The 55,797-nt window shown below is 73.2% G+C and carries 53 protein-coding genes and 2 pseudogenes (1 of these 55 only partly in view); 34 read left to right on the top strand and 21 right to left on the bottom strand.

From position 1 onward, the window contains the following. Positions 1–1,233 carry the 3' portion of a caspase family protein gene (locus tag ACIDOF_RS31395; protein ID WP_409009563.1) on the top strand. The gene continues 4,002 nt to the left of window position 1, outside the view, so the window shows 1,233 of its 5,235 coding nt (coding positions 4,003–5,235); its start codon lies off the left edge, out of view; the stop codon is at positions 1,231–1,233. After that, the gene (locus tag ACIDOF_RS31390) at positions 1,233–2,087 is read left to right on the top strand and encodes a hypothetical protein (RefSeq protein ID WP_409009562.1); all 855 of its coding nucleotides are present in this window, start codon (positions 1,233–1,235) and stop codon (positions 2,085–2,087) included. Before ACIDOF_RS31395 ends, ACIDOF_RS31390 begins: the two co-directional genes overlap by 1 nt. 86 nt (positions 2,088–2,173) lie before the next feature. Here the strand turns inward: ACIDOF_RS31390 and ACIDOF_RS31385 are convergent, their stop codons facing one another. The 3 genes and pseudogenes from ACIDOF_RS31385 to ACIDOF_RS31375 form a co-directional block, all read right to left on the bottom strand. Further along, positions 2,174–3,010, bottom strand: coding sequence for a PIG-L family deacetylase (locus ACIDOF_RS31385; RefSeq protein WP_409009561.1), 837 nt, complete (start codon positions 3,008–3,010; stop codon positions 2,174–2,176). Between the two features lie 166 nt (positions 3,011–3,176). Continuing rightward, the gene (locus ACIDOF_RS31380) at positions 3,177–3,626 is read right to left on the bottom strand and encodes a DUF523 domain-containing protein (RefSeq protein WP_409009560.1); all 450 of its coding nucleotides are present in this window, start codon (positions 3,624–3,626) and stop codon (positions 3,177–3,179) included. Between the two features lie 67 nt (positions 3,627–3,693). Further along, positions 3,694–3,984 (bottom strand): annotated as a pseudogene (locus tag ACIDOF_RS31375) (hypothetical protein); the annotation flags it as partial. Between the two features lie 222 nt (positions 3,985–4,206). On the opposite strand from ACIDOF_RS31375, the gene ACIDOF_RS31370 reads away from it, so the two are divergent. The 3 genes from ACIDOF_RS31370 to ACIDOF_RS31360 all read left to right on the top strand — a co-directional run bounded on the left by ACIDOF_RS31370 (position 4,207) and on the right by ACIDOF_RS31360 (position 7,428). Then, positions 4,207–5,391, top strand: a complete 1,185-nt coding sequence (locus ACIDOF_RS31370; RefSeq protein WP_409009559.1) for a zinc-dependent alcohol dehydrogenase — start codon at positions 4,207–4,209, stop codon at positions 5,389–5,391. A gap of 152 nt (positions 5,392–5,543) precedes the next feature. Continuing rightward, on the top strand, positions 5,544–6,449 hold the full coding sequence (locus ACIDOF_RS31365) for a SigB/SigF/SigG family RNA polymerase sigma factor (RefSeq protein WP_409009558.1): 906 nt from the start codon (positions 5,544–5,546) through the stop codon (positions 6,447–6,449). Positions 6,450–6,714: 265 nt separating this feature from the next. Continuing rightward, positions 6,715–7,428 carry a GAF and ANTAR domain-containing protein gene (locus ACIDOF_RS31360; RefSeq protein ID WP_409009557.1) on the top strand — a complete coding sequence of 238 codons (714 nt, stop codon included), beginning with the start codon at positions 6,715–6,717 and terminating at the stop codon, positions 7,426–7,428. A 99-nt stretch (positions 7,429–7,527) separates the two neighbouring features. Here the strand turns inward: ACIDOF_RS31360 and ACIDOF_RS31355 are convergent, their stop codons facing one another. Next, positions 7,528–8,598: an NAD-dependent epimerase/dehydratase family protein gene (locus ACIDOF_RS31355; protein ID WP_409009556.1), complete on the bottom strand. Its 1,071-nt coding sequence runs from the start codon at positions 8,596–8,598 to the stop codon at positions 7,528–7,530. Positions 8,599–8,788: 190 nt separating this feature from the next. Between ACIDOF_RS31355 and ACIDOF_RS31350 the strand changes: the two genes are divergently transcribed. Beyond that, positions 8,789–9,949, top strand: a complete 1,161-nt coding sequence (locus ACIDOF_RS31350; RefSeq protein ID WP_409009555.1) for a Vms1/Ankzf1 family peptidyl-tRNA hydrolase — start codon at positions 8,789–8,791, stop codon at positions 9,947–9,949. Positions 9,950–11,133: 1,184 nt separating this feature from the next. After that, entirely contained in the window at positions 11,134–12,108 is a 975-nt protein-coding gene (locus tag ACIDOF_RS31345) for an L-threonylcarbamoyladenylate synthase (RefSeq protein WP_409009554.1), read from the top strand. Between the two features lie 19 nt (positions 12,109–12,127). Here ACIDOF_RS31345 and ACIDOF_RS31340 read toward each other — a convergent pair whose 3' ends face one another. From ACIDOF_RS31340 to ACIDOF_RS31315, 6 genes are all read right to left on the bottom strand, one after another. Then, on the bottom strand, positions 12,128–12,430 hold the full coding sequence (locus ACIDOF_RS31340) for a YciI family protein (protein WP_409009553.1): 303 nt from the start codon (positions 12,428–12,430) through the stop codon (positions 12,128–12,130). Between the two features lie 241 nt (positions 12,431–12,671). Further along, entirely contained in the window at positions 12,672–13,307 is a 636-nt protein-coding gene (locus ACIDOF_RS31335) for a carbonic anhydrase (protein WP_409009552.1), read from the bottom strand. 177 nt (positions 13,308–13,484) lie between these two features. After that, positions 13,485–14,978 (bottom strand): SulP family inorganic anion transporter, encoded by a 1,494-nt coding sequence (locus ACIDOF_RS31330; RefSeq protein ID WP_409009551.1) that lies wholly within the window; start codon positions 14,976–14,978, stop codon positions 13,485–13,487. Positions 14,979–14,986: 8 nt separating this feature from the next. Then, positions 14,987–15,568: a carbonic anhydrase gene (locus tag ACIDOF_RS31325; RefSeq protein ID WP_409009550.1), complete on the bottom strand. Its 582-nt coding sequence runs from the start codon at positions 15,566–15,568 to the stop codon at positions 14,987–14,989. Between the two features lie 365 nt (positions 15,569–15,933). Then, positions 15,934–17,367, bottom strand: a complete 1,434-nt coding sequence (locus ACIDOF_RS31320) for a sensor histidine kinase (protein ID WP_409009549.1) — start codon at positions 17,365–17,367, stop codon at positions 15,934–15,936. Continuing rightward, a complete protein-coding gene (locus tag ACIDOF_RS31315; RefSeq protein WP_409009548.1) occupies positions 17,364–18,071 on the bottom strand; it encodes a response regulator transcription factor in 708 nt (235 codons plus the stop codon). The genes ACIDOF_RS31320 and ACIDOF_RS31315 overlap by 4 nt, the downstream gene beginning before the upstream one ends. Before the next feature lie 63 nt (positions 18,072–18,134). Here ACIDOF_RS31315 and ACIDOF_RS31310 point away from each other — a divergent pair, with 63 nt between their 5' ends. The 4 genes from ACIDOF_RS31310 to ACIDOF_RS31295 all read left to right on the top strand — a co-directional run bounded on the left by ACIDOF_RS31310 (position 18,135) and on the right by ACIDOF_RS31295 (position 22,172). Further along, on the top strand, positions 18,135–19,352 hold the full coding sequence (locus ACIDOF_RS31310; protein WP_409009547.1) for a UDP-N-acetylglucosamine--N-acetylmuramyl-(pentapeptide) pyrophosphoryl-undecaprenol N-acetylglucosamine transferase: 1,218 nt from the start codon (positions 18,135–18,137) through the stop codon (positions 19,350–19,352). After that, positions 19,349–20,380 carry a GDP-mannose 4,6-dehydratase gene (locus ACIDOF_RS31305; RefSeq protein ID WP_409009546.1) on the top strand — a complete coding sequence of 344 codons (1,032 nt, stop codon included), beginning with the start codon at positions 19,349–19,351 and terminating at the stop codon, positions 20,378–20,380. Before ACIDOF_RS31310 ends, ACIDOF_RS31305 begins: the two co-directional genes overlap by 4 nt. A 157-nt stretch (positions 20,381–20,537) precedes the next feature. Continuing rightward, on the top strand, positions 20,538–21,632 hold the full coding sequence (locus ACIDOF_RS31300) for an LCP family protein (RefSeq protein WP_409009545.1): 1,095 nt from the start codon (positions 20,538–20,540) through the stop codon (positions 21,630–21,632). Positions 21,633–21,737: 105 nt separating this feature from the next. Then, entirely contained in the window at positions 21,738–22,172 is a 435-nt protein-coding gene (locus tag ACIDOF_RS31295) for a DUF6086 family protein (protein ID WP_409009544.1), read from the top strand. 12 nt (positions 22,173–22,184) lie between these two features. Here the strand turns inward: ACIDOF_RS31295 and ACIDOF_RS31290 are convergent, their stop codons facing one another. Further along, positions 22,185–22,769: a hypothetical protein gene (locus tag ACIDOF_RS31290; protein WP_409009543.1), complete on the bottom strand. Its 585-nt coding sequence runs from the start codon at positions 22,767–22,769 to the stop codon at positions 22,185–22,187. 111 nt (positions 22,770–22,880) lie between these two features. Between ACIDOF_RS31290 and ACIDOF_RS31285 the strand changes: the two genes are divergently transcribed. Next, on the top strand, positions 22,881–23,891 hold the full coding sequence (locus ACIDOF_RS31285) for a TIGR04222 domain-containing membrane protein (RefSeq protein WP_409009542.1): 1,011 nt from the start codon (positions 22,881–22,883) through the stop codon (positions 23,889–23,891). Positions 23,892–24,026: 135 nt separating this feature from the next. Here the strand turns inward: ACIDOF_RS31285 and ACIDOF_RS31280 are convergent, their stop codons facing one another. Further along, complete coding sequence (locus ACIDOF_RS31280; protein ID WP_409009541.1) at positions 24,027–24,830, bottom strand: class I SAM-dependent methyltransferase; 804 nt, start codon at positions 24,828–24,830, stop codon at positions 24,027–24,029. Positions 24,831–24,932: 102 nt separating this feature from the next. Beyond that, entirely contained in the window at positions 24,933–25,712 is a 780-nt protein-coding gene (locus ACIDOF_RS31275; RefSeq protein WP_409009540.1) for a type III effector protein, read from the bottom strand. Positions 25,713–25,857: 145 nt separating this feature from the next. Between ACIDOF_RS31275 and ACIDOF_RS31270 the strand changes: the two genes are divergently transcribed. The 3 genes from ACIDOF_RS31270 (at position 25,858) to ACIDOF_RS31260 (ending at position 27,422) form a co-directional block, all read left to right on the top strand. Beyond that, positions 25,858–26,292, top strand: a complete 435-nt coding sequence (locus ACIDOF_RS31270) for an Hsp20/alpha crystallin family protein (RefSeq protein WP_409009539.1) — start codon at positions 25,858–25,860, stop codon at positions 26,290–26,292. 118 nt (positions 26,293–26,410) lie between these two features. Next, positions 26,411–26,806 carry a DUF2267 domain-containing protein gene (locus tag ACIDOF_RS31265; protein ID WP_409009538.1) on the top strand — a complete coding sequence of 132 codons (396 nt, stop codon included), beginning with the start codon at positions 26,411–26,413 and terminating at the stop codon, positions 26,804–26,806. 160 nt (positions 26,807–26,966) lie between these two features. After that, the gene (locus ACIDOF_RS31260) at positions 26,967–27,422 is read left to right on the top strand and encodes a DUF2267 domain-containing protein (protein WP_409009624.1); all 456 of its coding nucleotides are present in this window, start codon (positions 26,967–26,969) and stop codon (positions 27,420–27,422) included. Between the two features lie 76 nt (positions 27,423–27,498). Here ACIDOF_RS31260 and ACIDOF_RS31255 read toward each other — a convergent pair whose 3' ends face one another. Both ACIDOF_RS31255 and ACIDOF_RS31250 read right to left on the bottom strand, forming a co-directional pair. Then, the gene (locus tag ACIDOF_RS31255; RefSeq protein ID WP_409009537.1) at positions 27,499–28,053 is read right to left on the bottom strand and encodes a GTP-binding protein; all 555 of its coding nucleotides are present in this window, start codon (positions 28,051–28,053) and stop codon (positions 27,499–27,501) included. Positions 28,054–28,165: 112 nt separating this feature from the next. After that, complete coding sequence (locus ACIDOF_RS31250; protein ID WP_409009623.1) at positions 28,166–29,497, bottom strand: MFS transporter; 1,332 nt, start codon at positions 29,495–29,497, stop codon at positions 28,166–28,168. A 50-nt stretch (positions 29,498–29,547) separates the two neighbouring features. Here ACIDOF_RS31250 and ACIDOF_RS31245 point away from each other — a divergent pair, with 50 nt between their 5' ends. From ACIDOF_RS31245 to ACIDOF_RS31225, 5 genes are all read left to right on the top strand, one after another. Beyond that, a complete protein-coding gene (locus ACIDOF_RS31245) occupies positions 29,548–30,120 on the top strand; it encodes a MarR family winged helix-turn-helix transcriptional regulator (protein WP_409009536.1) in 573 nt (190 codons plus the stop codon). A gap of 43 nt (positions 30,121–30,163) precedes the next feature. Beyond that, entirely contained in the window at positions 30,164–30,619 is a 456-nt protein-coding gene (locus tag ACIDOF_RS31240) for a VOC family protein (RefSeq protein ID WP_409009535.1), read from the top strand. A gap of 250 nt (positions 30,620–30,869) precedes the next feature. Next, positions 30,870–31,916, top strand: a complete 1,047-nt coding sequence (locus ACIDOF_RS31235) for a HoxN/HupN/NixA family nickel/cobalt transporter (RefSeq protein WP_409009534.1) — start codon at positions 30,870–30,872, stop codon at positions 31,914–31,916. A 105-nt stretch (positions 31,917–32,021) separates the two neighbouring features. Beyond that, entirely contained in the window at positions 32,022–32,249 is a 228-nt protein-coding gene (locus ACIDOF_RS31230; protein ID WP_409009533.1) for a DUF6480 family protein, read from the top strand. A 41-nt stretch (positions 32,250–32,290) separates the two neighbouring features. Then, complete coding sequence (locus tag ACIDOF_RS31225; RefSeq protein WP_409009532.1) at positions 32,291–32,419, top strand: LPFR motif small protein; 129 nt, start codon at positions 32,291–32,293, stop codon at positions 32,417–32,419. Positions 32,420–32,551: 132 nt separating this feature from the next. Here ACIDOF_RS31225 and ACIDOF_RS31220 read toward each other — a convergent pair whose 3' ends face one another. Together ACIDOF_RS31220 and ACIDOF_RS31215 are read right to left on the bottom strand one after the other, a co-directional pair. After that, complete coding sequence (locus ACIDOF_RS31220; protein WP_409009531.1) at positions 32,552–33,196, bottom strand: UdgX family uracil-DNA binding protein; 645 nt, start codon at positions 33,194–33,196, stop codon at positions 32,552–32,554. A 12-nt stretch (positions 33,197–33,208) separates the two neighbouring features. After that, positions 33,209–33,409: a hypothetical protein gene (locus tag ACIDOF_RS31215; RefSeq protein ID WP_409009530.1), complete on the bottom strand. Its 201-nt coding sequence runs from the start codon at positions 33,407–33,409 to the stop codon at positions 33,209–33,211. Between the two features lie 182 nt (positions 33,410–33,591). Here ACIDOF_RS31215 and ACIDOF_RS31210 point away from each other — a divergent pair, with 182 nt between their 5' ends. Both ACIDOF_RS31210 and ACIDOF_RS31205 read left to right on the top strand, forming a co-directional pair. After that, positions 33,592–34,872: an acetyl-CoA carboxylase biotin carboxylase subunit family protein gene (locus ACIDOF_RS31210; protein ID WP_409009529.1), complete on the top strand. Its 1,281-nt coding sequence runs from the start codon at positions 33,592–33,594 to the stop codon at positions 34,870–34,872. Further along, complete coding sequence (locus ACIDOF_RS31205; protein ID WP_409009528.1) at positions 34,872–36,896, top strand: CocE/NonD family hydrolase; 2,025 nt, start codon at positions 34,872–34,874, stop codon at positions 36,894–36,896. The genes ACIDOF_RS31210 and ACIDOF_RS31205 overlap by 1 nt, the downstream gene beginning before the upstream one ends. Positions 36,897–36,917: 21 nt before the next feature. Here ACIDOF_RS31205 and ACIDOF_RS31200 read toward each other — a convergent pair whose 3' ends face one another. Then, positions 36,918–37,337, bottom strand: a complete 420-nt coding sequence (locus ACIDOF_RS31200) for a CBS domain-containing protein (protein ID WP_409009527.1) — start codon at positions 37,335–37,337, stop codon at positions 36,918–36,920. 53 nt (positions 37,338–37,390) lie between these two features. Continuing rightward, positions 37,391–37,807, bottom strand: a complete 417-nt coding sequence (locus ACIDOF_RS31195; RefSeq protein WP_409009526.1) for a cyclic nucleotide-binding/CBS domain-containing protein — start codon at positions 37,805–37,807, stop codon at positions 37,391–37,393. 221 nt (positions 37,808–38,028) lie between these two features. Between ACIDOF_RS31195 and ACIDOF_RS31190 the strand changes: the two genes are divergently transcribed. The 4 genes from ACIDOF_RS31190 (at position 38,029) to ACIDOF_RS31175 (ending at position 42,334) form a co-directional block, all read left to right on the top strand. Then, the gene (locus tag ACIDOF_RS31190; protein WP_409009525.1) at positions 38,029–39,000 is read left to right on the top strand and encodes a cation diffusion facilitator family transporter; all 972 of its coding nucleotides are present in this window, start codon (positions 38,029–38,031) and stop codon (positions 38,998–39,000) included. Positions 39,001–39,133: 133 nt separating this feature from the next. Then, on the top strand, positions 39,134–40,960 hold the full coding sequence (locus ACIDOF_RS31185) for a thiamine pyrophosphate-requiring protein (protein ID WP_409009524.1): 1,827 nt from the start codon (positions 39,134–39,136) through the stop codon (positions 40,958–40,960). Between the two features lie 160 nt (positions 40,961–41,120). Beyond that, on the top strand, positions 41,121–41,546 hold the full coding sequence (locus tag ACIDOF_RS31180) for a hypothetical protein (protein ID WP_409009523.1): 426 nt from the start codon (positions 41,121–41,123) through the stop codon (positions 41,544–41,546). 86 nt (positions 41,547–41,632) lie between these two features. Then, positions 41,633–42,334: a DUF6766 family protein gene (locus tag ACIDOF_RS31175; RefSeq protein WP_409009522.1), complete on the top strand. Its 702-nt coding sequence runs from the start codon at positions 41,633–41,635 to the stop codon at positions 42,332–42,334. Positions 42,335–42,763: 429 nt separating this feature from the next. On the opposite strand, the gene ACIDOF_RS31170 is transcribed toward ACIDOF_RS31175, so the two are convergent. Together ACIDOF_RS31170 and ACIDOF_RS31165 are read right to left on the bottom strand one after the other, a co-directional pair. Continuing rightward, complete coding sequence (locus ACIDOF_RS31170; RefSeq protein ID WP_409009521.1) at positions 42,764–43,702, bottom strand: hypothetical protein; 939 nt, start codon at positions 43,700–43,702, stop codon at positions 42,764–42,766. 79 nt (positions 43,703–43,781) lie between these two features. Beyond that, positions 43,782–44,921 (bottom strand): NADH:flavin oxidoreductase, encoded by a 1,140-nt coding sequence (locus ACIDOF_RS31165; RefSeq protein ID WP_409009520.1) that lies wholly within the window; start codon positions 44,919–44,921, stop codon positions 43,782–43,784. Positions 44,922–45,040: 119 nt separating this feature from the next. Between ACIDOF_RS31165 and ACIDOF_RS31160 the strand changes: the two genes are divergently transcribed. From ACIDOF_RS31160 to ACIDOF_RS31125, 8 genes and pseudogenes are all read left to right on the top strand, one after another. Next, a complete protein-coding gene (locus ACIDOF_RS31160; protein WP_409009519.1) occupies positions 45,041–45,511 on the top strand; it encodes a MarR family winged helix-turn-helix transcriptional regulator in 471 nt (156 codons plus the stop codon). A 1,319-nt stretch (positions 45,512–46,830) separates the two neighbouring features. Then, positions 46,831–48,447, top strand: coding sequence for an adenosine deaminase (locus ACIDOF_RS31155; RefSeq protein ID WP_409009622.1), 1,617 nt, complete (start codon positions 46,831–46,833; stop codon positions 48,445–48,447). 144 nt (positions 48,448–48,591) lie between these two features. Next, on the top strand, positions 48,592–49,842 hold the full coding sequence (locus tag ACIDOF_RS31150; protein ID WP_409009518.1) for an amidohydrolase family protein: 1,251 nt from the start codon (positions 48,592–48,594) through the stop codon (positions 49,840–49,842). 96 nt (positions 49,843–49,938) lie between these two features. Further along, positions 49,939–50,733 carry a VOC family protein gene (locus ACIDOF_RS31145; protein WP_409009517.1) on the top strand — a complete coding sequence of 265 codons (795 nt, stop codon included), beginning with the start codon at positions 49,939–49,941 and terminating at the stop codon, positions 50,731–50,733. Between the two features lie 117 nt (positions 50,734–50,850). After that, positions 50,851–52,251 carry a diacylglycerol/lipid kinase family protein gene (locus ACIDOF_RS31140; RefSeq protein WP_409009516.1) on the top strand — a complete coding sequence of 467 codons (1,401 nt, stop codon included), beginning with the start codon at positions 50,851–50,853 and terminating at the stop codon, positions 52,249–52,251. Positions 52,252–52,488: 237 nt separating this feature from the next. After that, positions 52,489–53,796: an SLC13 family permease gene (locus tag ACIDOF_RS31135; RefSeq protein WP_409009515.1), complete on the top strand. Its 1,308-nt coding sequence runs from the start codon at positions 52,489–52,491 to the stop codon at positions 53,794–53,796. Positions 53,797–53,840: 44 nt separating this feature from the next. Then, the gene (locus ACIDOF_RS31130) at positions 53,841–54,992 is read left to right on the top strand and encodes a PQQ-dependent sugar dehydrogenase (protein ID WP_409009514.1); all 1,152 of its coding nucleotides are present in this window, start codon (positions 53,841–53,843) and stop codon (positions 54,990–54,992) included. 604 nt (positions 54,993–55,596) lie between these two features. Next, positions 55,597–55,797 (top strand): annotated as a pseudogene (locus ACIDOF_RS31125) (amino acid transporter); the annotation flags it as partial.

The following is a 55,797-nucleotide window of genomic DNA, read 5'->3' as shown; positions in this document are numbered from 1 at the left end:
ATGGAGACACGCGCGGCGCTCGCCGGGCCCATGACCGGACACACGGCGTACGTGATGGTGGGCGCCCTCGCGCAGGTCGGGAAGCGCACTCTCGTCGCCTCCATGGCTTTCGACGACACTGCGCGAGCCTGGGACGTGGAAACCGGCGAGCCTCTGGGCCCTCCCATGGAGGGCTACACACGCATGGGCCAGGGGGTGGAGCGGGCGGCGCCCGCGCTCGGGCAGATCGACGGCGTGCCGGTCACCGCCCTGGCCACCTCGCGTGAGGTGCGCCTCTGGGACCTCGCCACCATGAGGCCTCTCGGAGAGCCGCTGAGCGGCGCGGACCCGAGCCTGCTCTCGGCGGACATCCTCCGCACCGGGGACGGCACGGACGTGGTTGTCACGGGCGCCGTCGACGGTGTGGTGCGCACCCACGATCTGAAGGACGGCCGCCAGGTCGCCGCGCACATGACCACGGCCTCGCCAGTGGTGTACGGCGCCACCGCCGTCGACCTGGGCGGCGACAGCGTGGTGGTGCGCAGCAGTTGGACGGAGACCGAGGTGTGGAGCCTCGAGTCACGCAGGCCGATCGGCAAGCGCTCCGGCATGTCGTGGGGTGCCTGCGTCCACCCGGCGGGTGAGCGGCCCGTGGTGATCTCCGTGGCCGTCGACTACACGCTCAACGCCTGGGACTTGCACACGCAGGCACCCGTGTGCCCGCCCATGACCGGGCACACGGCCGAGGTGACGGCGCTTCGCCCCGCGACGGTCGGCGACCGGCACCTGGTGGCGAGCGCTTCGGAGGACGGCACGGTACGCGTGTGGGACCTGGACGGCGGGGCTTCCGTGGGGGCGCCGTTCGACGGCCACGTCATGGGTGCGTACGGCCTGGAGATCGCGCGCCTCGACCGGGACCTCGTCGTGACGGGCGCGGGCAACGGTGTACTGAGGGCCTGGAACCTGGACGACGGGAGCGACGCGAACTGGGATCTGGAGCCCTTCCCGTCGGCGATCCACGCCATCCGTGTGGCAATGGTGGCGGGCATCCCCACTCTGGTGGCCGCGGACCAGCACGGACTGATGCGGGTCTGGACGCCAGGGGCTCCCGCCTGGAACGCCGAACTCGACATCGGCAGCGCCATCCGCGGCATCTCGCTCGACACCTCGGGCCGCCTCTGCGCGGCCACTTACATGGGCGTGGTCACGCTGCAACTCCGCCCCAAGGCCTCTGCAGACCAAGGGAGCAGATGATGAGCCGAGTCGTCCTGGTGCACGGAATCGCCCAGCAGTACAAGGGATCGCAGACGCTCCTCGCCGACTGGTACCCGGCGCTTGCCGACGGCCTCGCCCTGGCCACCGGGGTCCAACTCCCGTACGAGGACGTGTCCATGGCGTTCTACGGCGATGTGTTCCGGCCCGCAGGCCATCGAGGGCTCGGTGTCCCGGAGCTGGATGCTTCGGACGTCATGGACGGGCTGGAGCGAGACCTGCTGCTCCAGTGGTGGGCGGAGGCGGCCGAGGCCGATCCTGCGGTCCCTGGCCCCGAGGCTCCGGCCAGGCTGCGCACCCCGTACTTGGTGCAGCGAGCTCTGGACGCGCTCAGCCACTCGGCGTTCTTCGCCGGACTGAGCGAGCGACTTCTGATCTGGAGCGCCCGGCAGGTGCGGACCTACTTCACCGACGCCGAAGTCCGGGCGGTGATCCAACAGCGCCTTGAGCGGTGTGTGACGGCGGACACGGAGCTGATCGTCGCGCATTCACTGGGGAGCGTTGTCGCATACGAGACGCTGTGCGCCCACCCGGACTGGCGTGACATGTCGCTGGTCACGCTCGGATCGCCGCTGGCCGTACGCAACTTGGTCTTCGAGCGGCTGCTGCCACCGCCGGTCGATGGCCGCGGTTCCTGGCCGAGTCCGGTGAAGCGCTGGCTCAATGTCGCCGACCGCGGCGACGTGGTGCCCCTCGTGAAGCAACTCGCGCCGAGGTTCGGTGAGCGCATCAGGGATGTCTCGATCCACAACGGTGCCAAGGCCCATGACGTACGGCCGTATCTCACGGCCAGGGAGACGGGGCTCGGCATCGCTGAGGGACTGGGGCTGACGTAAGGCACACACGCGTCGTCCGCGCGACGGGCAGTGTCCCGTCCTGCGCCTCAGGTGAGGGCACGGGACGGGACGTACGTCGTGAACGGTCAGCGGAGCCCGGCGAAGAGGTCGGTCTCCGGGACGGGGCTGTCGGTCGGGTCCTGGACGCGTACGAACGTCTCCATGCCCATCAGCTCGCCGAACCGCTTCTTGCCCATCTTGAGGAAGAAGATGTTCTCGCCCTGACTGGCGTGCGCGGCAAGGGAGTCGAACTTCTGGTCGCTGTACGGGGTCGTGTCCACCCACGTGGTGATCTCGTCGTCGGGCAGTCCGATCTCGGCGAGTGCGGCGGCCTCGGCGGGGTCCGGTTCCGGCATGTTCTCGTCGAACTCGCGCATGACCTCGCCGAAGCGCTGCATCGCCGAGCGGGGCATCGTCGTCCAGTACACCTTCGGCGTCAGCTCGGTCCGCTCCAGCGCCGCCATCGTGATGCGGTGGGCCTGGATGTGGTCGGGGTGCCCGTAGAAGCCGTTCTCGTCATAGGTGACGACCACATCGGGGCGGTAGTGCTCCATGAGTTCCGCGAGCCGGGCGGCGCCTTCCTCGACGGGGGTCTGCCAGAAGGAATCAGGGGCGTCGTTGCTGGGCCAGCCGATCATGCCGGAGTCGGCGTAGTCGAGGAGTTCCAGGTCGCTGATCTTCAGGACCTCGCAGCTTGCTTCGAGTTCCTTGCGGCGCAGCGCGGCGACGGCCGCCGGATCGTGCCCGGGCTCGCCCGGTTTGGCGCCTCCCGGCCCGTCACCGCAACCGCCGTCGGTACACGTCACGAGCACCGTCCGGATGCCTTCCGCCGCATACCGGGCGAGCACTCCTCCGGTGCTGGTGGCCTCGTCGTCGGGGTGGGCGTGCACTGCCATGAGCGTCAAGGGGCGGCGGTCAGTCATGGATGCGTTCTCCTGAGTAAGTCCGTACGTACGAAATGGGCCGAGCGCGCGCTGTGCGTGCGGGCGCTGGTCCCTCGGTCGTGCAACCGCGCCGGGCCGCCCGGGTGTTCCCGCGACGTCCGCCCCGGCCCGACTTCGCCGCCTCACTCCTCCGTAGGCTCCCGCCTCACACCCCGGGCGCAGGCCGCACCGCGATCCCGTTCCGTTCGAGGAGCGCCGCGGTCACCCCGTCCCCGGGCACGAGTTCACCGCCGAACGACCCGTCGTACACCTCGCCCCGGCCGCACGAAGGGCTGCGCGGCATGAGCAACGCCTCGGTGGCGCCCGCGTGTTGGGCGGCGGCGAGGGCGCGTCGGGCGCCGTCCACGAACTCCGCGGTCACGTCCCGCCCCGTGTCCTCGACGACCCGCGCCGTGCCGTCGAGTACGTCGTGCCCGTCGCCGCCCACCAGCTCGGCCGGCCGGCGAGGCGTGCTGAGGCCGCCCGCGACCTCGGGGCAGAACGACACCACGTCCCGGCCGGCCACCGCCTCCTCGATGTCGGACGACGCCTTGTGCCGCCCGTCGAACCGACAGGGAACTCCACGCAGACACGCACTGACCAGGATCGCTTCCACACCGTCAGGGTAGACCCCGCCGTCGGCCGGCCGAGCCCGGTTCGTTCCTCCTGTTGATCCCCGTTCACCCCTCCCCGGAGCCCTCCCCGCCCTCAGGCCTCTCCGGGCTCTCCGACCGCTCAGGCCGCTCCTGCCGGAGCCGTTCGTCGAGCGTCTCGCCCTCGCGCTGTTCCGCGGCCGTCGTGCCCACCTTGTCGACGCCGGACGGCTTCTCGGGCGGTGAGTACCCCTGGTCGAGCACGTCGTCGTAGGCGTCCGGGTCGGCCGCGTTCTCCAGGTCGAGCGGCGCGGCGTCCTGCTGTTCCTCGTTGTCGCCGACGGGCTGGTAGGCGTCGTCCGCCCTCTCTTGCTCGCTCATGACTGCCTCGCGTGGGGTGGGGGGTGGGGCTGCGCAGCGAGTTCCGTACGCCAGGTTCCCGGGTCGAGTTCCGTACGCCAGGTTCCCGGTCGGGTTTCGTACGCCAGGTTCCCGGGTCGGTGCGAACGAAACGGGTACCCGGCGGCAACCGCCCCGCCCCGGGGAACCCACACCCCGACGGCAGGCGCAGAGCAAGGGGGGAACCGACCCACAGGAGTTGCGATGAGGGCCCTGACCTGGCACGGAAGGCGCGACGTACGCGTGGAGACCGTCCCCGACCCGGTCGTCGTGGAGCCGACCGACGTCATCGTGCGCATCACCTCGACCGGCATCTGCGGGTCGGACCTGCACCTGTACGAAGTGCTGGGCCCGTTCCTCGAACCGGGCGACATCCTCGGGCACGAGCCGATGGGCGTCGTCGAGGAGACCGGCCCCGAGGTCACCGCCCTGGCCGTCGGCGACCGCGTGGTCGTGCCGTTCAACATCTCCTGCGGCACGTGCTGGATGTGCGACCGGGGACTCCACTCCCAGTGCGAGACCTCCCAGGTGACCGAGCACGGCATGGGCGCCGCCCTCTTCGGCTACACCAAGCTGTACGGCCAAGTGCCGGGCGGGCAGGCCGAGTTGCTGCGGGTGCCGTTCGGGAACACCCTGCCGGTCAAGGTCGAGCACGGCCCGCCCGACCAGCGCTACCTCTACCTGTCGGACGTCCTGCCCACCGCCTGGCAGGCCGTGGCGTACGCCGACGTCCCCGTGGGCGGCAGCGTCGCCGTGATCGGGCTCGGGCCGATCGGGGAGATGGCCGCCCGGATCGCCCTGCACCGCGGCGCGGACCAGGTCATCGGCGTGGACCTGGTTCCCGAGCGGCTGGCCCGCGCCGCCGCCCGCGGCGTGCAGACCCTCGACCTGCGCGAGTACGGCAAGGCCGTCGGCGACGCGATCCGTGACCGGACCGCCGGCCGCGGCACCGACGCCGTGATCGAGGCCGTCGGCATGGAGGCGCACGGCGCGCCGCTGGCGAAGACCGCCCAGCGGGTCGCCGGGCTGCTGCCGGACGCGCTCGGCGAGAAGGTCATGAGCCGCGCCGGAGTCGACAGCATGACCGCCTTCGACACGGCCGTGGACGCGGTCCGCCGCGGCGGCACCGTGTCCGTCATCGGCGTGTACGGCGGCGCCGTGGACCCCGTCCCGATGCTCACCATGTTCGACAAGCAGCTCCAGCTGCGCATGGGCCAGGCCAACGTCAAGCGCTGGGTCGGCGACATCCTGCCGCTCCTCGACGACGAGGACGTCCTGGGCGTCGAGGACTTCGCCACCCACACCCTTCCGCTGGAGGAGGGCCCGGCGGCGTACGCGGCGTTCCAGGCGAAGGACGACGGGATGATCAAGGCCGTGCTCACTCCGTGAGACGCCGAGCCCAGGAACGGGCGGCCGAAGGCGCGTATCGTGGAAGGGTGCTTCGGGCCAGAGGCACGCCGAGGGACGCTGTCCCGGCGGCTGCGCCTGCTGGCCGGCTCCCACGGCGGACAACCGTCAGCCACACGAAAGGCACGGGAGCCATGCGTACCGACCGTGACCGTGACGCCAAGGAGCCTCCTCATACCGGCTCCCGAAGTACCGACGCCGGAAGTACCGACGTCCGAAGTACCGACGTCCGGAGTGACGACTTCCGACGGAGACAACCCCCTCGGAAGCACACCCCCCGCCGCCACGACGACACCCCTGACACCGCGCCCGCGTTCCGCAGGCTGGCCCGCCTCCCGTACGGCCCCGAGCACACCGCCGTACGCGAGGAGATCATCCGGGCCTGGATGCCCGTCGCCGAACGCGTGACCCGGCGCTTCCGGCACCGCGGCGAGAGCCGGGAGGACCTCCTCCAGGTCGCCGCGCTCGGACTCGTCAAGGCGGTCGACCACTACGACCCCGAGCGCGGGTACGCCTTCGCCTCGTACGCCATCCCGACGATGGTGGGCGAGCTGAAGCGGCACTTCCGCGACCACCTGTGGAGCCTGCACGTGCCGCGCCGCTTCCAGGAACTGCACACCAGGACCTATCTGGCCGCCGTCGAGCTGGACCAGGCCCACCCCGGCGCCGAGCCGACGACCCGGGAGATCGCGGAGCGGTCGGGCCTGACCGAGGACGAGGCGGCCACCGGGATGGCGGCGCACGAGGCGTACCGGGCCGCGTCCCTGGACGCGCCCGTGCCCGGCCGCGCCGGGTCCAGCCTCGTCGACGTCATGGGCGACGACGACGAGGCCTACGACCTGGTCGTCGACCGGGAATCGCTCAAACCCCTGCTGGCCGAACTCCCGGAGCGCCAGCAGCTCATCCTCTATCTGCGGTTCTTCCGGGGCCTCACGCAGGCACAGATCGCGGGCCGGATCGGCGTCTCCCAGATGCAGGTGTCCCGCCTGCTCCGCGCGACCTGCGACCGGCTGCGCGAAGGACTCCTCGCCGACGCCTGACGGCAGTTGGGACCAGTAGGTGGGACCAGTTGGGACCAGGTGGGATGAGTTGGGACCGGTTGGGACGTCAGAGGGCGGCGATGATGTCGCCCGAGGGACAGGCGTACAGCGCCCCAGCGGGGGTAACCGAAGTCAACCCGGTGGTTGAGCCGACAGCCTCCGGGTCAGCTGGGGCGGCCGGACCGCGGCCGGCTTCCCCACGCGCCCGCGCATCCGCCCGTGGTTAGCTGGTTGTCTGAAGAACCGGCGACGCATGGAGCGGTGCGTGGACGAATCAGCGATCAAGCTGGCACGGATGCTCGCCGACCTGGCGCAGCAACTGAACGAGAAGGACAGCTGGGAGCGGACCCTCGCCGAGGTCGTCGAGGCGGTCCAGTGGGCCGTCGACGGCTGCGACGGGGCGGGCGCGCTGCTGCAGCGGCCCAAGGGCGAGCCCGAGATCTCCGCCTGCACGGCGGACTGGGTGCGCCTCTGCGACCGCGCCCAGGTGGAGCTCGGCGAAGGCCCGACCCTGGACGCGTCGACCGGCCACTCCGTCGTCCGCATCCCCGACATGGCACACGAACCGCGCTGGCCGCGCTTCGCCGCCCGCGCCCACGGACTCGGCGTGGGCTCCATGATCGCGCTGCCCATGCCGTCGACGGTCGGACTGCCCTGCTCGCTGAACGTCTACGGGACCCGGCCGCGGGCCTTCGACGCCACCGCCGAGGAACTCGCGCTGATCTTCGCCGCGCACGCCTCCGTCGCCCTCGCCGGGGCCCGCGTGCAGGAGACGCTGGAGGCGGCCGTCGCCTCGCGGCAGGTCATCGGCGAGGCCTGCGGCATCCTGATGGAGCGGCACGGCATCACGTCACGGCAGGCCTTCGACATGCTCGTACGCGCCTCGCAGCACATGAACGTCAAGCTCCGGCGGATCGCCGAGGCCGTGGTGCGCACGGGCCGGGACCCGGGGGACGTCGTGCCCCGACGGGACTGCTGACGCCGTACCCCAAAGGCCTCGTCCGTACGCCCGCCCGTACGCCCCCCCGTACGCCCGCACGCCCCTGGGCTCGGGGGCGCCGCGTACGTCCGGGCCTGTTCACGCCGGGAGCGCGCCGGGCTCCAGCGGCGGGGTCCGTGCGCCCTCGCCCTCGCGCAGCGCCTTCAGGAATCCGGCGAGCGTCTCGTCCGCCGCGTGCCGTGGCACCCAGCCCAGCTCGTCCCGTGCGCGGGACGTGTCGAGCAGGGGCAGGTCGAGCAGAGTGTCGAACAACTCCGGTGGTACGGGCGCGAGATGAGCCGCCCACGCCGCCCGCACCGCGGCCCGTACCGCCGGGCGGGGCAGCCGCACCACCCGCGCGCCGAGCAGCCCGGCCAGCACGCGGGCGTCGATCACCGGATCGGCGGCCAGGTTGAACGCCCCGCGGGCGTCGCCGAGCACGGCGAGACGGTAGGCCTCGGCGGCGTCGTCCGCGTGCAGCACCTGGAAGGCCAGGCCCTCGATGTCGGGCACGACCGGGACGAGCGCGGGCCGTACGAGGCTGTGCGGCACGAACGGCCCGGCGAACAGGCGGTGTTGCTCCAGGGCCGACGTGCGCTGGAACGTGAAGCCCGGCCGCATCCGCACCACCCGCCGCTCCGGGTGTGCCGCCTCGAACGCGTCGAGCGCCCGCTCCACGTAGGCCTTCTCCCGCGGGTAGGGCGCGTCGGGCCGGCCGTGCGTCGGCCAGTCCTCGCGGACGGGCGGCCGTTTGGGGCCGGGGCTGTACGCGGCGAGGGACGAGGCGACGACGAGGGCCGGCACGTCGGCGGCGGCCACGGCGTCCAGCACGGCGACGGTGCCCAGCGCGTTCGTGCGCCAGGTGACGTTCGGCCGGCGCGCGGGCTGGAGCAGCCAGGCGAGATGCACGACGACGTCGGCCCCGCGGAAGAGGGCCGTCAGCTCCTCGCTCGACGCGCTGCTGAGGTCGACGCTCGTCCACCGCGTCCTGGGCAGGTCCCACTCGGGCACGCGGCGCGCGAGCCCCACGATCCGGGCCACCTGCTCGTCCGCCGCCAGCGCACGCACCAGGGCGGTGCCGACGTTGCCGGTGGCGCCGGTCACGACGACGGTCCGCCCGGCGGGGCGGGGCTGGGGGCTGGGCTGGGTGGGGCTGGGCTCGCTCATCATGCCGCCGGGTTCCCGAGCCCTCCCGGCTCGAAACGCCCGCGTGCGGTGTCGCCCTTGTCGTACGTCCTGCGGGTGTTCTCCGACCTCGTACGGGAACCCGGTCCGTGAACCGACGCGACCCGATCGCGACCCGATCGCGACCCGAACCCGACCGACGCAACGGAGATTGCGGCGAAGGGGGAGGAACACCATGCAGCTGGCATTCCTGGAACCACTCATCGGCCGCCCCGGCCCGTGGGCCACGGTCTACGCAGCGCCGGCCGACAACGACGAGGCGGGCACGAAGCGCCGCGAACTCGCCGTGCGGGACGTGAGCCGCACCCTCGTGGAGGACGGCGCCGACGCGGCGACCGTGCGTGCCGTACACGACGCGCTCAGCAGCGGCAGCCCCGCCGACTACCCGTCCGGCAGGGCGGTGTTCGCCACCGAGGGAGAGGTCGTGCTCAGCCACCGGCTCTCCCGGCCGCCGCAGCGTCAGATCGTCTGCTGGGCCACCCTGCCCCGCCTCACCCCGCTCCTCGAACTCTCCGGCCAGGACCCCGTCTGCCTCGTCGCGTACGTCGACCGCACCGGCGCGGACTTCGAGGTGCGCGGCGCGGCCGGGCCCGAGGACGCGGGGCAGGTGGAAGGACGGCAGTGGCCCGTCCACCGCGCCGCCACCGGCGACCTGTCCGCCCCGCACTTCCAGGTCAGGGTCGAGAACACCTGGGAGCACAACGCGGGCGAGATCGCCGAGGCGCTGACCGGCACGTTCCTCGACTCCGGCGCCGACCTGGTCGTCCTCGTCGGCGACCCCCGGGAACGGCGCGCGGTGCACGACCGGCTCCCCGACGCCGTACGCGACGTCACGTCGGAGACCGAGCACGGCGGACGCGCGCAGGGGTCCGAGTCGCCGGCCCTGGAGCAGGACATCGCCCGGGCCGCGCGGGACCACGCCCGCCGCGGCGTCGCCCGCGCCCTCGACCGCTTCCACGCGGGACGCGGCGGTGGCGAGGGACGGCCGGAGGCGGTCGAAGGCGTGCCCGCCGTGGTCGAGGCCGCGCGTGAGCACCAGATCGACACCCTCCTGATCTGCCCGGACGGCCCGGACCTCGGCCGCGACACCTGGGTGGGCGCCGAGCCCGACCAGCTGGCGGTGCGCCGCACGGAGGCCCGCGCACTGGGCGAGCGCGAACCCGTGGCCGCACGGGCCGACGACGCCCTGCTGCGCTCGGCGGCCGCGACGTCGGCAGACGTCCTGATCGTCCCCGCGAACGCCGCGGAAGCAGTACGGCAGGGAACCGCTGACAGCCCGGCAGGCGGCCTGGGCGCCCTCCTGCGCTGGACCCACGAGCCGGCGGCTTCGGCCTGAGGGGCGGGGGCGGGGGCTGGCGCGCAGACCGTTGTCGGTGGCGGCCGGGTCGTCCGGTGGGCCCGGTGGTCGGGTTACGTGGCTGCTCGGTGGCTCGGTGGCTCGGTGGCCCGGTGCCCCGGTGCCCCGGTGGTCCGGCGCCCCGGCGATCCGGTGGCCCGGCGGCCTTGGCTCGGTGTCCCGGTGGCGGCGTGGGGGGCTTCCGTGGTGGGTCCGTGCCCCCCGCGTTCGCCTGAGGGGCGGATGAGGGGACGTGGCGCACGTTGTCGGCGGCGGCCGGGCCGTCTGGTGGCGCGATGGCTGGGCTCCGTGGCCCGGTAGCCAGCCCGTAGCCCGTGGCTCGTAGCTCGTGGCCTGGGGGATCTTGAGGGCTTCCGTGGTGGGCCCCGCGAGCTGGCATCGGCCTGGGGGGCGGGTGTGGGGACGTGGCGCGTTGTCGGCGGCGCCCCGGCGGCGCTCCGGCGCTTCCGCGATCCGGTTACCGGCGCGACCCGGCGGCCAGTGGGCGGCCTGGTGGGTTTCCGTGGTGGGGGACGTAGTAGTGCGTTGTCGGCGGCGGCCCGACGGCTCGGCGGTCCGGCTGCCTGGCGCGATCCGGCGACCTGGCGCCCGGTGGCTCGGTGGCCTGGTGGGCGGCCTTGGCGGGTTTCCGTGGTGGGTGCGCCAGCTGGCGTCGGCCTGGGGGCAGGTGCGGTGACGTAATGCGTTGTCGGCGGCGCTCCGGTGCTCCGGCGCTCCGGCGCTTCGGCGGTCCGGTTGCCCTGCGCGACCCGGCGACCCGGCGACCTGGCGCCCGGCGGCCCGGTGGCCCGGTAGGCGGCCTTGGCGGGTTTCCGTGGTGGGTTCGCGAGCCGGCGTCGGCCTGAGGGGCGGGTGTGGGGACGTGGCGCGTTATCGGCGGCGCTTCGCCGGTCCGGTTGCCCGGCGCGATCCGGCGTCCCCCGCGGCTCGTGGCCCAGTGGCCCGTGCGCTTGGCGGGCTTCTGCGGTGGGCCTGCGAGCTCGCGTCTGCCTGAGGTGCGGGTGCGGTCCGGGCTCCCGTGCGTCTGGCCTGCCAAGTGCCGTGCGGATCAGGAGAGTTGAGGTCGCCGGGCGGGAGCGCTACCGGTGTCGGGGGACGTCGGTAGTCGTTGTGCTGGGGGCAGGCCCGGAAGGGTGTCGCGGAGCAGTGGGAGAATCGTGCGGGTGAGAGCACTAGCACCATCCGGTGACATCGAGAAGGCCGCAGGCGTCCTGCGTGCCGGTGGCCTCGTGGGCCTGCCGACCGAGACCGTCTACGGCCTGGGCGCCAACGCCGAGGACCCCGCTGCCGTCGCCCGGGTCTTCCAGGTCAAGGGGCGCCCGCCGTCCCATCCGTTGATCGTCCACATCGGCGGCGCGGACCAGCTGGGCGACTGGGCGGCGGACGTGCCCGAGACCGCGCGGCTGCTGGCCGAGCGGTTCTGGCCGGGGCCGCTCACCCTGGTCCTGCGGCGCGGCGACCGGGTGCCGCTCGCGGCGACGGGCGGGCTCGACACGGTCGCCCTGCGCGTGCCCGCCCACCCTGTGGCCCTCGACCTCCTGGCCGAGTTCGGCGGTGGCGTGGCGGCCCCGTCCGCCAACCGCTTCGGCTCGGTGAGCCCCACGACCGCCGACGACGTACGCACCGAGCTCGGCGACGCCGTCGACTTCGTGCTGGACGGCGGGCCCTGCCAGGTCGGCGTCGAGTCGACCATCGTCGACGCCACGGGCGAGAACCCGACCGTCCTGCGGCCCGGTGGCGTGACCCGCGAGGACCTGGAGGAGGCGCTCGGCCGCCCGCTCGACGTGCCGACCACGAGCAAGGTCCGCGTACCGGGACAGCATCCGTCGCACTACGCGCCGAATGCGCGGGTCGTCCTCGTCGAGCCGGAGAAGGTCGTCGCCGAGGCGGAGCGTGCGCAGGAACTCGGCCACCGGGTGGGCGTGTTCCTGCCGCCCGCGCTCGCCGGTACGCCGGTGCAGGCGCACGCCGTGGTGCCGGTCCCCGAGTCGACGGCCGACTACGCGCGGGTGCTCTTCGGCTACCTCCGCGAGCTCGACCGGCAGGGCTGCGACCTCATCGTCGCGTCCCTGCCGGCGGAGGCGGAGCTCGGCCTCGCCATCGCCAACCGCCTCCAGCGCGCGGCGGGCCCGAGGTAAGCGGGGCGGGAGACGTACGTCAGCGTTCCGCTGTCAGTACGGCACTCACGCCGGGGTGCACCCGCGCGGGGGAGATCGTCGTGATCGCGTACTCCGCGACGTCGTTGAGGACGAAGGGGTCCTGCGCCGCGATCCGTTCGACGGTCGGGCGGTCGACGCCGGCTGCGAGGATCGCCCCGCCGATCGTCGTGGGCACGGTCTGACCGGACACCAGGAAAGTGCCGTCCCGGTGGTGGCGCTCCAGGTAGTCGACGTGAGCGCGGACGTACGGCTCCGCCTCCGCCTCCGGGACCGTGTAACGCAGGGACAGCAGGTGCAGCATGGTCGCCTCCAACTCCGCGGTGATCGGACGGTGATCGGGCAGTGACCGGGCGGGTGATCGGAGCGGACCATGCCACCCGGTTCCGGTTCCGGTTCCGGTTCCGGTTCCGACTCCGGCACCCGGTTCCGGCACTCGGTTCCGGTTCCGGTTCCGGTTCCGGCACCCGGCTCCGCTCCGCCCCCGGCGGCCGTTCCCGGGGCGGAGCAGCAGGCCGTGCACGGCTCCCGAACCGGCCAGGCCGTCAGGCCGCGGCGTCCTGCGTCAGGCCGCGGCTGGTGACGAGGCGGGCGCTGCCGTCGGTCAGGCGGTACGACAGGCCGACGACGGCGGTCTTGCCCGCGGCGACCTGGTCGGCCAGGACCCGGGAGCGGTCCATGAGGACGTCGACGGTGTGCCGGATGTGCTCGGCGATGATGTCGTCGTCCTCGCTGAGCCCGGCGGCGCGGGCGGCGAGGACGCTGGGCGTGACCCGCTCGATCAGGTCGCGTACGTATCCCGTGGCGGGGACGCCGTCGGCGAGCGCGGCGCGGGTGGCGGCGACGGCGCCGCACGAGTCGTGGCCGAGGACGACGACGAGCGGGGCGTTCAGGACGCTGACCCCGTACTCGATGCTGCCGAGGATCTCCGGCCCGGCCACGTGGCCCGCGGTGCGGACGACGAACAGGTCGCCGAGGCCCTGGTCGAAGATGATCTCGGCGGCGAGGCGCGAGTCGGAGCAGCCGAACATCACGGCGAACGGGCGCTGGGCGGGCGCGGTCTCGGTGCGCCGGGCGGCGTCCTGGTTCGGGTGCGACGGGGTGCCTGCGACGAAGCGCTCGTTTCCGGCCAGGAGCAGCTTGAACGCCTCGTCGGGGTTCTGGGGCAGGGAATCAGTCATGGCAGCAGGCTAATCGGGCCCCTGACCAGCTGCGCGAGCGGGATCTCGGACTTCGGGGGCGGCCGGATTCCTGGAGGGGGCGAGGGGGCAGAGCGGTCTGCTGTTCTGCGGTGGGCGCACGCGCGGGACGCAGGCTCGGAGGGCGAGCCTCCGCCCCGCGCGGGGCATCCGGGCGGTCTATGACGACACCGCAGCCCCCGACCGCTCGCCGTGCGCCGTGACCCGCACCGGCGACGTGTCCGGTGCGCTGTGGCGTTCGGCCCAGTTGTCCAGGGCCGCGCGGCAGGCGTGGTCCAGGTGGTGCAGGCCGGACAGGTTCAGCTCGATGGGCCGGTCCTGCGGGAGTGCCTCCAGACTGTCGAGGAGCTTCGGAAGCCGCAGGAACGTCGCGTTGCCGGAGGCGTAGACCTGGATCGGGCCGGCGCCCTTGTCTATGACCTCCAGCTTGACGTGCGAGGCCTCCCAGGCCGTCTTGATCACGGAGAGCGCGAGGCCGATGAGGACGCCCTCGAACATGTTCACCGCGACGATCGACACGGCCGTGACCACCAGGATCAGTGCCTCGCCCCGGTGCCCGCGCCACAGTTCGGCGATCTGCCGGAACGGGATGAGCTTCCAGCCCGCGTGCACGAGGATGCCGGCCAGCGCGGGCAGCGGGATCAGCGCGAGGGCCGAGGGCAGCGCCGCGGCGAACAGCAGCAGCCATACGCCGTGCAGTACGCGGGACGCCTTGGTCTTCGCGCCCGCCTGGACGTTGGCGGAGCTGCGCACGATCACCGCGGTCATCGGCAGGGCGCCGAGCAGGCCGCAGAGGGTGTTGCCCGTGCCCTGGGCGATCATCTCCTTGTTGTAGTCGGTACGGGGACCGTCGTGCAGCCGGTCCACGGCGGCCGCGCTGAACAGCGACTCGGCGGAGGCGATCAGCGCGAACGCGATGACGGTGCCCCAGATCGCCGGGTCGGCCAGCTCGGCGAAGGCCTCCACGCCCGGGAGTTGGACGACCCCGAGCAGCCCCTCGACCTGGACGGTGGCGACCGGCAGGCCGAGGGCGAGCGAGGCGACCGTGGCGAGCAGCACCGCCGCGAGCGCACCCGGCACGGCCTGGGCCGCCTTCGGCAGCTTCTTCCACAGCACGATGACGGCGACGGTGCCCGCGCCGACCGCGAGGGAGACGAGGGCCTCGGTGCTGCCGAGGACGTCGCCGAACGCGCCGGGCAGGCCCACGATCTTGCCGATGCCGGACTCGGGGGCCTTGAGCCCCGCCGCCGCGTACAGCTGACCCGCGATGATCACCAGGCCGATGCCGCAGAGCATGCCCTCGACGACGGCGACGGAGATGGCCCGGAACCAGCGGCCCACTCTGAAGAAGCCCATCGCGAGCTGCAGCAGACCGGCCATCAGCACGATCACACCGAGCGCGGCGACGCCGAACTCGCTGACCGCCTCGAAGACCAGCACCGTCAACCCGGCCGCGGGGCCGGAGACCTGCAGGCTGCTGCCCCGCATCAGACCGGTGACGAGCCCGCCGACGATGCCGGTGACGAGGCCGAGTTCGGCCGGGACGCCAGAGGCGACGGCGACGCCGACGCACAGCGGCACGGCGACCAGGAACACGACGATGGACGCGGCGAAGTCCTGCCGCAGATGAGGGAACTTGGTCAGCACACCCATGGCGGCCCTCACAGCGCGGCGAACGCGTCGGTGTCCGCGTCGTGCTCGAGGACGGCGCCGGTGTGGACCTCGTAGTACCAGCCGCGCAGGGTGAGCCGGCCCGCGGCGAGCCGCTTCTCGACGCACGGGTAGGAGCGCAGCCGCAGCAACTGCGTCAGGACGTGGTGCTGCACGGCTTCGGCGACCGTCGGGTCGGCCGGGTCCTCGCAGCGGGGTTCGTCCGCGGCGTGCGCGAGCCAGTCGCGTACGGCGGGGACGGATTCCAGGTCGTCGCCCCGTACGACCGCGCCGACGGCGCCGCAGTGCGAGTGGCCGCAGACGACGATGTGCTGGACGCCGAGGACCTCCACCGCGTACTCGATGGTGGCGGTCTCGCCGGTGGGGGTGGTGGAGGCGTACGGCGGGACGATGTTGCCGGCCGTGCGCAGCTCGAAGAGCTGGCCGGGCCGGGCGCCGGTGATCAGGGCCGGGACGACCCGGGAGTCGGCGCAGGTGATGAACAGGACTTCCGGGGACTGGCCCTCGGCAAGCTTGGCGAACTCCTCAGGGCGCTGTCCGAACGTACGGGCGTTGTCGATGAGGGGCTGCATGGTTCTTGTGGTTCCTCCTGGCGCGCCGCACGGGCGCGTCGGACGTACAGGACGGGTGTCGTTCGTGCTCCGGCGTCGACGGCGGAGCACCTGAAGTGCCGCTGATGGGTGGACTGTCGGGGATCTCGACTACGGGCCGTGCGCGGCGCTGGGTGTGCCCGGCGGGCCCGCTGCTCCACGTCTCTACAGCACGTCAGTGCTTGGTCAACGAACGGTCAAGAAACACAATAACCCTGCAAAATCGAGTGCGGGGTTAACTGCGTGTTTCGTCGCAACGTGAGCTGAAAGACGCGTCATCCCTGGCGGGAACTGGCCCTTGACATGCGGAAGTTCGTCACATGGGCGAAGCGCGCGTGAAACTGTCCTCACGTACGCGGGAACAGCAGCCGGAACAAGGCGCCGCCGCCCGGCGCGTGTTCGGCCGTCAGCTTCGCGTCGTGCGCGTCGGCGATCTGCCGGGCCATGGCGAGGCCGAGCCCGGACCCCGGCAGGGCACGGGCGCTGCGGGCCCGGTAGAAGCGGTCGAAGACGTACGGCAGGTCCTCCGCGGCGATGCCGGGCCCGTGGTCGCGGACCGTCACTTCCAGCGAGCTCTGCGACGCGGTCAGCGTGACCTCGACGGGCTCCCGCGGCGGGCTGTACTTCGCCGCGTTGTCCAGGAGGCTCGACATCAGCCGGGACAGCCGCTGCGGCACGCCCGCGACCGTGGCGGTCTCCGCGTCGGGATCTGTGGAGAGCCGGAACGGCACGTCCGGCCAGTGTCCGCGGGCCGCGCTCACGGTGTGCGCGACGACCGCGGCGAGCCGTACCTCCTCCAGAAGCGGATCGGGCTCCTCGTCGCGCGCCAGCTCGATCAAGTCGTTGACCAGGAGGGTGACTTCGCGCAGCTGCCGGTCGAGGCCCGCCTGCGCCCGCTGCCGCTGCGCATCCGTGAGCCGGTCGCCGCGCGCGAGGAGCTCCACGTTGGTGCGCAGCGCGGTGAGCGGGGTGCGCAGCTCGTGCGAGGCGTCGGCCACGAGCCGGCGCCGGGCCGTCACCGACCGCTCCAGCTCGTCGAGCATCAGGTTGAACGACGCGGCGAGCCGGGTGACTTCGTCCGCGCCGTCGGGGGAGCCGGGCGGCAGCTCGATGCGGTGCCGGGCGTCGCGCGTGCTGGCGATGCGTTCCGCCGTGGCGGTGAGACGGCCTACGGGCGCCAGACCGGTGCGCGAGACCCACCAGCCGAGGCCGCCCGCGAGCAGCACGCCGACGCCCCCGACCGCTCCGAGGAGCCACGCCGCCTGCCGCACACCCCGGTCGACGGTGTCCGCGCGCACCGCGACCTGCAGCGCACGCCCGTCGTCGAGGGGCCTGGTGAGCATCCGCCCGCGGTGCCCGGCGAGGTCCAGCTCGCTGTAGTACGCCGCCCGCTGCCCGGCCGCCACCTGACGCGTCGCCTCGGTGACCGGGAGCCGGTACGGGGATTCCGGATCGCGGGCCGCGTCGGCGGGCACGAGTTGCGCACAGGCGGGCGCGGCCAGGTAGCGGCACTCGCCCTGCAGGACGCCGAGGGGCTCGTGCTGCGCCTGCTGCGCGGCGAGCCGTGCGGACTGCGAGAGGTGCAGGTCGAGTTGGTGCAGGAGCTGGTGCCGGATGACGAGGAACGCGGCGACGCACACCCCGACGGCGACGGCCGCCACCGCCGCCGACGCGGCCAGCGTCAGCCGCGTCCGCAGCGGCCGGCGCCGCAGCCAGCGGGCGTGCCGACGCCGCCCGTCGCCGCCGCCGGACCGTGAGGGGCGCGGGCCTGCGGGAGTCACGACAGGTCCAGCCGGTAGCCGACCCCGTGCACCGTGTGGACAAGGCGCGGGCCGCCGTCCGCCTCCAGCTTGCGCCGCAGGTAACCGACGTACACCGCGAGGGAGTTGGAGTCCGGGCCGAAGTCGCAGCCCCAGACGCGCTCCAGGATCACCTCGCGCGGCAGCACCTGGCCGGGGTGCCGCAGCAGCAGTTCGAGGAGGGCGAACTCGGTGCGGCTGAACTCCAGGAGACGGCCGCCGCGTCGACCCGTACGCGTCCGCGGGTCGACCACGAGGTCTCCGTACGACAGCTCCTCCGGCTCCTCCGGCGGGGGTGCCGCGCGGCGCAGCAGGGCGCGGACGCGGGCGATCAGCTCGTCGAGGGCGAACGGCTTCACCAGGTAGTCGTCCGCTCCCGCGTCGAGGCCGTCGACGCGTTCGCTCACCGAGTCCAGGGCGGTGAGGACGAGGACGGGCGTGCGGTCGCCGACGGCCCGCAGCTGCCGGCAGACTCCGAGGCCGTCCAGGCCGGGCATCAGCACGTCGAGCACCACGGCGTCGGGCGCCCACGCGCCGATGCGGGCGAGCGCGGCGAGGCCGCTGTCGACGTCCTGCACGTCGTAGCCCTCCACCGTCAGGCCGTCCGCGACGGCACCGCGGACCTCGGGGTCGTCGTCCACCACGAGGATCCGGGGTGCGGGGCGGGGGTCTTCCGGTGTGCTCATGGCGTCCAGCCTGCCAAAGCCCGGTCTTAGAACCTTCTTAAAGGCGGCCGTCAGGTTGGCGGCATGCACTCACCCCACCCCACTGTCCCGCCTCTGTCGGTGGTGATCGGCGCCGGCGGCACCGGCGGCCACATCTACCCCGGACTCGCCCTGGCCGACGCGCTGCGCCGGGCCGTGCCGGGCGCCCTGGTCACGTTCGTCGGCACCGAACGGGGCCTGGAGGGCCGGCTCATACCCGAGGCCGGCTACCGGCTGCACACCGTCGACATGATCCCCTTCGACCCGTCCCTGGGCGCCAGGCGCTACCTGCTGCCCGCCGCCCTCCTGAAATCCGGCGCCCAGTGCCGGACCATCCTGCGCGAGCAACGGGCACAGGTCGCCGTGGGCATGGGCGGCTACCCCAGCGCACCCGTGATCGTCGGCGCGCGCATGGCCGGACTGCCGAGCGTCATCCACGAGTCCAACGCGGTGCCCGGCCGTGCCAACCGTTTCGCCGCCCACCTCACGGACCGGATCACCCTGGCCTTCGAGGAGAGCAGGCAGCACCTGGCCGGCGGCCGCCGCGCGGACACCGTCGGCATGCCCGTCGCCGCGCGGCTCGCCGCACTCGACCGGTCCGGCCTGCGGGCGGAGGCCCGCCGCCGCCTCGGCCTCCCGGCGGCCGCCCGCGTGCTGCTCGTCAACGGCGGTTCCCTGGGCGCGGCCCGGCTCACCGCGGCCGCCGTCGGCCTCGCCGCACTGTGGCAGGACCGCACCGACGTGCACCTGCTGATCAAGACGGGCCCCGCGGCCCTCGACGACGCGCGGCAGGAGCTGGTGGCGAGCGGCGGCAGCGCCGTCGCGACCGCCGTCCCGTACCTCGACCACATGGACCTGGCGTACGCGGCCGCCGACCTCGTCGTCTGCCGCGCAGGTTCCGCGACCGTCGCCGAACTCGCCACCACCCGTACGCCCGCGGTCCTGGTCCCCTATCCGCACGCCCCCGGGGACCACCAGACGCACAACGCGCGCGTGCTCACCGACGTCGGCGCCGGAGTGCTGCTCCCGGACGCGGCGACCGACACCCCGCGCCTGGCTGCGAGCGTCGGCGGACTCCTGTGGGACGACGACCGCCTGCGCGCCATGGCCGCCGCGGCCGACCCCGGGACCCACGCACAGGCCGACGACCTGCTCGCCGCCCACGTACTGCGGCTCGCGGGCCACCCCGCCCCGGGCACGCCCACCGCCCCCACTCCCATCGCTCCCACCCCCACCGCAACCGCATCGGAGACCCTCGCATGAGCAACAGCACCCCCGCCTCCTCCTCCCGTCAGGCCGCCGACTGGGCCGGTCGCACCGTCCTCGTCACCGGAGCCGAGGGGTTCATCGGCTCCACGCTGGTCGACCTCCTCGCCGCCCGCGGCGCGCACGTCCGCGCCCTCGTCCACTACAAGCCGTACGGCCACGCCGGCCACCTCGCCCACCACCTCGCCGACCCGCACAGCCGCGTGGAGACGATCGCCGGCGACGTCCGCGACCCGGGCCGGGTCGCGGACGCCGTCGCCGGCTGCGACACGGTCTTCCACCTCGCCGCGCTCATCGGCATCCCGTACAGCTACGACTCGCCCGGCGCCTACGTCCACACCAACGTCGTCGGCACCGAGAACATCGCCGAGGCCTGCCGCCACCACCAGGTCCGGCGGCTGCTCCACACCTCGACCAGCGAGGTCTACGGCACCGCCCGCACCGCCCCCATCACCGAGGACCACCCGCTGCAGCCGCAGTCCCCGTACTCCGCGTCGAAGATCGGCGCCGACATGATGGCCCTCTCCCACTGGCACGCCTTCGAGCTCCCGGTGACCGTCGTACGCCCCTTCAACACCTACGGCCCGCGCCAGTCCGCCCGCGCCGTGATCCCGACGATCCTCGCCCAACTCCACGCGGGGGCACGGCAGATCAGGCTGGGCTCGCTCACGCCGACCCGCGACTTCACGTACGTCACCGACACGGCGGCCGGATTCCTGGCCCTGGCGGACTGCGACCGGGCCGTAGGACACAGCGTCAACCTCGGCACCGGGCAGGAGATCTCCATCGGCGACCTGGCCGAGTCCCTGATCGCCGCGTCCGGCCGGGACGCCGAGATCGTGGCCGACGAGTCCCGGATGCGGCCGTCCGGCAGCGAGGTGCAGCGGCTGCTCTCCGACAACTCCCGCGCCCGCGAGTGGGCGGGCTGGCGCCCCGAGGTCTCCCTGGACGAGGGCCTGCGCCGTACGTCGGACTGGATCCGCGACAACCTCCACCTCTTCGCCGCGGACCGCTACCAGGTCTGAGCCCGACCGCCGCCGTACGGGCCCGGTGCGGGCCCCCGGCACCCACCGCCGTCGTACGAGGCCCGACACCGGTCGCGGTTGTCCGGCCGAGCCCGATCGAACCCGCTGCGGCCCTGCGGCGAACCGTGCCGTCGCGGGCCGCAGCCCGGAGGACCCAGTGCGCCCCACACCCCCTCGTCCGCGCAGCCGCGGAGCCCGCCACAAACGCACCAGCGGCGCCGCCGCCCGGACCGGCGACGGACAGCCGCGCGACCGCCGCCGCAGGCACGGCAGTGGTCGTGCGCGCCGGCGCCTCGCGGCCCTGCTGGGCTGCCTGCTGCTCGCCGGTACCGGCCTGGGTTCGTGGCTGGCGTACGACAGCCTGAACGACAACTTGTCCACCACGGACGTCACGTCCCGCCTCGGCTCCGACCGCCCGCCCCGCACCGCGGGCAAGGCCCTGAACATCCTGTTGCTGGGCTCGGACTCCCGCGCGGGGGACAACGCGGCGTACGGCGGGCACGTCGACGGAGCCCGCTCCGACACCGCCATGCTCGTCCACCTGAACGGGGACCACACCGCAGCCACGGTCGTCAGCGTCCCCCGCGACACGGTGGTCCACCGGCCGCCCTGCGTCCGCCCCGACGGCACGACCGCCGGGCCCGCGTCCGCCGCGATGTTCAACACGGCGTACGCGGTGGCGGGCAGCCCCTGCACGGTCAAGACGCTGGAGAGCCTCAGCCGGATCCGCGTCGACCACGTGGTGGAGGTCGACTTCACCGGCTTCAAGAAGCTCATCGACACGATCGGGGGAGTGGAGGTGAAGGTGCCCCAGGACATCCACGACCCCAAGAGCGGCCTCGACCTGACCCGAGGCGAGCACCGCCTGGACGGCGAACAGGCGCTCGCGCTCGTACGGACCCGCTACGGCATCGGCGACGGCAGCGACCTGGGGCGGATACGCCTGCAGCAGCTGTTCCTGTCCGCCCTGGCCGTGCAGATGAAGGCCGACCACCTGCTCACCAACCCCGTCCGCCTCTACCGGATCGCCGACGCCGCCACCTCGGCCCTCACCACCGACGAGGAACTCGGCTCCCTCAAGGCCCTCTCGTCCCTGGCCCACGACTTCGCCGACGTGGCCCCCGACGCCATCGACTTCCACACCCTCCCCGTCGAGCCGTACCCCGAGGACCCGAACAGAGTCCAACCCGCCGAACCGGCAGCGACCCACCTCTGGAACACGATCCGCCGGGACGGGCGGGGGAGGGGTTGAGTACGGGGTTGAGTACGGGTGCGGGGAGCTGGGACGTCGGCGGCTGTAGCGTGATGCGCCCGCAGGCGGGACACCGGTCGAACGACCGGCAGGGGAGGGGCCGTCTTGAGCCAGTACTACGCCATGGGCGACCGGACGCTCTGGAACCCGTCCAACGGCGCCTCCCGGTTGTTCCTGGGCCAAGTGGCCGTCTACGAGGCCGAGTTGAGCCTGCCGTCGGGCATCGGGCCGATGGAGGATGACGAGTGCCAGATCGACGCCGACGTGTTCGGAGCGTTCGTGGAGGCGTTGCTCGCGTGGTACCAGCGGACGCGTCACGCCGTCATCGGGGCCTTGGCCGAGGGGTTCGTCGCCACGGTGCTGGTGCTTGCGCGGAGGGCGGGCATCGAGGCGGGCCGCCAGCCGGTGGCACCCGATGTGGGCGAGAGCGGCGAGGACGTGCAGATCCCGACGGCCTCGGCTTCCTCGGGTGACGCAAGGGCAAGGGCGGCTGCTCTGCGGCTGAAGTCGCAGGAGTTGAGCCGCTTCATGACCGCCTGAGGGGCCGCCTCCTCACCCGGCAGGCCGAACCTCTTCCACCCGACCGTCGAAGCGCCCGCCCGCGAACTGCAGGCCCGCCAAGGCCAGTTCGACGGAGTCCTGGGGGATGGACGTGCCCTTGACCACCGCCAGTGTGCACGCCCCGAGCGCAGGGTCCCAGGCGGGGGCGCTGCCGGGGTGGGCGGTGAGGAAGGTCTGCGGGTGCGTCGGCCACAGGACCAGTCGCAGCATCTTCAGGCCGAGCAACGGGGAGTGCTGCACTTGCAGTGCCACGCGTCCCACTTCGGTCCAAGGCACGGCGAGGGCGAGCTCGGAACTGCCCTCCAGGCGCAGGCCGTACTGGTCGAAGAGGCAGGCCGCGCCCGTGTCCCGCAGGGCGAGGGGTGCGTACGTCGTGGCGTTGACGCCCTGCGTGAGGTCCGCGTCGGGGGTGCGGGCGGCGCGGCGCAGGCGTTTGGTGAAGGCGTCCCCGGTGGCCCCGCTCGCGAACCCCCGGACCGCCTTCACGAACGCCACGGGCGAGGGACGCATCACCCGCACCGGCGCCCGGACCGTCCCGGACGGGGGCGGCGGCGTGGGGGCATCGGGGGCGGACATGGCGACCGATCGTAGCGAAGGCGCCGCTCGCGGATCGCGGACTTCCGCAGCGGCGGAACCTCCGAGCCCCCTCTGCATGTCCTCGTCCCCGACGGGGGAGGGAGCGGTGCGGTGACGGTGTTGGTGACTTTCCTGGTGTTCCTCTACTACGTCGGCGCCGCCGCCTCGACCGTGGGGCTGATCGCCTCGGCGTTCCGGGCCCGGGCCGCCGGTACGGCCAGGTCGTCCGCCGCCGCGCGTGAACTCGGCCCGTTGGAGGCGGCGTTCCTGACGGGCGGCCCCGGGCAGGTCGCGGACGCCGCCCTGACGGCCATGCACGCCGACGGGCTGATCACGGTCGTCCGGCCCGGACTGGTCGGCGTGGGGCAGGGATCCGCGCGGCACCCCGTGGAGCAGGCGGTGCTCGACGCGCATGCAGCGGCGCCGAGCAGCGCGCTGGAGTGGATACGGATCGGCACGATGCGCAGCCCGGCCGTTCAGGCGGTCGGTGACGACCTCGCCCGGCGCGGGCTGCTGGTCCGACCGGACGCACAACGCGCGCTGCGGAGCTGGGCCGAGCGGCAGATGCTGCTGTCGTTCGGGGCGGGCCCGGTCGCCATCGGCCTGACGTTCCTCCAGTTCTCGGAGCTGGACGGCGGCGGCACCCCGCTCCCGTTCTTCCTGACGGTGCTCCCGGCCTGCCTGGCCGGGTACTTCGGCGGCTGGGGTTTCCTGGCGGTGTTCGGCGGACGGTGTACCGCCGCCGGCAAGCGGGCGCTGCGCGATTTCCGGCGGAGGGCGGACGGGAACGACCCGCTGCACCTGGTGGCGTGCTTCGGCCCCCGGAGCGCCCCGGACCCGCTGATGCGCGAACAGTTGACGATCACGAGCAAGATGCGGGCCACGAGCGCAGGACCGGGCGGCTCCGGTAGTTCCGGTCATCCCTCGTTCGTCGGCGACGCGGCCGTGACGTGGTGCGGCGGTGGCGACGGTGCGTCTTGCGGCGGGCCGTCGTGCGGCAGTTCGTCCGCCGGGGCGGGCGGTGGCTCAGGGGGAGGCTGGTCGAGCGGGGACAGCTCGGGAGGTTCGTCGTGCGGAGGTTCCTCCGGCGGAGGCGGCTCCAGTTGCGGCAGCAGTTCCTGAGCCCCACCCGGCGGAGCCGCCCTCACCAGGCGGAGCCGCGCCCTGCCCGCGGGTGCTGCCGGCCCGCCGGTGCTGCCAGCCCGCGGGCGCGCCGGGCCCGCCGATGCGCCCAGGCCGTCGTCAGCGCGTCCCCGCTCAAGCCGCCGCGCGAAACACGTACGCAGTCATCGGCGCCGTGACCGGACCGGGGCCCAGGCGGGCGGTCATCTCCTCCACGACCGTGGACCGCACGGCCGCCGTGTCGTCGGTGCGGTCCTCGACGGCCGCGCGTACCGGAGTGCCGGTGAGGTACCCCGTGGCCAGGTCGGCGGTCGACGGTGCTCGGCCCTGGAGGGTGAGTTCCTGCTCGGCCTCGACGGTGAACCCGGCGGCCGTCAGGTCGGCGGCCACGGTCGCGGGGTCCGCGTAGCCGTGCGGAACGCGCTGGAAGAACCGCGGCGGGTCCACGGGGAAGGCCCGTTCGAGCCCGGCCTGCAGGGCGACCTCGAAGCCGTGCGTCTCGAACGGCCCCCACGTGTTGAACAGGAACCGGCCGCCCGGTCCGAGCACACGGCGGACCTCGGCGAAGGCGGCGACGCGGTCGGGGAAGAACATCACCCCGAACTGGCAGACCAGCAGGTCGAACCCGCCGTCCGGGAAGGGCAGCCGCTGCGCGTCGGCCTGCCGCCACTCCGCGCCCGGGGCCCGGGTCGAGCCGAGGGAGACCATGGCCTCGTTGAGGTCGGTTGCCGTCACCTCGGCGGACGGGACCGCGTCGAGCAGACGGGCCGTCAACACGCCCGTACCTGCGGCCAGTTCGAGGACCCGGCGCGGACGGAGCGCGGCCGCGCGGGCGGCCAGGTCGTCGGCGAAGGGCCGGAAGACCACCGGCACGAGGTACCGCTCGTAGGCCGCCGGCATGGACTCGGACCAGCTTCGGTCGGCGTCGTTTCCCGTCATCCGCCCGACGGTAGCGGCGCGACAGGAGCCGCTTCCCCCGCCGCGCCGTTCCACGGGCGAGCCTGGTCGGTCACTGCACCGGCTGGGCGGCGCCCGTGGGCCTCACGCGCGATTGCGCCGCTGGTCGCCGCTGTCGCGCCGCAGCTGGTCGGTGTGGCGGGTGATGTCGTCCACGCGGGCGGCGAGGTCGGGGTGGCGGGGCTCCAGATGCGCGTACGTGGCGGCCAGCGGGGCGACGACATCGGCGGCGTCGTCGGCCGCCAGGGCGTGGGTGAGGTCGGCGAGGGCGGTCCGGGAGGCGGCGGGCAGGTCGGTCAACGCGGTGATCTGACCGGCGAGTTGGCGGAGCTCCGCCGCGTTGGCGCGGGCCCAGGCGATCACCGAGCGGTCGGCGGCGCGGCGGTCCCGGGTGGCCTGCACGCGCTGTTCCCTCGTGGACCCCGGCGTTCCGGGACGGACGCGGAGGTAGCGCCGTTCGGCGGCCTGTCGGCTGGAGACGCCGAGGGGGTGGGCGAGGTCGGCCCAGCTGGCGCCCGCCGCTCTCGCCTCCTCGATCAGGGCGGGCTCCCACGCGGCGAGCTGGTCGCGCACCTCCCGGAGCAGCAGCAGGGCGGCGAGCGCCTGCTCCGAGCCGGTGTCCCCGGAGCCGAGGCGGGACACCGAGCCCGTGTCCCCGGAGCCGAGACGGGACCCGGCCGCCCCGGAGGAGGCGGATGACGACGGCCTCGAGGGTTCCGCCGTCGACGTGTCCCGTTCCGCGCCCGGCGCCGTACCGGCCCCGTCGAGGGCCTCGCGGATCGCGTTCAGCGTGAGGGCGGCCGCCGTGAAGGAGGCGGGGCCCGGGGCGTGCGGGCGGGGAGCGTTCCGTTCGTCGGCGGGCATGGTTTCCCTCCTTGCGGAGCGTCCAGTGTGTGTCGTCATGGCGACGACAACAGGCTTGTCATCGGATGGACGACATGTTACAAGAGAAAGCAGGTGGACGCATTGGCGCACAGTGCCTGAGCTGAACACTGGAGGTGTTTCGATCATGTTGATGCGTACCGACCCCTTCCGTGAACTGGACCGGCTCGCCCAGCAGTTCCTGAACACGTCCGGCACGTGGTCGCAGCCGTCGGCGATGCCGATGGACGCGTACCGCGAGGGCGACGAGTATGTGATCGCCCTCGACCTGCCCGGTGTGTCGGCGGACTCGATCGACATCGACGTCGAGCGGAACATGCTGACGGTGAAGGCCGAGCGGCGGCCCGTGAGCAAGGCCGACGACGTGCAGATGGAGCTGTCCGAGCGGCCCCTCGGCGTCTTCTCGCGCCAGGTGATGCTGGCGGACACCCTGGACACGGAGCGCATCAAGGCGGACTACGACGCCGGTGTACTGACCCTGCGCGTCCCGATCGCCGAGCGCGCCAAGCCCCGCAAGATCACCGTAGGGGCGGGCTCCGCCCACAAGGAGATCAGCGGCTGAGGCGGCCGGGCGGCGACCACGAAGCCGCCCCGGCCCCTGCGGGTGACCGGGAGACGGCCCGGCCGTCTCCCGCCCCACCCCCACCCTTCACGCCCCGCACGTACGCGAGGGAGCAGTGATGGCCATGCGTTGGGAGCCGTTCCTGGACCAGATCCGGGAGCGCGGCGAGTACGAGAACCCGGAGGAAGCCGCGCGGGCGGCACGCACGGTGCTGGCCCTGCTCGGCGCGCATGTCGTGGGCGATGTGCGGGCCGAGCTCGCCGCCCGGCTGCCGGACGAGCTGGCGCTCGTCCTCCTCAATCCGCTGCAGGCCCGCGAGCCGCTCTCCCCGGAACGGTTCGTACGGGCCACCGCCGCCTGGATCGAGGGTGCGACCGAACAGACCGCCGCCTGGGACGTCGGCGCCGTGCTCAGCGTCACCGCGGACGCCGCAGGCGAGGACCTCACGCGCCGGGTGCTGCTCCAACTCCCGGCCGGGTACGACCTGTTGTTCGGCCACCCACAGCAGCCCTGACCGCCCGCGACCTCCTTGACCACAACCGCGAAAACCCACAACAGCACACGAGAAAGGCGACCCGCCCGCGATGCCCGACCAGCAGACGCTCCGCCGCCAGCAGACGCACCGCACCCAGCCGACGCTTCACCAGCAGGCGTCCCACCGGCCCCCGGTCGGCATGACGTTCGAGCAGATGCTGGAGATCGTGCGGTACGAAGGGGCCTACCCCACGCGTGAGCGGGCCGAGGAATCCGTGCGTGCCGTGCTGGCCGCGCTCGGACGGCAGCTCGCGGGCGACGAGCGGGTGGACCTCGCGGCCCGGCTGCCGCACGAGGCCGCCGTCGTCCTCGCCTCCGAGATCCCCGCCCGTGAGCCCCTGACCGGCTGGGGTTTCGTGAAGGACCTGGCCTCCCGTACCGGCCGCGCGGCCGCCACCACCCGCTGGGACACCGGAACCGTCCTGCACACCGTGGCCCGGATCGCGGGGGAGGAGCTGCTCACCCGGATCCTGGACCAACTCCCGCCCGGGTACGCCCTGTTGTTCGGGCGTGCCGAACTCACGCAGACGGCCGCACGGCGGCGGACCGGAACGCCGAGTCAGGCCGAGGCGACGGCGGGGGCGGGCACGGGCTGAACCGCCTGCCGGCGCACACCGTCAGGGCTCAGCCGGAACAACGCTCAGCCAGAACAACGCTCAGTCGGAACAACGCTCAGCGGAACAACCGGTCCATCTCGTCCGCCAGCCGCAGCACGTCCCGCCGCCCCTTGCGGGAGTCGGCGTTGTGCAGGGCCTGGAGGGCGGACCCTTGGACGATGGGGAGTTCGGCGCCCTGGAAGCCCAGCTCCTCCAGGAGTTCGCGGATCTCCAGCTCGATGACGATCTCGACGTCGGGGTCGTTGAGCACGTCGAGCTTGTTCAGGAACACCGCGACCTCGGTCACGCCGGCCGCGCTGGCCGCTTCGAGGTACTCGCGGGTCTCGGGCATCGGCCCTTCGTCGCCGGCCACGACGAGCAGCACGCCGCCCAACTGGTCGGCGCCCACGGCGAGCCGGGACTGGAAGTCGGCGGGGTCGAGGCAGTCGTACAGCTGGTACGGCCCGCGTCCCGTGCTGAACTGCCCGGCCGGCTGCGGAGGTTGACGGTACTCGTACGGCAGCAGCTCGCTCAGTGCCCGTGCGACGGTGCTCTTGCCGTGCTCACGGGACCCGACGACCGCCGTCTGCACCACCGGCCCCTTGCCGCCCTTGCGTCCGAAACCAAACATGGGCCCGCTCCTTCGATCGCCGTGCACCTGCCCGGCCAGGCAGGCTACTGGCCCACCCGGCCCGCCCGCCCGTCGGGGCGGCAACCGGGCCTCGAACAACCCGAAACGCCCCTCACGTCCCCGTCCTGGCGTGCGCGGGCAGCCCGCGCTCGGCCCACAGCAGCGCCCCCGCCCCGGCCAGGACCAGCGCGGCGAGCACCGACCACAACTGCCACGTACCGGCGTCGAGCAGCAGGCCCAGGAGCAGGGGTGCGACGGTCCGGCAGAGCGACCAGGAGAGCTGGTACACGGACAGATACCGCCCCCGCAGGTGGTCCGGCGCGGCCTGCACGGACAGGCTCTGCGCCGGCCCCGAGTGCACCAACTCGCCGACGGTGTACAGCACCGCCACCGCCAGCACCGCCACGACCACGTCCGTACGGCCGCCACGGCCATCGCCCGCCAAACGCGGCAGCAGCGCGAACGCGGCGAACGACAGCGCGAAGATCCCGGCCCCGAGCGCGGCGGTACGGGCACGCCTGCCCCGCAGCGTCAGCCGCGCGACCGGCACGCCGAGCACGGCTACCAGAGCGGTGTTGACCGCGAACACCGCCCCCGCCAGCGCCTCCGGCAGTCCCACGTCCCGCGTCAGGAACACCGGCAGCGCCATGGCCTGCGTCGTATAGCCGAAGGCGATCAGGAAGTTGGCGGCCGTGACGGTCAGGTACGGCCGGTCGGCGAGCACCCGCCGGTACCCCTCCGCCCGCCGCGCGGCCCCCGCCCGCCCCTCCACCCGCCGCGCGGACTCCTCCCGTACGACGGCGGCGGGCACGGGGATACGGGCGACGAGCGCCGCGGCGAGCGCGAACAGCACGGCCAGCGCGACGGCCGCCGCCGTGAAACCGGTGCTGCCGTCGAGCGCGAGGAGCCCCGCCGCGGCCAGGCTGCCCGCCCCCATGCCCGCGTTGCGGAGGCTGCGGTCCCACGCCAACAGCCGGTCCCGCTCGGCGCCTTGGGCGATCTCCCCGATGAGCGCCTGCTGGCTCGGCGACGCCGCCCACATCCCGACCGCGACGAGCAACGCGACCGCCAGGAAGGCGGCGTACCCGTCGGTGAAGGGGTACGCGGCGAAGCCGAGCGCCCGCAACGCCAGCGCGGCGAGCACCGCGCGCTTCGCGCCGAACCGGTCGATGACGATGCCCACGACCGGCATGACCGCGAGCGCGCACAGCCCGGCGAGCGTCAGCCCGGCCCCGATCGCCGTGAGCGACAGTCCGGTGAGCGCCTGCACGAAGAGCATCGTCAGCGGTACGTAGACACCGTCCCCGAGGGAACCGACCAGGCTCGCGGCGACGAGGCGACGGCGCGTGGCCTTGCCGGAGGCCGTGGGCGAGGTCGCAGGGGAGGTCGTGCGGGAGTCGGGGTGGTCGGAGGTGAGGGGCCGGGAGACGCGTATCGCTTCCATATCTTCCACGGAAGAGAAATTACCTTCCAGGGAAGATACAATCAACGGTCATGGAGAACGAAGCCGACAAGACCAACGAGACGGCCGACGAGGCGGGCGGCGTCGCCGACCCGACCGCCGCGATCGTCGACCAGTGGAAGCGGGAACGCCCCGACCTGGACCCGACCCCGATGCTCGTCGTCGGACGCCTCTTCGCGCTCACCGGCGTACTCGACCAGCGCCTGCGTCCACCCTTCGCCGAGGCGGGCCTGGGCAACGGCGACTTCGACGTCCTTGCGGCACTCCGCCGCTCCGGCGAGCCCTACGCCCTGTCGGCGGGGGAGTTGAGCCGTACGGTCCTGGTCACCACCGGCGCCGTCACCAAGCGCGTCGACCGGCTCGAGGCGCGCGGCCTCGTGAGCAGATCCGTCGCCGCGCACGACTCCCGGGGGCGCCTCGTCACCCTCACCGCGGAGGGCGTCGAGCTCGCCGACACCCTCATCGCCACCCATCTCGCCAACCAGCGCCGCCTCCTCGCAGGCCTGGACGACCGCTCCCAGGCCCAACTCGCGGACCTGCTGGGCCGGTTGGCGACGACGCTCGCGGCGGGGGAGGGGGCGGCAGGGGTGGAGGCGGAGGGGTAGTCGAACTCCGCGCCCGGCCGCCGGAGTGGTCGATCATGGGCGGATGACTGCCTTCTATCACGTGTGCTTCGTCGTCCCGGACATCGAGCAGGCCATGCGGGACTTCGAGCGGGCGGCCGGGGTCGAGTGGAGCGAGCCCCTGGCCGACCGGCTCGGCGAGTGGGACTACCGCATCGTCTTCACCACGGGCGGCCCGCCGTTCATCGAGCTCATCGAGGGGCCGCCGGGCAGCCCCTGGGACGCGGCCGAGGGCGCCAGGTTCGACCACATCGGCTTCTGGACAACCGACCTGCGGCGCGGTGCGCGGCGGCTGGCGGAGGCGGGCCTGCCCGAGGACTTCTCCGGCTGCCCCTACGGCCGGCCCTTCGCGTACCACCGGATGGACAGCGTCGGCGCCCGCGTCGAACTCGTCGACATCGCCCGGCAGGCCGCGTTCCTCGACAAGTGGCACCCGGGCGGCGAGCCCATGCCCGCCGTCGACGAGTCGTCCGGAGGCTGAGACCGGCATTGCCCGCCAGGCCCACTTGCGAATAGTTTGCAATAAGCCCCGCGAGTGGGCCGCAGTCCGGGCTCTTCCGATGAGGATCAGAGGATCGATGGTCTCCAGCGCTTCACCGAAAGCCACAGCCGCAGCCGCATCCCCATCGGCATCCGCATCCGCGTCGGCCTCCGCATCCGGATCGGCCGGCCGAGCGGGCGGCAGCCTTCGTGCCGCCTTCTCGCCCGCCGAGTGGCGGTCCATCGGCGGGATGAGCGCTTTCGTCGTGCTGCTGCACATCGTCGGGTGGGGCGTGCTGATCTTCGCCGTCGCGCCGCACGGCTACCAGTTGGGCAGTGCGGGCGTCCTCGGCGTCAACGTCGGGCTGACGGCCTACCTGCTCGGTGTGCGGCACGCGTTCGACGCCGACCACATCGCCTCCATCGACAACACCACCCGCAGACTCGTCGGCGAGGGCAAGCCGTCCGTGAGCGCCGGCTTCTGGTTCTCGCTCGGGCACTCCTCCGTCGTCTTCGTGGCGAGCCTGCTGCTCGCCTTCGGCGTGCGCTCCGTGGCGGGCGTCGTGCAGAACGAGAACTCCGACACCGCCCAGCTCCTCGGCCTGATCGGCACGATCGTCGCCGGGACCTTCCTGCTCCTCATCGGCCTGCTGAACCTCGCCGCCGCCGTCGGCATCGCGAAGGTCTTCCGCAAGATGCGCGCCGGGGAGTACGACGAGGCCGAGCTGGAACGGCACCTGGACAACCGCGGCTTCCTGGCCCGCCTCCTCGCCCGCGCGACCAAACGGGTCAGCAAGGCCTGGCACCTCTACCCGGTCGGCCTGCTCATGGGCCTCGGCTTCGACACCGCCACGCAGGTCGCCCTCCTCGTCCTCGCCGCGGGCTCGGCCGCGTACGTCCTGCCGTGGTACGCGATCCTGGTCCTGCCCGTGCTGTTCGCCGCCGGGATGAGCCTCTTCGACACCGCTGACGGTGTCCTCATGTCGCGGGCCTACGCCTGGGCGTTCCTCAAGCCCGTACGCAAGGTCTTCTACAACCTCACCGTGACCGTGCTGTCCGTCACCGTCGCCCTCGTCATCGGCGTCCTCGTCCTCACCGGGCTCCTCGTCGAACGCCTGGGCATCGAGTCCGGACCGCTGGCGTGGATCGCCTCCCTGGACCTGGACTACGTCGGCTTCACCATCGTCGGCCTCTTCCTGCTGACCTGGGCCGTCGCCCTGGCCGTGTGGCGGTTCGGGCGCATCGAGGAGAAGTGGACCGGGACGGCCCCGGCCGCGCCCGGCCGCACCGAACGCTGAGCCTCCCGGTCGGGCCCCGTCCCGGCTTCCGCTTCTCCTCGTACGTGGGTTCCGTATCCGTGGGTACCCGACTCCCAGGGGGACGTGACGAGAGGAGCGTGCGTCATGAGAGGGCCTGATCCCGGGCCGGAGCGGACCCCCGGCCTCGACGCGGGCGGGGGAGTTCCCCCAGGTGAGACCCCGCCCGGTGAGGCGGGAACCTCGGCCGGCATCTCGTATCCGCAGCGCGAGCTGCGCAAGGGCTGGGGCGCCATGCCCATCGCCCTGATCGTCGTCGTGACCGTCCTGGTCGCGGTCGGCCTGATCGCCATGGCCGTGTCCCTGCTGGCCTAGCCGCCCCTCCCACGGGGCCCGCGCGTGCACGAGGAGGACTCATGCTGACTGCCATCGCCGACGTGCTCCGGTCCATCGGCGGAGCCATCGCCACCGTCGTCACCCTGCCCTTCCGCGCCGTCGCCCGCCTCTTCGGCGGGGCCGCGGACAGCACCCACGGCAGGCACTGACGTCCCAGGAACAACGCGGAGGGGGCCCGCCCGGCGCCGATCAACGCGGAGGGACCCGCCCGGCAGCAGCGGGCGGGTCCCATGTTCGACAGCGGGCAGGGGCCGAGCCACATGGACGCCCCACCCGGCCGCTCAGCCCAGCGCGCCCGCCGCCACCCGCAGGTCCGCCACCAGGCCCGCGTACACCTCGTCGCGGTTGTCGCCCGCGCGCAGCACCGCCGACGGGTGGATCGTCGCCACGACGGCGTCGGCCTCCAGCCCGTCCGGCGGGTCGAGCACGGAGCCCCGCTCCTGCGTCACGCGGAAGCCGGAACCGTACAGCGCCTTGCCCGCGGTGGCGCCAAGGGCGACCACCAACTCCGGCTTGACCAGGTGGAGTTCGGCCGTGAGCCAGGGGTGGCAGGCCGAGAGTTCACGCAGGGTCGGCGGCTTGTGGATGCGCCGTTTGCCGCGCTCCTCCTGCAGCTCGAACTTGAAGTGCTTCACCGCGTTCGTCACGTACGTGTCGTCCGGGTCGATGCTCGCCTCCGCGCAGGCCCGCCGCAGCAGCTTCCCGGCCGGTCCCACGAAGGGCTCGCCCTGCCGGTCCTCCTGGTCGCCGGGCTGCTCGCCGAGCAGGACGACGCGCGCGGAGAGGCGCCCCCGGCCGAACACCGTCTGCGTGGCGTCACGGAACAAGGGGCACCCCTCGCACCCCGCGGCCGCCTCGCGCAGCTCGCCGATGCGGGCGCCCTCCGGGACGAAGGGCGTCGCGTCGTACGCCTCGGGGCCGGGCACCGGGGGCTCGGCTCACTCGGGGTGGTCCGGCTGCTGGTCGGGCGGAACCCCGCCGCCCTCGCCGCCGCCCTTGCGGCCCTTGTCCGTGCCGTGCGCATGCTCGGTGCCGCCGGGCGCCCTGCGGTCCATGCCGGCCTTGTTCTTGGCCTGTTCCAGCGGCGTGGCCGCACTCCGGCCGTCCCGACGCTCCGACGGAGACTGCGGGTTCGACATCTCACCTCACCTCTCTCGACACGTACGTACTGCTCGCTCTCGACCCGTACGCGCGGCTCTCTCGCGGCACGTACGTACTGCGCGTACTAACGGGTGGGTCACCAGCTCAGCGGTTCCGAAACAGTGCGGCCCCGCGGACCGCCGGGGTGTTTCGGGCGGCGCCGCGCGGCTACCCGGCGTCCATGGCGAGCTCCCACATCCATGTCCTAGGGCTCGACGACAAGAACCTGGCGACACTCCGCAAACTCCCGGGCGCCGACCCGTACCGCTTCCACGGCCTGCTGACCCGTGCCGAGCTGCAGGACGCCGAGACCCCGGTGCCCGCACTGCTCGAACGCGCCGAGCGGGTCCTGGCCCGGGCGGAGGCCGAGCCCGACGCGATCGTCGGGTACTGGGACTTCCCGGTCAGCCTGATGGTGCCGCTGCTCTGCGCCCGGCACGGCCTGCGCGGCCCCGACCTGGAGGCCGTGCTCAAGTGCGAGCACAAGTACTGGAGCCGCCTCGAACAGCGCGAGGTCATGGACGAGGTGCCCTGGTTCGCGCTCGTCGACCCGGACGAGGAGAACACTGTGCCGGACGACATCCCGTTCCCGGTGTGGCTCAAACCCGTGAAGTCGTACGCCTCCCAGCTCGCCCTGCGCGCCGCCGACCGTAAGGAGTTCGACGCGGCGCTCGCGCGGATCCGGGACGAGGCGGGAGCCATCGGCGACCGGCTCGCCGACGTCCTCGACCTGGTCCCGCTCCCCGAGCAGATCGAGGCGGCCGGGCCGCGCGCCTGTCTGGCGGAGGAGGAGCTGTCCGGCGCCCAGGCCACGGTCGAGGGCTACAGCCAGGGCGGCCGCGTCACCGTCTACGGCGTCGTCGACTCCGTCCCGTACCCCGGTAAGTCGAGCTTCCTGCGCTACCAGTACCCCTCGTCGCTGCCCGCGCACCTGGTGCGGCAGCTGGAGGACGTCACCAAACGCGTGATCTCCCGGTTCGGGCTCGACGACGCCACGTTCTGCGTCGAGTACTTCTGCCTCCCCGAGAAGGGCAGGTTCAGCCTCCTGGAGATCAACCCCCGCCACTCGCAGTCCCACGCGGAGCTGTTCGAACTCGTCGACGGCATCGCCAACCACCACTGCATGATCCGGCTCGCCCTCGGCGAGAACCCCCAACTCCCCTTCCGGCAGGGCAGGTTCGAGGTCGCCGCCAAATGGTTCCTGCGGCGCTTCACCGACGGCACGGTCACCGCACGCGCCGGCGACGCCGAAATCGCCGAACTGGAGGCCGACCTGGACGGCGTACGGGTACGGCCCCTGGTCGACGCGGGCACCCGGCTCTCCGAAGCCCCGCACACCCACGACAGCTACAGCTACGAACTCGCCCACCTCTACATCGGAGCCCACGACGAGCAGGAGCTGCGCCGCAAGTACGACCAGTGCGTGTCCGCCCTGGGCTTCCACGTCGAGGAGGTCCCCTGATGCGCGAAGTGCGCCATCTCCCCTTCCCCGTACGCGAGGACGAGCACCTGTGGATCCCGATGCCCGACGGCACCCGGCTCGCCGCGCGGCTCTGGCGGCCGGTGTCCTCGGACGACGATCCCGTACCGGCCGTCGTCGAGTACATCCCCTACCGCAAACGCGACCTGACCGCGGTCCGCGACTCCGTCCACCACCCCTACCTCGCCGGCCACGGCTACGCCTGCCTCCGCGTCGACCTGCGCGGCACCGGCGAGTCCGAGGGCGTGCTGACGGACGAATACCTGGAACAGGAGCTGCAGGACGCCGAGGACGTCCTCGCCTGGGCCGCCGAACAGCCCTGGTGCGACGGCAGCACCGGCATGATGGGCATCTCCTGGGGCGGCTTCAACGCCCTGATGGTCGCCGCCCGCAAACCGGCCAGCCTGCGCGCCGTCGTCATCGCCTCCTTCACCGACGACCGGTACGCCGACGACATGCACTTCATGGGCGGCTGCCTGCTCTCCGACAACATCTCCGAGTCCGGCGTCATGTTCGCCCGCACCTCCTGCCCGCCCGACCCGGCCCTGGTCGGCGAACGCTGGCGGGACATGTGGTTCGAACGGCTCGACGGCAGCGGGCTCTGGCTGCACGAGTGGCTGCAGCACCAACGCCGCGACGCCTACTGGAAGTTCGGCTCGGTGTGCGAGCAGTACAGCGACGTGCAGGTGCCCGTCTTCGCGGTGAGCGGCTGGGCGGACGGCTACTCCAACGCCGTGTTCCGCCTCATGGAGCACCTGGACGTGCCGCGCCGCGGACTCGTCGGCCCCTGGTCGCACAAGTACCCGCACCTCGGCGAACCCGGCCCGGCGATCGGCTGGCTCCAGGAGGTCGTCCGCTGGTGGAACCGGTGGCTGAAGGACGAGCCGGACAGCGAACCCGACGAGCCGATGCTCCGCGTGTGGCTGCAGGACAGCGTCGCCCCGTCCACCGCGTACGAGGAACGCCCCGGCCGCTGGGTCGGCGAACCCTCCTGGCCCTCCCCGCACACCGTCGTACGGGCCCTGCCGCTCGCCGACCACCGCCTGGCCGAGCCGGACGAGTCGCCGCCGGCGCAGGACCTGCCCGTCGAATCGCCCCTGTCCGTCGGCCAGTTCGCCGGCAAGTGGTGCTCGTACGCGGCCCCGCCCGACCTGCCGTACGACCAGCGCGAGGAGGACGGCGGCTCGCTCGTGTTCAACTCCGACCTGCTGGAGGAGCGGCTGGAGATCGTGGGCAGGCCCGCCGTCGAGCTGGAGGTGTCGGTGAGCGAACCCGTGGCGATGATCGCCGCCCGGCTCTCCGACGTCCGCCCCGACGGCAGCGCCACCCGGGTCACCTTCGGCCTGCTCAACCTCACGCACCGGGACGGGGACGAGGAGCCCGAGCCGCTCGTGCCCGGCGAACGGTACCGGGTGCGGGTCCCCCTCAACGCCGTGGCGCAGGCGTTCCCGCCCGGCCACCGGATCCGGCTCTCCCTGTCGACCTCGTACTGGCCGCTCGCCTGGCCCCCGCCGCGGCCCGTCCGCCTCACCGTGCACACCGGGGCGAGCCGGCTGCTGCTCCCGGAACGCCCGCCGGACCCGGCCGCCGACGCGGCACTGCGGCCGTTCGAGGAACCCGAGGGGGCGACACCGCTGCCGGTGACCCGGCTCGCCCCGGGCGACCAGCAGTGGACGGTCTCCCGCGACCTGGTCGGCTACCGCTCGGAGTTGCGGGTGGTGAAGGACGCGGGCGTCATCCGGCTCGACGACATCGACCTCGAAGTCGGCCACCACGTCGCACAGCGGTACGGGTCGGTGGCCGACGACTTCACGTCCGTGTGGGGCCGCGTCGAGACCACCATGACGTTCACACGCGGCGACTGGCAGGTCCGCACCGAGACCCGCACGACCCTCACCTGCACGGCGGACGAGCTGCAGCTCGACGCCCAGCTCGACGGCTACGAGGGCGCGCGCCGCGTCTACTCCCGCAACTGGTACGAGACGGTCCGACGCGACCTGCTCTGAGCCCTGTCCGTGCGGTGAGCCTCATTCGTTGGGCCGGGCCGCGCTGATGTCGCCGAGCGCGGAGTCCGGGTCCCGTTCGACGGCCAGATCGCCCAACGACACGATGCCGACCGGGCGTTCACCCTCGACGACGGGGATCCGGCGCACCGAACGCTCCCGCATCAGGCCGATGACCCGGTCGACGTCGTCGTCCGGCGAGACGGTGGCCACGTCGCTGCTGCAGGCGGTGGCGGCGGTCCGGTCGTTGATGGAGCCGCCCTCGGCCATGACCCGGACGACGAGGTCCCGGTCGGTCACCACCCCGCGCAGCCGCCCGTCGTCGACCACCAGCACGTCGCCGACATCGTCCCGGCGCATCAGCTGGGCGATGTCGATGACCGAGGTCAGCGGGGCGACGGTGACGAGGTCCGTCGTCATGATCTCGCGCACCTGCTGAGGCATGATTCCTCCTTCGCGACCGGTACCCGCGGGCACCGGGGGCTCGTACGTGGCGGTCAAGGAGAGCCGTGGAGGTCCGGCGTGGGCGCCACCGGGGGCGCGGAGGGCGCGGCCGCGGCGGCGTCGGCGGCGCGGACGAGCCCCACCGGCTCCCCGGCGGCGACCACGACCGCGTACCTGGCCGACGCGGCCCGCATGCGCCGCCCCGCCTGCCGTACGTCCTCGTCGACCCGCACCGTGACCGCCTCGCGCGGCACGGCCCGCGCCACCGGCACGCGCCGCGGGTCGGCGCCGTCCCCGACCGCCTCGACCAGATCGTGCTTGTCGACCAGACCGACCAGTTCGCGGTCGGCGACCACCATCACCAGTCCGGTGCCCCGCTCCCGCATCACCTGCGCCACGGCGGTCACGGACGCACGCGCGTCCACGGCGGTCGGAGCGTCGGCCATGATGTCCCGCACGTCGTTGATCATGTCGGTTCCCCTGTCGGACCGTGGCCCGGCCCTGTCGCCGCGCCTGCTCGCCGAGTACCCCCGCGCGCCCCGCTCCAACGCCCGCCCCGTCCCGTACGCGGCCCCGCCGCCCGCGCATGAACGCAGCTCAACAGGGCAACCGGGGAGAGGAAGGCAGGCGCCCTCGGCGCGCGACCGTGCGGCCGACGCGCCGGCCCCACAGCGTCCTGGAGGCTGCTCTGGTGACCGACAACGAGGGGCGTCGAGCACGGAACCCCGCGGCCAGGGACGTACGGACGCGGATCACCGTCCTCGTCGCCCTCACCGCCAACCTCGTGATCGCAGCGGCCAAGGCGGTCGCCGGGTTCCTGGCCGGATCGCCCGCCCTGCTGTCGGAGGCGGCCCACTCGGTCGCGGACTGCCTGAACGAGGTGTTCCTGCTCGTCGCCGTACGCCGCAGCAGACGCCCGCCCGACGCCCGCCACCCCTTCGGCTACGGCAAGGAACGCTACTTCTGGGCTCTCCTCGCGGCCGTGGCGATCTTCGTCGTCGGCGGCTGCTTCTCGGCGTACCAGGGCGTGCACGCGCTGCGCTCGGGCGGGCCGGAGTCGGCGGCGGGCTACGAGGCGGTGCTCGCCGTGCTCGGCGTCGCCCTCCTCGCCGAGGGATCCTCCCTGCTGCGCGCCCTCCACCAGGCACGACGACGCCGGGACGGCGCCGCGGACCCCGCCCTGCGCACGGTGATCGCGGAGGACACGACGGCCGTGGTCGGCGTGCTCGTCGCGACGGTCGGCATCGTGCTGCACCTCGTGACCGGCCGGGTCGTCTGGGAGGCCGGGGCGTCCCTGGTGATCGGGGCGCTGCTGCTGTGCGTGGCGTACCGGCTGGCCCGCGAGGCCCGGGACCGGCTGATCGGCGAAGCGGTCGACACGGAACTGCGCACCGCCATCGGGGACTTCCTCGCCGCCCAGGACGAGATCGACAACGTCGCGGCCCTCCTGACCATGCGGCTCGGCCTCGACTCCGTGCTGGTCGCCGCCCGCGTCGACCTCGTGCCGGGGCTGGACAGCGAGGAGGTCGAACTGGTCTGTGTGCGGCTCAAGCGGCGCATCACCGCGAAGTGGCCGCAGGCCGCGTTCGTGTTCCTCGACATCACCGAGGCGCCCGGCCTCGACGAGTCCCTGCCCTCCTCGGCCATGGGCGGCCGCATCTGAACCACCCCCGGGGGCACGCCTCGGGCCACCCCTGAAGCCCCCCGTTTCGGCCGCCCGCGTACGGGAACCTGGCCAGCGGCGACCGAGAGGGCAGGCCCAGGACCGAGCAGACAGGAAGGCAGGCCGACCGCCGATGGGCAGCGAGAAAGTCTCCGACCACGTACTCCGGCGACTGGACGCCTGGGGCGTCACCCACGTCTTCGCCTACCCGGGAGACGGCATCAACGGCCTGCTCGCGGCGTGGGGCCGGGCGGGCGACCGGCCGAGGTTCGTCCAGTCCCGCCACGAGGAGATGTCCGCCTTCGAGGCCGTCGGCTACGCCAAGTTCTCCGGCGAGGTCGGCGTCTGCGCGGCCACCTCGGGCCCCGGCGCCATCCACCTCCTGAACGGCCTCTACGACGCGAAGCTCGACCACGTCCCGGTCGTCGCGATCGTCGGCCAGACCGACCGCAGCGCCATCGGCGGCTCCTACCAGCAGGAAGTCGACCTGCCCAACCTGTTCAAGGACGTGGCCTCCGACTTCTGCGCCACCGCCATGGTCCCGGAGCAGCTGCCCAACCTCATCGACCGCGCCCTGCGCACCGCCCTCGCCCGCCGCACCGTCACCGCGGTCGTCATCCCCGCCGACGTGCAGGACCTGCCGTACCGGCCGCCGAAGCACGCCTTCAAGATGGTGCCCTCCAGCATGGGCCTGGGAAGCTCCGCGCCGGTACCCGCCGACGACGACCTGGACCGGGCCGCCGAGGTCCTCAACGCCGGCGAGAAGGTCGCGCTGCTCGTCGGCCAGGGCGCACGCGGGGCCCGCGCCGAGGTCGAGGAGGCCGCCGACGTGCTCGGCGCCGGCGTCGCCAAGGCCCTCCTCGGCAAGGACGTCCTGCCCGACGACCTGCCCTACGTGACCGGCGCGATCGGCCTGCTCGGCACCCGCCCCTCGTACGAGCTCATGCAGGGCTGCGACACCCTCCTGATGGTCGGATCGAGCTTCCCCTACACGCAGTTCATGCCCGGGCTCGACCAGGCGCGGGCCGTACAGATCGACATCGACCCGCACATGATCGGCCTGCGCTACCCGTTCGAGGTGAACCTCGTCGGCGACGCCCGCGTGACCCTCCGCCGCCTCCTGCCCCGGCTGCGCCGCAAGGAGGACCGGACCTGGCGCGACGAGCTGGAGCACGGCGTCGAACGCTGGTGGGAGGTCATGCGGCGCAGGGCGGCGGTCGACGCGGACCCGGTCAACCCCGAGTACGTGGTGCACGCGCTCGACGACCTGATCCCGGACGACGCGATCGTCACCGCCGACTCGGGCTCCGCCGCCAACTGGTACGCCCGGCACCTGCGGATGCGCGGCCGGATGCGCGGCTCGCTCTCCGGCACCCTCGCGACGATGGGGCCGGGCGTCCCGTACGCGATCGGCGCCAAGTTCGCCCACCCCGACCGGCCGGCCGTCGCCCTGGTCGGGGACGGCGCGATGCAGATGAACGGCATGGCGGAGCTGATCACTGCGGCGAAGTACCGCGGCGAGTGGAGCGACCCCCGGCTTGTCGTGGCCGTGCTCAACAACGGCGACCTCAACCAGGTCACCTGGGAGATGCGGGCCCTGGAGGGCGCCCCGCAGTTCGAGGCGTCCCAGCTCATCCCGGACGTCCCGTACGCGGACATCGCCGAGCGGATCGGCCTGCGCGGGGTCCGGGTGGAGAAGCCGCAGCAGGTCGAGGACGCCTGGCGGCAGGCGCTCGCCGCCGACCGGCCGTTCGTCGTCGACTTCCGCACCGACCCGGCCGTACCGCCGATCCCGCCGCACGCCTCGCTCCAGCAGATCGAGTCCGCCGCGGCGGCGATCGTACGCGGGGACAGCGACCGGGGCTCGGTGGTCAAGCAGGGCCTGAAGGCCAAGGTGCAGGAGTTCCTGCCCGGCGGACGGCACCGTGAAGGCCCGCCGGGCGGCTCGGACGGCGACTGACCGGAAGGGCCGGATGACCGGAAGGGTCGGAAAGCCCCGCCCCCACGGCGTGCCGTGCCCCGCCGCCCCGCCGCCTGGCTAACGTCGACGGCCACGGGCGTGGAACGGGAGGTCCCGGGTGCCGGGAAGAGGAAGAGGCCGTTGGCGTACGGCTGTTGGCGTGGCCGTGGTTCTGGTGGGCGCGGCGGGCTGCGGGGACCTCGACGCCCGGCGGGCCGGGGCCTCGACGGCGGCGCGGGCCTTCGAGCGGGCCTGGCAGGCGCGGGACGCGTCCGGGGTGTGCGGACTGCTGGCGGCCGGCACGCTGGAGGAGCTGGAGAAGCAGGCCCAACTACCCTGCCCCCGAGCGGTACTTGACGAGGAGCTCGACCCGTCCGGCCCGGTCGACCGCGTCGACGTGCACGGCCGGCAGGCCCGCGTCGTCCTCGCGAAGGACACCCTTTTCCTCACCCGCGAAGCCGGCGAACCCGGCGAACCCGGCGAGGGCGAACCCGGCGAGGACGCGGGCGCGGGCTGGCGTGTCGTCGCCGCGGGGTGCGCGCCCCGGCCGGGACAGCCGTACGACTGCGTCCTCCAGGGCGGGTGAGGGCCGGTGAAGACGATGTTCACCCTGTGCCTGCTGGTGATCGCCGCGGGCCTCACGTACTGCATCACCCTGGGAGCGCTGCAGCGATGACGGACCGCACCACCCCCGGCCGCCTGCTCCGCTCCGTCAAGGGCAACAGCCTCGGCCTGGTCTTCGGCATCGCGTTCCTGCTCGCCCTGGTCGGCCAGGCCTTCGCGGGGCACGCGGACTTCAACAACGAGCTGGCCGCGGAGGGCTTCGAGCCGGTCGGCCTCGGCGCGTACGTCACGTCCTCCGACTTCGCCGTGGACACGATGGAGAACTGGCAGTCCGAGTACCTGCAGTTCTTCCTCTACATCCTGCTCACCGTATGGCTCGTGCAGCGCGGCTCACCGGAGTCGAAGGACGTCGAGGACGCGGGGCGCGGCACCGACGAGGAACAGCGCGTCGGCCCGTACGCACGCCCCGACTCCCCGCGCTGGGCCCGCGTCGGCGGGATCCGGCAGCGGGTCTACTCGAACTCGCTCGGCCTGGTGATGGGCGGGGTGTTCGTCCTGTCCTGGCTCGCCCAGTCGATCAGCGGGGCGGCCGCGCACAACGAGCAGCGCCTGCGCCAACTCCAGGACCCGCTCGACTGGTCGGACTATGTCCTGTCCGCCGACTTCTGGAACCGCACCCTCCAGAACTGGCAGTCCGAGCTGCTCGCGATCGCCTCGATGGCGGTGCTGTCCATCTACCTGCGCCAGCGCGGCTCCCCGGAGTCCAAGCCGGTCGGCGCGGCCCACCGGGCGACCAACATCGAGGGCTGACGCCTCGCAGCGGGGCTCGGGGCTCGGGGCGGGGCTCGGAGTTCGGCGGTGGGGCGCGGAGTTGTGCGGCGGGCGGTCGCGGGGCGTTGTGCGGCGGGGGTGCGTTCGGGGGTGCGTTCGGGCGCGGGGCCGGTGTCCCGCTGGTCGGTACTGTGCGGCGGGTCGCCGACGTCCAGGGGCCGGGGGTGAGAGGCACAGGCGCGGCAGATGCGGTTCCCCGCGGCGCGGCCGCCACGTCCCGCGGGGTCGGTGCGCCGGGCGCCAGGCCCTCGCGTAGGGGGCGGTTGTCCTCGTTCGCCGGAGGAGGCTCGGCATGCGTTCCGCCTCACCGGCGGCCCGGTGATCCTCGTCGGCTTGCCGAGGCGCTGCGCGGTGGCACGCGGTTCCCGCCGTGCGCGGTCACCAGGCGACCGCCCTGGTCCGTGGCCGTTATTCGCCCAGTCGCTCCACCTCCTCGGCCGCCTCCCGAGCCTCTCGTTCGGCGCGGGCGGTGGCCTCGGCGGACTGCTCCGCTCGTCGCTCGGCGTCCCGCCGGCCCTGCTCGGCCTGGTGGAGTGCCTCGCGGGCGGTCTGCAACTGCCGCTCCGCCTCGGCCACTTGGTCGCGGGCGCGGGCGTGGCGGTCACGGGCCCGCCTGAGCGCGGACTCCGCCTTGTCCTCCTCGGTGCGCTGCCGCTCCAGTGCCTTGTCGGCCCTCCTGGCGGCTTCCGCCGCTGCCTTGCGGGCGGTCGCGAGCCGCTCCTTCTCCCGGCGTTCCCGCCGCTCGGCGAGCTCGTCCCGTACGGGGGCGGTCTTGCGGGGTTTCCGTTCCCGCCGAGGAGCCTCCGGGGGAGCGGAGGCCGGGAACTCCGACGGCGGGGTGAGCGCGCTCTCCAGGCGGCCCGTCGCCCACAGCTCCGCCGACTCCTGGTCGGCGAGCACGGCCCGCAGCGTCGACACGACGTCCTGCTGCGCCGCGTCCGACAACCGGTGACCGGCGTCCCGGGCCAGCGCTACGGCCTGCCGGGACAACGCCGCGACCACCTCGCCCCGCTGCGCCGACAGCTGCTTGATCTCGTCGGCGTCCAACGACCCGTACGCCTCGCGCAGCGCCCGCCCGAGGGCGAGGAACCGCTCGCAGTCGGACGGCTCCGCCTGTACCAGCAGGTTCGCCGCCCACGCCGCGAGCGTCGGACGGCGGGCGGCACGCAGCCGGCGGGCGTCCTCCGCACGGCCGTCCGCCTTCGCCTCGGCGGCCAGCTCGCCGCGACGGGCCACGAAGTCGGGCGGCGGGGTCGCGTACAGCTCGTCGAGGAGTGCCCCCACGTCCCGCTGCCCGCTCCGCGCCCCGCCTCCGCGCGCCGACCCGCTCCGCTTGCCGCTGCCCATGCCTCCCACACTCCGCCGACCCGGACCACCCCGCACGTCGCGGCGGCCCGGCCGACACACAGGGTGGCCCGGGCGGGGGCTAGCTCAGCGACTTCAGCGCGGCAGCGTCGTACGGCTTGAGCTCCTCGAACCGGCCGTCGAGCACCTTCGCCGCCCACTGCGGGTCCTGCAGCAGGGCGCGGCCCACGGCGACCAGGTCGAACTCGTCGCGCTCCAGGCGGTCAAGCAGGTCGTCGATGCCGCGGGCCGGGGCGCCCTCGCCCGCGAACGCGCGGATGAAGTCGCCGTCGAGGCCGACCGAGCCGACCGTGATCGTCGGCTTCCCGGTGAGCTTCTTCGTCCAGCCCGCCAGGTTGAGGTCCGAGCCGTCGAACTCCGGGAGCCAGTAGCGGCGGGTGGAGGCGTGGAAGGCGTCGACACCGGCCGCGGCGAGCGGCGCGAGGATCGCCTCCAGCTCTTCGGGCGTCTCGGCGAGCCGGGCGCTGTACGCCTCCTGCTTCCACTGCGAGTACCGGAAAAGCACCGGGAACTCCGGCGATACGGCCGCGCGGACGGCGGCCACGATCTCGGCGGCGAACTTGGTACGCGCCACCGGGTCGCCGCCGTACGCGTCGGTGCGGCGGTTCGTGCCCTCCCACAGGAACTGGTCGAGGAGGTAGCCGTGCGCGCCGTGCAGCTCGACGCCGTCGAAGCCGATGCGCTCGGCGTCCGCGGCGGCCGTGGCGAACGCGCCGATCACATCGTCCAGGTCCTGCCGCGTCATCGCCTTGCCGGCGCCCTCGGTGCCGTCGACGCGGATGCCGGAGGGGCCCATCGCGGGGGCGTCGGGGTACGGGGCGTCGCCCTGGTTGCGGACCATGCCGATGTGCCACAGCTGCGGCACGATCGTCCCGCCCGCCGCGTGCACGTCCTCGGCGACCTTCGCCCAGCCCGCGAGCTGCTCCTCACCGTGGAACCGCGGCACCCGGTCGCTCTGCCCCGCCGACTCGTGGCCGACGTACGTGCCCTCGGTGACGATCAGGCCGACACCGGCGGCGGCACGGCGCGCGTAGTACGACCGCACGTCCTCGCCGGGCACGCCGCCCGGGGAGAACATCCGGGTCATCGGCGCCATGGCGATGCGGTTCGGGACGGTCAGGCCGTTCAGGGCGATCGGCCGGGACAGGATCTCTGCCGCGCGGGACGCGGACGACGAGGCGGGGGAGGCGGAGACGGTCACGGGTGCTCCTCGCAGGTACTTGACTACCTTGATGCTTGAGAACTTCAGGTATTGGCGCCGAGTGAGACCGTAGATACGAATATTTGAGATCGTCAAGTTTCCTGGGTAGGTTGACCGCCATGACAGGACCCGCCCGCGCCGACACCGCCCAGCTCATGGAGCTGCTCTCGGTGTCGCTCGGCGTCTACTACGGCGACTTCACGGTCGCCGCCGCGAGCGAGAACCTCACCGCCAGCCAGGGCAAGGCGCTGACCGTGCTGCGCCGGGGCCCCGCCGCGATGCGCGCCCTGGCCACGACGCTGACCTGCGACGCCTCCAACATGACCGGGATCGTGGACCGGCTGGAGAAGCGCGGCCTGGTCCGCCGCGAGCCCGACCCCGCCGACCGGCGCGTGAAGACCGTCGTCCTCACGGCCGAGGGCGAGCGGGTCACCGACGCGATCCGCGCGAAGATGCACACCACCCAGAACGGCCTCGCCCGCCTCGACGACGAGGAGCGGGGGACGCTGTACGCGCTCCTGGACCGGGTCTTCAGCACGGAACCGGAGCGGAAGCCGGAGCCCGAGCCCGAGCCGCAGCCCGAGCGGTAGCCGGCCCCGAGCGGTAGCCGGACCCCGGGGCCCGAGCGGTAGTCGGTCCCGAGCCGGAGTCGGACTTCGGGGCTGGACCGGGGGTGGACCGGGGGCGGAATCCGGGGTCGGGCTGGAGTCCGAGTGGGGTGTCGCCCCTGAGCGGTAGTCGGTTCCGAGCCGGAGTCCGGGATCGAGGAGTCCGAGGGGGACGTCGCCCCTGAGCGGCAGTCGGCCCCCGCCCCGGAGCCGGACTTCGGGGCGGACCCGGGCCGGAGTCCAGGATCGAACCGGGGCCCGCGTGGGACCCCGACCCCGAGCGGCAGCCGGACACGGATCCGGAGCGGAACCTCGGGACCGAGCCGGAGCCGGACCTCGGGGAACCCGATCCGGAACCGGACCTCGGGGCCTGATCCGGAACCGGACCTCGGGCGGAGCCGGAGCCGTAGCCCGAGCCCGAGCGGTAGCTGGACCAAGCGGTAGCCGGACGCCGGGGCCCGAGCAGTAGTCGGACATCGATCCGGATCCGCCCTCGGGGCCACTCCAGAGCGCGACCTCGTGGGGGCGACCCGGAACCGGACCTCGGGCCGAGCCGGAGCCGCAGCCCGAGCGGTAGCTGGACCGAGCGGTAGCCGGACCCCGGGGCTCGAGCGGTAGTCGGTCCCGAGCCGGAGTCGGACTTCCGGGCTGGACCGGGGCCGGGGCCCGGGGTCGGGCTGGAGTCCGAGTGGGGCGTCGCCCCTGAGCGGTAGTCGGTTCCGGGCCGGATCCGGACTTCGGGGCGGACCCGGGCCGGAGTCCAGGATCGAACCGGAGCCCGAGTCGGACCCTGCCCCCGAGCGGCAGCCGGACACCGATCCGGAGCGGGACCTCGGGGAACCCGATCCGGAACCGGCCCCCGGGGCCCGAGCAGTAGTCGGACATCGATCCGGAGCGGGATCTCGGGACTGAGCCGAATCCGGCCCTCGGGACCACTCCAGAGCGGGACCTCGGCGGACCCGATCCGGAGCCGGGCCTCCAGGCACAACCGGAACCGGACCTCGGGGGATCCGGAACCGGTCTCCGGGGCCGAGCCGCAGCCCGAGCCCGAGCCCGAACCGGAGCCCGAGCCCGAACCGGGGCCCGAGCCCGAGCCCGAGGGCTGGCCCGGTTCGGGGTGTTCGTTACGGCCGCCCGGGTGGCGTGCGCGCGGCTCGGCGGGACGGGCGGTGTCGTTGCGGCCTGCCCCGCCCCGGGCTGTCGATCATGACCCGGTGAATCTCCAACACCGTTTCCCCACCGGCCGCTTCAGCCCTGCCAGCCCTGCCAGGTCGGTCAGGTCCGCCCGGACCTCGGTCGCCGTGGTCCTCGCCGCGGGCGCGGTCCTCTCGTCGCTGGTGCTGCCCCCGGCCTCCGCGGCCGCCGCCCCCGCCGCCCCCGCCGCCCCGTCCGGGGCCGGGGGAGCCGCCGCGCCGCCGCCCCTCCCGGCGTCGGCGAGCGAGGCCGCGACGGACGCGTACCTGCAGGGCGTGAAGGACCGGCCGAGGCTGCTCAACGACTTCTTCCGGAAGCTGCCCAAGGGCGCCGACCTGCACAACCACCTGTCGGGCGCGGTGTCGACCGAGTACCTGATCGAGCTCGCCGCGGACGACGGCCTGTGCGTGGACACCACGACCATGACGGCCGTGTCCCCGCCCTGCGCCGAGGGCACCCGACCGGCCGCCGACGCGCGCACCGACCAGGACTTCCACGACGCCCTCGTACGCGCCTGGTCCATGCAGGACTTCCCGGCGGACGGGAACGGGCACGACCACTTCTTCGACGCGTTCGGGAAGTTCGGGGAGGTGACGTGGCGCAACCGCGGCAAGCTCCTCGCCGAGGTCGCCGACAACGCGGCCGGGCAGCGGCAGTCGTATCTGGAGACCATGGTCACGCCGGCCTCGGACGGCGCGAAGAAGCTCGCCGCCGACGTCGGCTGGAACCCGGACCTCGCCGGGCTGCACCGCCGACTCCTCGCCGGCGGACGCCTGGACCGGCTCGTCGCCGAGGCCGGCAGGGAGGCCGACGACGCCGACGCCGAGTTCCGCGCGGCGGCACGCTGCGGCACCGCGCAGGCGCGGCCCGGCTGCAAGCTGCCCGTGCGCTGGATCTCGCAGGTGTCGCGCGGCGCCGCGCCCGAGCGGGTCTTCACCCAACTCGCCCTCGGCATGCGCCTCGCCGAGCGTGACGGCCGGTTCGTCGCCGTGAACCTCGTCCAGCCCGAGGACGGCGAGCGCGCGCTGCGCGACTACCGGCTGCAGATGCGTATGGTCCAGTACCTGCGCGGCGTCTACCCGAAGGCCCATGTCGCCCTGCACGCGGGCGAGTTGTGGCCGGGCCTGGTCAAGCCGGAGGACCTGAAGTTCCACATCAAGGAGGCGGTGGGCGTCGCCCGCGCCGAGCGCATCGGCCACGGCGTCGACCTGGTCCACGAGGACGACTGGCAGCGCACGGCCGACGCGATGGCGGCGCGCGAGGTCGCCGTCGAGGTGCCGTTCACCAGCAACGCCCAGATCCTCGGCGTACGCGGCGCCGAGCACCCCTTCGAGACGTACCGCCGCCATGGCGTGCCCGTCGTCCTCGCCACCGACGACCCGGGCATCAGCCGTGTCGACATCAGCCACGAGTACCGGTACGCGGCCGAGACGTACGACCTGTCGTACCCGGAGCTCAAGGACCTGGCGCGGGCCTCGCTGGAGTACGCCTTCCTGCCCGGGCGCAGCCTGTGGCGGGGCAACCCGACGCGGGACGGGCACCGCTTCGCCACCGCCTGCCTCGGCTCCCGCCCCGGCGCCCTCCCGCCCCACCCGGCCTGCCGTTCGCTCCTCGAAGGCAGTGAGAAGGCCCGGCTGCAGTGGCGCCAGGAGGCGGCCCTGTACGAGTTCGAGCGCGCGTTCCGCCCCGGGCGCCCCTGGACGGGGTCGCGCGCGGGCATGTGACGCGCAGGGCCCGCCTGCCTGCGGTACGGGCAGACGGGCCCGCGTCGTCGATCCGGTCCGGCCCGGTGAGTCTGCGGGCCGGACCGTCGCGCTCTCCCAGACTCACCCCCCCCACACGAAGCCCGAACCGCATGGAGGCACCGCATGGCCCGTACGACGACTCTCCTGACCGGCGCGACCGTGTGGGACGGCGTGGCCGACGCGCCGGCCGGCAAGCGGGACGTGCTGGTGGAGGGCGACCGGATCGTCTCCGTCGAGGAGGTCGGGGAGACGGTCGGGCCGCCGGGAGGGGCCGAGGTCGTGGACCTGTCCGGGCACACGCTGACGCCCGGGTTCATCGACTGCCACACGCACGTCACGCTCACCCCGGCCCTCTTCCCGGCGCTGGCCTCGTCCTCGGTGGCGGTCGCGCTGCGGGCGATTCCCGTGCTCCGGACGATGCTGAGGAGCGGTTTCACCACGATCCGCGACCTGACGACCGCGGACGCCGGATACAACACCGTCGACCTGCGGGACGCGATCGCCGCCGGACTCATCGACGGGCCGCGGATGCTGGTCGCGCCGCACCTGATCTCGGCGCGCGGCGGACACGGCGACTTCAGCGGGGCCATCGACCGCCAGTACCAGGGCCGCCCCAGCCTCCTCGAACTTGCGGCGGCCGACGGCTGCGACGAGATCCGGACCAGGGTGCGCACCGAGATCAGGGCGGGCGCGGACTGGATCAAGTTCGGCGCGACCGGCGGCTTCTCCAGCCCGTCCGACGACCCGGCCCAAGTCACGTACAGCCAGGACGAGATGGACACCCTGGTCGCCACCGCCCGCGACCTCGGCCGACCGGCAACCCCGCACTGCTACGGCGACGAAGGGGTGCGACGGGCCGTCCGCGCCGGGGTGCGCAGCATCGAGCACGGCAACCTGGTCACGGCGGAGACGCTGCGCCTGATGGTCGACGAGGGGGTGTTCCTGGTGCCGACCCAGTTCACGGTTCTCGACGACGCCCGGCGCGTCGACGACGACGCCTACTGGGCGGACAAGCCGGACTACAAGCGGCGCAAGTTCCGCGAGCACCGGGCGGCCCTGCTGGACGGCGCGAACGCCGTCGCCGCCAGCGAGGTCAGGATCGCGTTCGGCACGGACGTCGGCATGTTCCCGCACGAGGAGGGCTGGCGGGAGTTCCCCACGATGGTCTCCACCGGCATCACCCCGGCCCGTGCCCTGCGGGCGGCCACCAGCGTCGCCGCCGAACTCCTCGGCCTGGAAGCCGAGTTGGGCACCCTGGCCCCCGGCCGCATCGCCGACGTGATCGCGATGCCGGGGGATCCGTTCACGGACATCGAGGTGACGGGGCGGGTGGACTTCGTGATGAAGGAGGGGGCGATCCACCGGCGCCCGTAGGGTGAGGGCGCGAAGGGGGAACGTATGACACGGGACGCGACACAGCACAGGGTTCAGCGCGGAGACCGGCACGGGGGTCGGCCTGGGGGACGGGAGGTGAGCGGGCGACTTTCGGCGGTCTGTTTCCGTACGGACCGGCCCGCGGAACTGGCCCGGTTCTGGTCCGGGCTGCTGGGCTGGGAGCGGGCCGACGACCCGGAGGCGGGCGTCACGATCGTGCCCCCGGACGCGGACGCGGACGCGGACGCGGATGCGGATGCGGACGCCGCCTGGTTCCCGGTTCGCTTCCTGCCGGGCCGGGTGCCGAAGAACGGCCAGAACCGGGCCCACTTCGACCTCACCAGCACCTCGCCGGACGACCAGCGGCGGATCGTGGCCAGGGCGCTGGAGCTCGGCGGCCGGCACATCGACGTGGGCCAACTCCCGGAAGAGGGCCACGTGGTGCTCGCCGACCCGGACGGCAACGAGCTCTGCGTCATCGGGCCCGGCAACAAGTTCCTCGCGGGCACCGGCCAGCTCGGAGCGCTCGCCTGCGACGGCACGCAGAAGGTCGGCTACTTCTGGAGCGAGGCGCTCGGCTGGCCGCTGGTCTGGGACCAGGACGAGGAGACCGCGATCCAGTCGCCGCACGGCGGCACGAAGCTCACCTGGGGCGGCCCGCCGGTGGCGCCGAAGACGGGCCCCAACCGGCTGCTCCTAGAGCTGACCTTCCCCGCCGTTCCCGATCCCGAAGCCGACGCCGACGCCGACGCCGAGGACGTCTGGGAGGCGGGACTGGACCGTCTGCTGGCGCTGGGTGCGACGCGCACCGAAACCGACGCGGCCGACGACCGCCGAACGGTGCTGCTCGACCCGGACGGCAACGAGTTCGCCGTACGCGGACCCCGCTAGCGGGACCGCGGGGCTCGGGAGTCATCCGCACGGCCCCGCGGGGGATGCCCGTCCCCTCGGACCTGGGCAGGCTGGTGCCTCGGCCCCCGTGGGCAGGGGCGGTACGGAGAGGACCCCATGGGCAGGAGGACGGACAGCACGGGCGACGCGGGCGACGCGGGCGGGGCACGCCGCAGCGGCGCCGTGGGCGGCAGAGTGAGCCGGGTCGCGCGCTGGCTGGCGCGGCTTGCGGTGCTCGCGGCGGTCGGCTCGCTGGTCGTGCTCGGACTGGCCGTCGGGGAAGGCGGCCTCGAAGTGGTCGGCGCGGGTTTGCTCGGGCTTGTGCTGTGCGCCGCGGGGGTGTGGTGGTTCGTGGCGTACCGGGGAGCGGTGCGGCTGTTCGGCGCGCTGCTCGCCCTCGCCGCGCCCGCCGGGGTCGTCGTGTTCTTCGCGCTCAACGGGCTGTGGCGGACGGCCCTCGTCCTCGTCCTGTGCTGGGCCGCGGCACTGGCCTGCGCCCGCGCGGCCCTCGTACGGTCGCGGCCGCGACGCAGGCGGCGCATCGTACGGGCGGCCCGGCCCGAGCGGCCGGTGATCGTCATGAACCCGCGCTCCGGCGGCGGGAAGGTCGGACGGTTCGAACTGGTCGCGCGCGCCGAGGAGTTGGGGGCGCGGGTGATCCTGCTCGACCCGGACGAACCGGCCGACATCACCGTCCTCGCGCGCGAGGCGGTCGCGGAGGGCGCGGACCTGCTGGGCGTGGCGGGCGGCGACGGCACGCAGGCGCTGGTGGCCGCGGTCGCCGCCGAGCACGGTCTGCCGTTCCTGGTGATCTCCGCAGGCACCCGCAACCACTTCGCCATGGACCTCGGCCTGGACCGCGCCGACCCGTCCCGCTGCCTGGACGCGCTGACCGACGGCGAGGAACTCCGCGTCGACCTGGGCGACGTGTCGGGCCGCGCCTTCGTCAACACGGTCTCCTTCGGGGTGTACGCGGACGTCGTGCAGCGCCCCGAGTACCGCGACGACAAGGCCGGCACGGCCCTCGCCCTCATGCCGGACCTGCTGCTCGGCGAGGGCGTACGACAGCTCACGGCGCGTGCCGGTGACACGGAACTGGACGGCAGGCAGGCGCTGTTGGTGAGCAACAACCCGTACACCTCCCCGGACGTGTTCGGCGGCGTGGGGCGGCGGCCGCGGCTCGACGCAGGGGTGCTCGGCGTGCTCGGGGTACGTGTGGAGACCGCCGCGCAGGCCGCCGACCTCGCGATGCGCGGCTCCCAGTCCGCGGCCCTGACCGTCACGACCGCCCGCCGCGTCGAGGTGAACGCCGACGCCGACACGATCCCGGTGGCCGTCGACGGCGAGGCCCTCCGGCTCCCCGTACCGGTCGTGTGCACCGTCCGCCCCCGCGCCCTGCGCGTCGTCGTCCCCCGCACCCGCCCCGGCGCCCCCACACCGCCCCCACGCGTCGACTGGCACCGCGTCCTCGACCTGGCCTTCACCACGCCGGGCCGCACGAAGCGTCGCGGGGGATAGCGGCGCGGGCGACTCGGGGTGCGCGGCCCGCCAACAGGTGCTCGGTTCACCGTGGTTCACGTCCGTTCACACCTGTTGACCTGCGCCGACCCTTCTCGCACGATTGATCGACATCTCGGTGGGAGCGGTCGGCCCCACGCCTTGGTGTGCTGTGCCCCGCTGTGCCTTGCCTTGTCTTGCCCTGCCGTGCCTCGCCCTGCCCTGCCCTGGGCCGAAGTCCTGTCGGAGAGCCGTCGTATGAGCGTTGAAGTGCTGACGATCCTTGTGCTCGTGCTGATATTCGTCGTCGGCACGGTGAGGTCCGTCAACCTGGGGGTGCTGGGGCTCGCGGCCGCGTTCGCCGTGGGCGGGCTCGCGGTGGGAATGAGCGCCGAGGACCTCTTCGCCGGGTTCCCCGTGGACCTGTTCGTCGCGCTCATGGGGCTGACCTTCCTGTTCGGGTTCGCCCAACGCAACGGCACCGTCGACCTGTTGGTGACCTGGGGGCTCCGGCTCGTCCGCGGCAAGGTGGCGGCGGCGCCCTGGATCTTCTTCGCGCTGACCGGGCTCCTCATGTCCATCGGCGCGATCTTCGCCATCGCCTGCGTGGCCCCGCTCGCCATCCCCTTCGCCCGCCGCTACAAGATCGACCAGTTGATGATGGGCATGATGGTCGTCCACGGCGGCATGGCCGGTGCGTTCTCCCCGCTGAGCGTGTACGGCGTCTTCGTCAACGGCTTCCTGGAGTCCCGGGACCTCCCCGTCAACACCCTTGCCCTGTTCGCCACTTCCTTCGTCTTCAACACCGTCATCGCGCTTCTCGTGTACGTGACGATGGGCGGGCGCGCACTCTTCGGGCGCCGCGAGACGATCACCGACGCCCCCACCGCAGACACCCCGAGCCCCGACGCCTCGAACGCCGACGCGCCGAACCCCGATGCCCCGAACCCCGACGCCCTGCGCCGCTCGAACGCGCCCACCGTCCACCAGCTCGTCACCCTCACCGGCCTGGCCGCCATGGTCGTCGGCACGGTCGCGTTCGGCATCGACATCGGCATCCTCGCGACGACCGTCGCCGCCGTCCTCGCCGTGGTGAACCCGACGGACGCCAAGGAGTCGCTGACACACGTCAGTTGGAGCACGGTCGTGCTGGTCGGCGGCGTCATCACGTACATCAACGTGCTGGAGACCGCGGGCACCGTCGAGTTCACCAGCAAGGCCATCATGGAGCTCGGCTCCCCCCTCCTCGCCGTGCTCCTGCTCTGCTACCTGTCCGGCGTCGTCTCCGCGCTGGCCTCGTCGATCGGCACCATCGGCATCGCCGTCGCCATCGCCGCCCCGCTGATGGAGTCCGGGGAGCTCGGCGTGATCGGCGTCGCCGCGGCGCTCTCCATCGCGGCCACCGTCGTCGACGTCAGCCCCTTCTCCACCAACGGCGCCCTCGTCCTCGCGAACGTCGACGCCGACCACCGCGAGGCCTTCTACCAGCGCATGCTCGTGTACGCGGGCCTGATCGTGCTCCTCGCGCCCCTCGCCGCCTGGGCGTTCGCGCTCATGCCGATGTGAGACGGCGGTGGCCATCCGTAGCAGGGCCGCGCATACTTCCTCCCATGACTGAGCGACGGCGCAAGCCTCAACTGGGCGCTCCTGTACGGAAGTTCGTGCTCCTGGCCGTCGCCGCAGCCCTCGCCCTCCCGCTCGCGTCCTGTACGAGCGAGACGCCACGGAACGGCCCGCGCACCGCAAGCCCGGGCAACTCCGCAGCCTCCCCCTCCCTGGGCCGCCCCGGCACGGTCGCCGACCGCCTCGAAGCCCCCTGGTCGATCGCCTTCCACGGCGACACCCCGCTGGTCAGCGAGCGCGACTCGGGCCGGATCCTGGAGCTGGACCGGGACGGCGAAGCCCGCGCCGTCGGCAAGGTCGGCGACGCCCGACCCATGGGCGAGGGCGGCCTCCTGGGCCTGGCCGTGCACAAGGGCCACCTCTACGCGTACTACACCGCGATCGTCGAGAACCGCATCGAGCGGTACGAGATCAAGGGCCGGCCAGGCTCCCTGCGCCTGGGCCCGCCCCGCAAGATCCTCGACGGCATCCCCGCCGCGAGCTTCCACAACGGCGGACGCCTCGCCTTCGGCCCGGACGGCATGCTGTACGCGACCGTCGGCGACGCCGGGGTGGAGGGCCGCGCGCAGGACCGGCGCTCGCTCGCCGGGAAGATCCTCCGCCTCACCCCGGAGGGCCGCGTGCCGGACGACAACCCGTTCCCGGGCTCGCCGGTCTACAGCTACGGGCACCGCAACCCGCAGGGCCTCGCCTGGGACGACGACGGCACCCTGTACGCCGCGGAGTTCGGGCAGGACACCTGGGACGAGCTCAACGTCATCGAGGCGGGCGGCAACTACGGCTGGCCCGAGGTCGAGGGCATCGCGAAGAAGCAGGACAAGGGGAAGGGGAAGGGGGACGGGAAGGGCGCGTTCGTCGACCCCGTGCAGCAGTGGCGGCCCGTCGAGGCCAGCCCCAGCGGCATCGCGATCGCCGGGTCGTCCCTGTACATCGCGAACCTGCGCGGGGAACGCCTCCGCGAGGTCCCGCTGGCCGAACCGGGAACGTACACCGAGCACTTCACCCGCCGGTACGGGCGCCTCCGGGACGTCGTCACCGCACCGGACGGCACGCTCTGGGTGCTCACCAACAACACCGACGGCCGCGGGGACCCCGGACCGGACGACGACCGCGTCCTCCGCGTCCGCGTAAAGAAGTGAACTGGAAAGTCAACAGGGGCAGGACTCCGTCAGGTCTCGCCGGACCCAGTGCCTGGGCCGCCCTGACGGCCGGGAGCGCCGAGGATTGCCCGGCGTATTCCCGCGTACTGCGACCGTAGATTCGCCCGCTCCCACCGCACCATGGACAGATGCAAGAGCCCTGAGAAACAGGATTCATACATCTGCTCAACGCTTATGGCGTACGTCACGCACGGCGAGGCGGGCGAGCACCAAGACGTGCCTCGATTTTCCCGGCCGGTAAACCCGGCGCCACCTGCCCGTCCACCGGAACGCGCAGGACAACGGGAGGCCGTGCAGGGCCTGTTCCGGAGAAGGGGCAGTTTTCAATTCGTGATTCATGCCTTACGGTCTTGCCCCTGAAGGGACCAAGGATTCCGCTTCGTATGCCTGACCGGTGCACCTCGCCCGCACCGACGCGTACAGCAGTCCCCACCGGAATTCCCGTGTTTCCCGAATCCCCGAAGTCCCGCAGTCCGCAGTCCACTGCGCTCTGCGAGCCCCGCGCGGGTCCGAACCTGCCGCCGTACGGCCTCAACTCCCGGCTGCGGCACGGCCCGGACTCCTTCGAACTCCGAGGAAACCCATGAGCGAGCAACCGACGACCACCAAGGTGGCCGCACCGTCCGGCGCCGCCGACAAGACCCCCTCGCCCGCTGTCCCGGCCGATTCCGGCGACGGCCTGAAGGCGGGGTTGAAGAACCGCCATCTGTCCATGATCGCGATCGGTGGTGTGATCGGTGCCGGGTTGTTCGTCGGTTCCGGTGCGGGGATCGCGGCCGCGGGG

Source organism: Streptomyces sp. Da 82-17, assembly GCF_046098215.1.
Taxonomy (GTDB): Bacteria; Actinomycetota; Actinomycetes; order Streptomycetales; family Streptomycetaceae; genus Streptomyces.
This window is presented reverse-complemented; position numbering and strand designations above follow the sequence as displayed.

Bases quoted from the DNA above. Each gene is read 5' to 3' on its own strand.
- ACIDOF_RS31335 (WP_409009552.1), bottom strand. From the start codon at position 13,307: ATGACTGATTCCCTGCCCCAGAACCCCGACGAGGCGTTCAAGCTGCTC.
- ACIDOF_RS31310 (WP_409009547.1), top strand. From the start codon at position 18,135: ATGCACTCACCCCACCCCACTGTCCCGCCTCTGTCGGTGGTGATCGGC.
- ACIDOF_RS31200 (WP_409009527.1), bottom strand. From the start codon at position 37,337: ATGCCTCAGCAGGTGCGCGAGATCATGACGACGGACCTCGTCACCGTC.
- ACIDOF_RS31280 (WP_409009541.1), bottom strand. From the start codon at position 24,830: ATGACGGGAAACGACGCCGACCGAAGCTGGTCCGAGTCCATGCCGGCG.
- ACIDOF_RS31305 (WP_409009546.1), top strand. From the start codon at position 19,349: ATGAGCAACAGCACCCCCGCCTCCTCCTCCCGTCAGGCCGCCGACTGG.
- ACIDOF_RS31225 (WP_409009532.1), top strand. From the start codon at position 32,291: ATGCTGACTGCCATCGCCGACGTGCTCCGGTCCATCGGCGGAGCCATC.
- ACIDOF_RS31140 (WP_409009516.1), top strand. From the start codon at position 50,851: ATGGGCAGGAGGACGGACAGCACGGGCGACGCGGGCGACGCGGGCGGG.
- ACIDOF_RS31215 (WP_409009530.1), bottom strand. From the start codon at position 33,409: ATGTCGAACCCGCAGTCTCCGTCGGAGCGTCGGGACGGCCGGAGTGCG.
- ACIDOF_RS31245 (WP_409009536.1), top strand. From the start codon at position 29,548: ATGGAGAACGAAGCCGACAAGACCAACGAGACGGCCGACGAGGCGGGC.
- ACIDOF_RS31270 (WP_409009539.1), top strand. From the start codon at position 25,858: ATGTTGATGCGTACCGACCCCTTCCGTGAACTGGACCGGCTCGCCCAG.
- ACIDOF_RS31265 (WP_409009538.1), top strand. From the start codon at position 26,411: ATGGCCATGCGTTGGGAGCCGTTCCTGGACCAGATCCGGGAGCGCGGC.
- ACIDOF_RS31170 (WP_409009521.1), bottom strand. From the start codon at position 43,702: ATGGGCAGCGGCAAGCGGAGCGGGTCGGCGCGCGGAGGCGGGGCGCGG.
- ACIDOF_RS31385 (WP_409009561.1), bottom strand. From the start codon at position 3,010: ATGACTGACCGCCGCCCCTTGACGCTCATGGCAGTGCACGCCCACCCC.
- ACIDOF_RS31275 (WP_409009540.1), bottom strand. From the start codon at position 25,712: ATGCCCGCCGACGAACGGAACGCTCCCCGCCCGCACGCCCCGGGCCCC.
- ACIDOF_RS31340 (WP_409009553.1), bottom strand. From the start codon at position 12,430: ATGCTGCACCTGCTGTCCCTGCGTTACACGGTCCCGGAGGCGGAGGCG.
- ACIDOF_RS31205 (WP_409009528.1), top strand. From the start codon at position 34,872: ATGCGCGAAGTGCGCCATCTCCCCTTCCCCGTACGCGAGGACGAGCAC.
- ACIDOF_RS31350 (WP_409009555.1), top strand. From the start codon at position 8,789: ATGCAGCTGGCATTCCTGGAACCACTCATCGGCCGCCCCGGCCCGTGG.
- ACIDOF_RS31330 (WP_409009551.1), bottom strand. From the start codon at position 14,978: ATGGGTGTGCTGACCAAGTTCCCTCATCTGCGGCAGGACTTCGCCGCG.
- ACIDOF_RS31370 (WP_409009559.1), top strand. From the start codon at position 4,207: ATGAGGGCCCTGACCTGGCACGGAAGGCGCGACGTACGCGTGGAGACC.
- ACIDOF_RS31250 (WP_409009623.1), bottom strand. From the start codon at position 29,497: ATGGAAGCGATACGCGTCTCCCGGCCCCTCACCTCCGACCACCCCGAC.
- ACIDOF_RS31235 (WP_409009534.1), top strand. From the start codon at position 30,870: ATGAGCGCTTTCGTCGTGCTGCTGCACATCGTCGGGTGGGGCGTGCTG.
- ACIDOF_RS31130 (WP_409009514.1), top strand. From the start codon at position 53,841: ATGACTGAGCGACGGCGCAAGCCTCAACTGGGCGCTCCTGTACGGAAG.
- ACIDOF_RS31230 (WP_409009533.1), top strand. From the start codon at position 32,022: ATGAGAGGGCCTGATCCCGGGCCGGAGCGGACCCCCGGCCTCGACGCG.
- ACIDOF_RS31195 (WP_409009526.1), bottom strand. From the start codon at position 37,807: ATGATCAACGACGTGCGGGACATCATGGCCGACGCTCCGACCGCCGTG.
- ACIDOF_RS31315 (WP_409009548.1), bottom strand. From the start codon at position 18,071: ATGAGCACACCGGAAGACCCCCGCCCCGCACCCCGGATCCTCGTGGTG.
- ACIDOF_RS31210 (WP_409009529.1), top strand. From the start codon at position 33,592: ATGGCGAGCTCCCACATCCATGTCCTAGGGCTCGACGACAAGAACCTG.
- ACIDOF_RS31240 (WP_409009535.1), top strand. From the start codon at position 30,164: ATGACTGCCTTCTATCACGTGTGCTTCGTCGTCCCGGACATCGAGCAG.
- ACIDOF_RS31325 (WP_409009550.1), bottom strand. From the start codon at position 15,568: ATGCAGCCCCTCATCGACAACGCCCGTACGTTCGGACAGCGCCCTGAG.
- ACIDOF_RS31185 (WP_409009524.1), top strand. From the start codon at position 39,134: ATGGGCAGCGAGAAAGTCTCCGACCACGTACTCCGGCGACTGGACGCC.
- ACIDOF_RS31355 (WP_409009556.1), bottom strand. From the start codon at position 8,598: ATGATGAGCGAGCCCAGCCCCACCCAGCCCAGCCCCCAGCCCCGCCCC.
- ACIDOF_RS31255 (WP_409009537.1), bottom strand. From the start codon at position 28,053: ATGTTTGGTTTCGGACGCAAGGGCGGCAAGGGGCCGGTGGTGCAGACG.
- ACIDOF_RS31150 (WP_409009518.1), top strand. From the start codon at position 48,592: ATGGCCCGTACGACGACTCTCCTGACCGGCGCGACCGTGTGGGACGGC.
- ACIDOF_RS31390 (WP_409009562.1), top strand. From the start codon at position 1,233: ATGAGCCGAGTCGTCCTGGTGCACGGAATCGCCCAGCAGTACAAGGGA.
- ACIDOF_RS31175 (WP_409009522.1), top strand. From the start codon at position 41,633: ATGACGGACCGCACCACCCCCGGCCGCCTGCTCCGCTCCGTCAAGGGC.
- ACIDOF_RS31160 (WP_409009519.1), top strand. From the start codon at position 45,041: ATGACAGGACCCGCCCGCGCCGACACCGCCCAGCTCATGGAGCTGCTC.
- ACIDOF_RS31260 (WP_409009624.1), top strand. From the start codon at position 26,967: ATGACGTTCGAGCAGATGCTGGAGATCGTGCGGTACGAAGGGGCCTAC.
- ACIDOF_RS31365 (WP_409009558.1), top strand. From the start codon at position 5,544: ATGCGTACCGACCGTGACCGTGACGCCAAGGAGCCTCCTCATACCGGC.
- ACIDOF_RS31135 (WP_409009515.1), top strand. From the start codon at position 52,489: ATGAGCGTTGAAGTGCTGACGATCCTTGTGCTCGTGCTGATATTCGTC.
- ACIDOF_RS31290 (WP_409009543.1), bottom strand. From the start codon at position 22,769: ATGTCCGCCCCCGATGCCCCCACGCCGCCGCCCCCGTCCGGGACGGTC.